Below are 57,671 nucleotides of genomic sequence, written 5' to 3'. Positions count from 1 at the left end.
GGCTGGATAGGTAGTATTAACTCAATCGGTATGGCAGTAGGAGCGCTTATTTTTGGGATACTATCAGATAAAATAGGGCGAAAATCAGTCTTTATTATTACATTATTATTATTTTCTATCGGTAGTGGTTTAACTGCGTTAACGACGACACTCGCGATGTTTCTCGTTTTACGCTTTGTAATTGGTATGGGGCTTGGCGGAGAGCTTCCGGTTGCCTCTACACTAGTATCAGAGAGTGTTGAAGCACATGAGCGTGGGAAAATTGTTGTGTTATTAGAAAGTTTTTGGGCAGGTGGATGGTTAATTGCAGCTCTTATCTCGTATTTTGTTATTCCGAAATATGGTTGGGAAATTGCGATGGTATTGAGTGCAGTTCCAGCACTATATGCTTTATATTTAAGATGGAATTTACCAGATTCCCCAAGGTTCCAAAAAGTTGAAAAAAGACCATCTGTTATTGAAAATATAAAATCAGTTTGGTCTGGGGAATATCGTAAAGCAACAATTATGCTATGGATTCTATGGTTTTGTGTTGTCTTTTCCTATTATGGAATGTTCCTTTGGTTACCGAGTGTAATGGTGCTAAAAGGGTTTAGTTTAATAAAAAGTTTCCAATACGTACTTATTATGACGTTAGCTCAACTTCCAGGGTATTTCACCGCTGCTTGGTTTATTGAACGTCTCGGTCGTAAATTTGTTTTGGTTACGTATTTAATCGGGACAGCTTGCAGTGCCTATTTGTTTGGGGTTGCGGATTCATTAACAGTATTAATCGTGGCAGGTATGTTACTATCCTTCTTTAACTTAGGTGCTTGGGGAGCATTATACGCCTATACACCTGAGCAGTATCCAACCGTTATTCGTGGTACAGGTGCAGGAATGGCAGCAGCGTTTGGGCGTATTGGTGGTATTCTTGGACCACTATTAGTGGGGTATTTAGTTGCCTCAGAAGCTTCACTATCATTAATATTTACGATTTTCTGCGGATCAATTTTAATTGGTGTATTCGCTGTAGTAATACTTGGACAAGAAACGAAGCAACGAGAATTAGTATAAAGTGAAATTTTAAATGTATGCCTGATCGTTTATTACCCTACACTACTCGGCTCTTTCTAGGCAGTTAATGTAGGATAAAGGGGGAGAGGAAACCGAAGGGGTTTCCTTTTTTCTGTTTTTTTAGATAAATAATGGTATAGTAAGAAAAAGGGATTATTTCTTATAAAAGCGAATGTATACAGCAGGACATATGGACAAAGAATTAGGTGGTTGAAGAAATGAAAATTTTACTGATCATGGAAGAGGCAGAAGAGAGAAGAGAGTTAGCTGAAAATTTCACTGAAAATATGAGAAATGTAGAATGTTTTGAAGCAAAGACAGGAACAGAATCTTTATTTATGATGAAAAAACATATACCAGACTTTGTTTTTTTAAGTTCCAAATTACTAGATGGTACTGGTTTTGAATATGCAAGTTTATTACGAGAAATAAATTGCTATACAAAATTTATTTTTGTAGGTGAAAACATAGAGGAATCTATTACAGCTTTTCGTTTCCAAGCATTTTATTATTTATTACGACCATTTCGTGAAGAAGATTTACAATTTCTTTTATATAAAATAGGTAAAGAACAAGGTGAGAAAGCAAAGAGTTATTTGCGGAAACTACCGATAGAAAGTCAAGAAGGTATACGATATATGCTTCCAGAAGATATCGTATATGTAAGTAAAAATAAAGAAAATAAAACTGTTTCAATTTACACAACGAATAATCAGTATATTTCAACATATACACTTCAGGAATTAGAAAATAAGCTAAATGCATATGATTTTTTACGTGTGCATAAAAGCTATTTAATTAATATGTCATATGTAAAAGAACTGAAACCTTATTATAATGGCACGTATAATTTGTATTTAGATAGGTATGATGAGCAACCGATTCCAGTCAGTCGTAATTATGTAAAACGCCTTCGAAATAACATTGAATTATAGTAGGTAATGAGAGTATTTTAACATGATAAACTGAAAATCCTTCATGATAAGGAGGATTCAAGTTAAATATTCAGAAAATTTAGTACAATCTCCACTAAGAAATAGTATTGGGGGAATTGTATGTGAAGACATTGAAATCGATCTTACTTTGGGGCGTTATTACAGCAGTAGGAGCAGGTGCTTTTGGGGTAATAGCTTTATCACAAGGTGAAACCATTAATGCTGTATGGCTCTTAGTAGCTGCCGTATGTGTATATGCAGTTGCTTATCGTTTTTATAGTAGATTTATAGCGAGAAAGGTTTTTAATTTAGATGATAATCGGCAAACACCAGCCCATACATTAAACGATGGGAAAGACTATGTTCCGACAAATAAGTGGGTATTATTTGGACATCACTTTGCAGCGATTGCTGGGGCGGGACCTTTAGTAGGACCGATTTTAGCAGCACAAATGGGATATTTACCAGGGACCATTTGGATTATTGTTGGGGTAGTTGTTGCGGGGGCTGTCCAAGATTTTGTCATTTTATTTGCTTCGATGAGACGTAATGGTAAATCGTTAGGAGAAATGATTAAGGATGAGATTGGACCTGTTACAGGACTAATTGCAATGATAGGTATTTTAGGAATTATGATTATTTTATTAGCAGTATTAGCGTTAGTCGTAGTAAAGGCACTGATCGGAAGTCCTTGGGGAATGTTTACGATAGCAGCAACGATTCCTATCGCTATTTTAATGGGAGTTTATATGCGCTATATTAGGCCTGGTCGTGTTGGAGAAGGGTCAGTAATTGGTATTATCCTACTTATTTTATCTCTTGTTGGAGGACAGTATGTAGCAGAAAATCCAACACTTGCAAGTATGTTCACATTTAGTGGTGAAACAATTGCTATTATGCTTATTGTATATGGATTTATTGCATCTGCATTACCAGTTTGGATGCTATTAGCACCACGTGATTATTTAAGTACATTTTTAAAAGTTGGAACAATCGTTGGATTGGCGATTGGTATTTTAATTGTAGCACCCAATTTACAAATGCCAGCAGTTTCGCAATTTATTGATGGAACTGGTCCTGTTTTCTCCGGTAATTTATTCCCGTTCTTATTTATTACGATTGCCTGTGGTGCGGTCTCTGGATTCCATGCTCTCGTTTCATCTGGTACAACTCCAAAAATGATTGAGCAAGAGGGACACGCACAGCCAATCGGTTACGGAGCAATGTTAATGGAGTCGTTTGTAGCGGCGATGGCAATGATTGCAGCTTGTGTATTAACGCCAGGAACTTATTTTGCGATTAATAGTCCTGCGGCACTTATTGGTACGGATGTATCACAGGCAGCTCAAGTTATTTCTTCATGGGGATTTGCTATTACACCAAATGAACTAAAAGAACTTGCTGTAAATGTTGGAGAGCAAACAATTTTATCACGTACAGGTGGCGCACCGACGTTAGCAATAGGTATGGCATATATTTTCTCACAAGTAATAGGTGGGACGGCGATGATGGCATTCTGGTATCATTTTGCCATTCTTTTTGAAGCCCTATTTATTTTAACAACGATTGACGCAGGAACGCGTGTAGGACGATTTATGATTCAAGATATTTTAGGGCATGTATATAAGCCTTTTGCGAAAACAGATTCTACATTAGCGAATGTAATAGCTACAACGTTATGTGTATTAGGGTGGGGATATTTCCTATACCAAGGGGTAATAGATCCGCTCGGTGGAATTAATACATTATGGCCGCTTTTCGGTATTGCAAATCAAATGTTAGCGGGTATCGCATTATTACTTGGAACGACAATTTTGTTCAAAATGGGGAAAAAGGCGTACGTTTGGGTAACACTTATTCCAACTGTGGGATTGCTTATTGTAACAATGACAGCTGGTTATCAAAAGCTATTTCATGAAAATCCTAAAATCGGATTTCTATCTCACGCAAAGGTGTTTCAGGGAGCGCTAGATGAAGGGAAAGTGTTAGCACCAGCTAAAAATGTTGCTCAAATGAAGCAAATTATTTTTAATGATTATATCGATGCAGCGCTTTGTGGGATTTTTATGATAGTTGTAATCGCTGTGTTAATTTCAGCACTTCGAATTTGGATACAAGTATTGAGAAATAAGCCAATGCCGTTAAAAGAGGCACCATATATTCCTAGAGATGAAAGTGAGTCGAGGAACTATGCTTAAAAAGCTGTGGCAAGTATGGGGGAAAAGGAAGCGCTTTATTAGTTTGCTCGTTGGGGTACCAAGTTATGAAGTATACGTAGAGCATATGAAAAAGCATCATCCTGAAGAAGAGGTTGTATGTCAAAAGCAATTTTTTGCTGAGGCACAAGAAGCAAGATTTAATGCAAAGGGTGGAAAAATATCACGCTGTTGTTAATGAAAAAGGGCGAGTTTTCGCCCTTTTTATTTTTTTTGCTGTTTCACGTGGAACAGCAAAAAAATAAACAAAAAACTTTGGGAATTATAGGGATTTCGTATACAATAAAGTGAGGAAGGGGATAGATGGAAAAGTAGGGAGATTATTTTATGTTAAGGGACTTATTTGTAAATACAACAATTATTATTTCCTTTATTTTTGTTGGAGGTCAGCTTTTAAGGGATAAACCGTTAAAAGAAGAATTCTCTTTTTTGCAGAAGTGTGTAATCGGTATTTTTACTGGAATATTAGGTGTACTGTTAATGCATTTTGGTGTACACATTGAAGATATTATGTTGGATTTACGTTATTTAGCCGTTATTTTGGCAATTATAGTTGGAGGTCCGGTAGCTAGTAGTATAACAGTTACTATAATTTTAATTACTCGGCTAATTTTTACTGAGTACTCTTTAGCTTCCGAATTGGCTTGCTATACAATTTTACTAAGTGGAATTGGTGTTATCTTTATTGCAAGAATACAAACTTCGATTACGTTAAAGTTAGTATGGTTACACGTATACTGCCTTTCTATTTTGATAGTACCGATGTATATATTATTTAATGATATATCTGTAGTTGTACTATATTTAATTTCAAGTATTACTACAGGTTACATAACATTCGTAAGTACAAACTATGTTTTACAATCCAATGAGTTATTTCAAAAGATGAAACAATACGCAACGATAGATGCATTGACAGGTCTAGGAAACGTAAGGCAGTTTGATTTAGAGATGAATCATCATATTAGTAATAAGAACATGAAAAATGATTCGCTTTGTTTACTCCTTATAGATATTGATCACTTTAAGTATGTAAATGATACGTACGGGCATCCTGCAGGGGACGAAGTGTTAAAACAAGTAGGATGTATTTTACGAGAAACTTCACAATTTCCAGATTTGGCTTTTCGAAAGGGGGGAGAGGAGTTTGCGCTTTTGATACCGAATAAGGGATTAGCTTACGGAATTTGTATGGGCGAGCAAATTCGTACAGCTGTTGAAAGTCACCCATTTCAATTGTTAGATGGAACAAAAATAAAAATTACGGTTTCGGTAGGGGTTTCAGAGTATGAAGGGTCATCAGAGCAATTTATTCAAGCGGCGGATGATGCGTTATACTACTCGAAACGAAATGGTAGAAATAAGGTCAGCTCTGCATCTTAAAGATAAGATGACCAGAAGACATAAAGCTTATAAAAAACACTCACAGAGTCAATGTATGAACCTTGTGAGTGTTTTTATTTATATATTAGACAAGTTCTTTTGATACAACGAATTTACGATATGCACCATGGTGAGTTGGACCTACGTATTCGTTAATTTTGAATGAGTAACGAATAGCAGCTGTGATGAATTCTTTAGCAGTTTTTACTGCTTCTTTCACAGGTTTTCCTTTTGCAAGTTCTGCTGTAATTGCAGCAGAATATGTACAACCTGCACCGTGTGTATTGGTTGTATCGATTTTTTCTGATTCTAGAAGATCGAATGTTTCTCCATCATATAGGACGTCGATTGCAGTTTCCGTACCAAGTTTGCTTCCGCCTTTAATTAGTACGTATTTGGCACCTAAAGCGTGGATTTTCTTCGCTGCTTCTTTCATGTCCTCAAGAGAATTAATTTTCACACCGCTTAATTGGTAAGCTTCAAATAAGTTTGGCGTTACAACTAATGCCTTTGGCACAAGAACGTCACGTAAGCAATCGTTCGTTTCAGGATGTAATGCTTCATCTGCACCTTTACATACCATAACAGGGTCAACTACTACATTTTTGAAGTTGTGCTTTTCAATTGTTTCTGCAACCATTTCGATAATTTCTACTGATCCAAGCATACCTGTTTTTAAAGCGTCTACGCCAACACCTTCAATTGTTGTTTCTAATTGTGGTTTTAATGTAGAAGCTGGGATTGGAAATACGTTATGTGCCCAACCGTTATGTGGATCCATCGTTACGATTGTTGTAAGAGATGTCATTCCGTATACGCCAAGTTCTTGGAATGTTTTTAAATCTGCTTGTATACCAGCACCGCCACTTGTGTCAGAACCAGCGATAGTAAGTGCTTTATTTAATGTCATTATGAAAGCCCCCTCAAGTGATATAATGAAAACTATGTTTTCACCATTATATCAATGTTACGAATAAGTACAAAGTGAAAAGTAGATGATTTATTTTAAGAGCTATTTAAAATCTTGTATGCAGGAGACTGAGTATGTTTCGAGATAATCGTACAAATGAATTAGTTATATTAAAGGAAATTGCAGAAACATTAAATACATCAAATGATACATATCATGTATTGCAAGCTGTCTTAGAGAAATTACTAAGTGTAACAGGCTTAGCGACAGGATGGATTTTTCTTGCGGATGAAAATGGGAAGTATACGAAGTTGATTGATTACCAATTACCAGAGGCACTTACATATGAAAATAAACGCCCGATGTGCGAAGGTGAGTGTTGGTGTTTACGAGGTTTTGTAGATGGAAAATTAGAGAGAGCCGTTAATATTATTGAATGCAAAAGAATTAATAATGCAATTGAATATAATTGGGGAGATACGGAGGGCATTCTTCATCATGCTACGGTTCCTTTAAAAGCTGGAGGAGAAAAATTTGGGTTGTTAAATGTTGCAAGTCCGGGTAAAACACATTTTTCGGAAGAAGAATTAGTATTACTCCAATCGGTTGCTTTCCAAATTGGTACGGCTTTAAAGCGAACAAAATTATATGAAAATGAAAAAAGAAGAGCACATTATTATGTGAAATTAGAGCGTTTCATTCAAGATTTAAAAACGATTCATAAGTTTAATGTATTACCTGAAAAGGTGGTAAATCACGTAGGTGAAGTATTTCAATGGAATCAAGTAGCGCTTTTTATTAGGGAGGAAAAAGAATTATCTCTGCGAGCGTCTTACGTTCAGGAAGAGTTACAAGAGGATGTAAAAGAGGCGGCCAACAAGGCGTTAGAGCAAGATGAACCAGTTCTAATAAAACATCAAATAGGGCATAATGTGCATCTAAATCAAACTGTTATTGCTACGCCAATACATATTCAAAACCATATATTTGGTGTTTTATGTGTTAGCTTGAATAATGGAGAGTTTGATGCTAATACAATAGATGTAATTCAAGCGCTATCAAACCATGTTTCGTTAATAATAGAGAATTTGAGGTTAAACGAGCAGCGCCGTGAACTTGTACGAATGGAAGAAAGAAACCGATTAGCAAGAGATTTACATGATTCTGTTTCGCAAAAATTATTTTCATTAACCTTCATGACAAAAGGCGCCGAGGCAGTTTTAAAAGGTAAAAATGAAAAGGTAGATCAATCTTTGCATGAGATGCGTGAACTTGCACAAGGAGCTTTGAAAGAAATGAGGACATTAATTTGGCAGCTTCGTCCGGCAGGATTAGAAAAAGGATTATTGCCAGCTCTAAAGCAGTACGGTGAAAATTTGGGACTGAAAATTAGGGAGCAAGTTACGGGTGTTCGTGATTTACCTCGTGTAGTAGAAGAAGCTTTATGGCGCATTGGCCAAGAAGCACTGAACAATGTAAGTAAGCATGCAGGTGTAAAAGAAGCGACGATTTATTTTACAGTGAATGAGAAAAATGTATCATTAGAAATAGTTGATCAAGGAAAGGGCTTTGTGGAAAAGAATATAAAAGAAAAGAAATCACTAGGTATGACTACGATGCGTGAAAGAGTAGAATTAGTTGGTGGAACAATTAAAATTGTAAGTAGTAATAAACGAACGAGCGTAAAAGTAAATGTACCATTATGATGTGAAAATGAGGGAAGTTTGTGAAAATAAAAGTATTGTTAGTTGATGATCATACAGTTGTTTTAAAAGGATTAGCGTTTTTCTTAAGTACACAGGAAGATTTAGATTTAGTTGGAGAAGCGAATAATGGGAAAGAAGCGTTAGTGAAAGTAGGAGAAACAAATCCTGATGTTATATTAATGGATTTATATATGCCTGAAATGGATGGTGTTGAGGCGACGGCATATATTAAAAAAGAGTATCCAAATGTGAAAGTAATTGTGTTAACTAGCTTTTCTGATCAGGCGCATGTGTTACCTGCATTAAGGGCTGGAGCAAGTGGGTATATTTTAAAAGATGTAGAACCGGATCAGCTTGTTGAGGCTATTCGAAGTGCATATAAAGGTAATATTCAATTACATCCGGATATAGCAAATGCTCTTCTCTCTCAAACATTACCTGTAGAAGAAAAGGAAGAAGAACCTTCTATTCAAGTGGATGTGCTAACAGCGAGAGAAAATGAGGTGTTGCAACTATTAGCAAAAGGGATGAGCAATAAGGAAATTGCATCTGTTTTAGTTATTACAGAAAAGACGGTTAAGGCGCATGTAAGTAGCATTTTGAGTAAATTAAATTTATCCGATCGTACGCAAGCGGCGTTATATGCAGTGAAAAATGGGATTGTATAAGACAAAAGTCGTAAGACCTAGTTCGCCTTTAGAAGGTGGACTTTTTTTATGGAAAAATACGTCTATGTGAGGACGAAATTGTCTTGATATAAAGATAAAATATGTTTGTAAGCAACAAAACAACAATTACAAGGGATACCTTTTTTGAAAGCATATAACAACATAAGAGTGAGTACTAGGAGGAAGAAATAATGGCGACAGTTTTATTCGTTAAAGCAAACAACCGTCCAGCGGAACAAGCAGTTAGTGTAAAATTATATGAGGCATTTTTAGCAAACTATAAAGAAGCACACCCAAATGATACAGTAGTAGAACTGGATTTATATAAAGAAGAATTACCATATGTAGGTGTAGACATGATCAATGGTACATTCAAGGCAGGTAAAGGATTTGATTTAACAGAAGAAGAGGCAAAAGCAGTAGCAGTTGCTGATAAGTATTTAAATCAATTCCTAGAAGCTGATAAAGTTGTTTTCGGCTTCCCATTATGGAACTTAACGATTCCAGCGGTGCTACACACATATATTGATTATTTAAACCGTGCTGGTAAAACGTTCAAATACACGCCAGAGGGTCCAGTTGGCCTAATCGGTGATAAGAAGATTGCATTATTAAATGCACGAGGCGGCGTATATTCAGAAGGTCCAGCAGCTGAGGTAGAAATGGCTGTTAAATATGTAGCAAGTATGATGGGCTTCTTCGGCGCAACAAACATGGAAACAGTAATTATTGAAGGACATAACCAATTCCCAGATAAAGCAGAAGAAATCATTGCTACAGGTCTTGAAGAAGCAGCTAAAGTAGCAAGTAAATTTTAATTAAAATTATAATCGTCACTCGAAAAAGCAGCATTAACATGTAAACGTTAATGCTGCTTTTTTTATATTTTTAGTTCATCAGCAAGTTTTTTTAATTGAATTCGATCTCGTATGTAATAGGTTCTTCCGTCTTTTTTTAAGTAATTTTGTTGGCAAAACTGATTTAATACATATAAAAGATGACGGTAGCTGACATTTAAATATTCCGAGGCCTCAGTATGCTTTTCTATATAACAATTATTTTGTTCTGTTAATAAAATAAAAGCAGCTAATCGATTTTCAAAAGGATAACTATAGTTTTTTGCGTAATTTTCAGTGCGAGTAATTGTCTTTTCTCCAATAAATTTGCATAAGTGCTGTAAAAACGTTGCATCTTGTAATAAAAGTTGCTGACAATCTTTAAGAGGAAGTGCCAAACAAACACAATCTTCTAGTACTTCAACGGACTTAGTAATATTTTCTACTCCTATTAATCCTAATTCCCCGATAAATGATGGTGCTTGAATAAAATTAATTAATGAAACCTTCCCGTTTTTATGACTCATATATATTTTTGCCTTCCCAGAAATTAAGTAATAGAGATAAGGGAGAGCATTTCCTTCGCTACATATCATCTCTTTCGTTTGAAAAGAATGCAGCTCTACATATGGCAAGACATGAAATGAAAATAGGGTATGGAATTGATGGATTTGCATGTATTGATAAATTTCTTCCTCATTTTTGCTGATTTTCATATTTTCACCCCTATGTATAGTATGAGATATCTCCTATTATCTTTACAAGAAGGAATGATACGATTTATGTAAATTTGTTTTTGTAGAAAAGAGAGTGTGATGAATTTATGAAAAAATATAAAACATTGCTATTTGATGTAGATGATACATTATTAGATTTCCAAAAGGCTGAAAAAATGGCTTTACGAGTGCTTTTTGAAGAGAAGGGAATCTCTTTAACAGACGAGATAGAGGCTCGTTATAAAAAAATAAATAAAGGTCTTTGGGATGCTTTTGAAAAAGGTGAACTATCACGCAATGAAGTTATAAATACACGATTCTCTCTGTTGTTTCAAGAGTATGGAGAAGAAGTAGACGGAATATTATTCGAAAATAATTACCGTAACTACTTAGAAGAAGGAAATCAACTCATGCAAGGTGCGTTTGAATTTATAAATCAAATTCAAGGGGAGTATGAGTTGTATATAGTGACAAATGGTGTTTCTAAGACGCAAGATAAACGTTTGCGTAATGCAGGGTTACATTCATTGTTTAAAGATGTTTTTGTTTCAGAAGATACAGGTTTTCAAAAGCCGATGAAAGAGTATTTTGATTATGTTTTTGAACGGATTCCTAACTTTGCACCTGAAGAAGGGCTGATTATTGGTGATTCATTAAGCGCTGATATTAAAGGTGGATATGTAGCGGGAATTGATACTTGTTGGTTTAATCCAGAAAGGAAATTAAATGATAGTGGGATTATACCGACATATGAAGTGCATAATTTTGAGGAGTTAGAAGCGTTATTAAAGCAGCATGTGTAATAAAAAAATAGACAGTGGAGCTTTCGTCTACACTGTCTATTTTTGTTAATTTGTATTCTCGTTATGTTTTGGGAGTGGAAAGGCATTCCCAATAGCAGCTGCACCAAGCATTGGCAATAGTAAATTAAGCGGGAAAAACATAAGTAATAGCAATGTAATAGCTATTGGCTTTCGTAACGCATAGCTCGAAATTGCTGTCGTTACGATAGCAACGGACGCTACTGGATCTATAGGAAGAATAGATGCTATAGCGTATCCAACACTTGATCCGGAAAATATAATTGGGAATATATGTCCACCCCGCCACCCTGTGTTCAAACAAACGGCAGTAATACACAACTTTAAAATCCCTGAAAGAAGTAGTATCCAAAAAGATAAATGGCTCCATTCAACAACTAACTCTTTTAATTGATGTTCCCCTGAAAATAATGTGTACGGAAGAAAAGTTCCTGCAATTCCTAATAAAATGCCACCGATAATTCCGAGTGTCAGCTTGTATTCCCTAAAAGGGTGAATTAACTTCTCTAATGTGAATTCTAACTTGAAATAAAAGAAACCAACTATAGCACCGATACTAGCAAGTGGAAGAAATGCGATCCATTCATTGAAAGAAAGTGCACCTTCCCCGAAATCAACAATAAAGGATCCACGATTATCGAGTTTACTCAGTAGTAAATAAACAGAAAAACCTGCGAAAGTAGTAGCTAAGTATACAATTGCCTTTTTTCCTTTAGAAAAAGCAGCAATTTGTTCCCCCTCATTTTCATTCGGTGCTAAATAACCGAATAATGGTGCGTTAAAAATGACACTTAAAGTAGCGCCAATTCCAATCTCGGTTAGCTCATTCATACCCTTTAAGGCAAATTTAAAGCGATCCCCTACCCATGTGCACAGTCCGCCTATAATTCCAACTAGTGCGGCTTCTGGACCAAGACTAGCTCCGAAAATTAAAACAATAATCGCTGTTAAAGTAGCCTGATGGACAAAGCGATATTCGATTCGACCAGTTTTTTTATATTCAGTCATCACTTCAGGCATAAGGCGTGGATATATACCGAAATATTTTTGTGATAGACCAACGAGGACCCCGCCAATTATTGTTACGCAAAGGGTGTAATAAGAGGGATAAGAGAGAACTTCAGGCAAGTATCCCCAAATAAAGTGGATTCCAATATTTATTGTGACTAAAAATAACCAGACTGTAGCTCCTACTATAGATCCTAGAAGAATGCCATATAGAGTAAGTATGTACTGCATATCTTTTTTATTTGTCATGTTATACCTCCGTTATGTAAATCTCAGTAGGGAAAAAGTGAAATATACTAGTGGAAAATGGATTGAATATATATAGTATCTTTTTGAGAGGACCGCCTATTCAACATATAGGCTGAATTTTAGAGAATTTGAATTTATAGGTTAAATTACTTATTTAATTTTATAGACTGATTTGAGTTTTTTAAAGGTCTTTTTTGAAATAGACTAGAATATATTTCTTTTGTTGCTTTATATGAAACTGTTAACATTTATTTTAGAACATTCAGAAAAACTGTTTGACATTAGGAAATTATTGCTATAAAATCAACGGTAATTGCATAGTCTTATCAAGAAAAGGTGGAGGGACAGGCCCGATGAAACCTTGGCAACAGCCGTATAACGGAATTGTGCCAAATCCTGCAGGTAGTAATCCTGAGAGATAAGAAAGAGCCTTTAGAGCGTGTTTTCAAACTGCTCCTTTCTTGTTTTCAGGAAAGGGGCAGTTTTTTATTTTGTATAAAAGAAAGGAGAATGAGAGATGGGAGAATCATGGGGAAAAGGAACGATTTGTGTGCAAGGTGGCTATACGCCAAAGAATGGTGAACCACGTGTTTTACCACTTTATCAAAGCACAACGTATAAATACGATACTTCGGATGATTTAGCAGCTCTATTTAACTTAGAGGCAGAAGGATATATTTATACGCGTATTGGAAACCCTACTCTAGCCGCATTTGAGCAGAAGTTATCAGATTTAGAAGGCGGTGTAGGAGCTGTTGCAACGGCTTCTGGGCAAGCAGCTATTATGCTCGCAGTTTTAAATATTTGTAGTAGTGGGGATCATTTACTTTGCTCTTCAACTGTTTACGGGGGAACGTTTAATTTATTTGGGGTGAGTTTACGTAAGCTTGGCATTGATGTTACGTTCTTTAATCCAAATTTAACGGCAGATGAAATTACGGCACTTGCTAACGATAAGACGAAACTTATCTATGCAGAATCATTAGGAAATCCAGCGATGAATGTTTTAAATTTCAAAGAATTTTCAGCTGCCGCTAAAGAATTAGAGGTACCTTTTATCGTTGATAATACATTAGCAACTCCTTATTTATGCCAAGCGTTTGAATATGGGGCAAATATTATTGTTCATTCTACGACTAAATATATCGATGGGCATGCGAGCTCTTTAGGCGGTATTGTAATTGACGGTGGAAATTTTGATTGGACAAATGGAAAATATCCTGAGCTTGTTGAACCAGATCCAAGTTATCACGGTGTAAGTTACGTTCAAAACTTTGGTGCAGCAGCATATATTGTGAAAGCACGTGTTCAACTATTAAGAGATTATGGAAATTGTATGAGCCCATTCAATGCATATATTAGCAATATTGGCTTAGAGACTTTGCATTTACGAATGGAGCGTCATAGCGAAAATGCTCTGGCAGTTGCTAAGTGGCTTGCTAATCATGAACGTATTGAATGGGTGAATTATCCGGGATTAGATAGTAATGAAAATTACTCGTTAGCACAAAAGTATTTGAAAAAAGGTGCTAGTGGGGTTTTAACATTTGGTATTAAAGGGGGATTAGAAGCAGCAAAAGAATTTATCGCAAATGTAAAACTAGCAACTCTTGTAACGCACGTAGCTGATGCACGAACTTGCGTTATACATCCCGCTAGTACGACGCATAGACAATTAAATGCTGAAGATCAGCGTTTAGCTGGTGTTACATCTGATTTAATTCGTTTATCGGTTGGTATAGAAGATGTTTCTGATATTATTGCAGATTTGGAAGCAGCTCTAGTTGGAGGCAAAACACATGCCGATCATAATTGATAAAGATTTACCGGCTCGCAAAGTGTTGCAAAAAGAAAATATTTTTGTAATGACGAAGGAGCGAGCAGAAACACAAGATATACGTGCTTTGAAAATTGCTATATTAAATTTAATGCCAACGAAGCAAGACACAGAAGCACAATTACTTCGCTTAATTGGAAACACACCGTTGCAATTAGATGTTCATTTACTTCATATGGAATCACATCTGTCTCGTAATGTAGCGCAGGACCATTTAACGAGCTTTTATAAAACGTTTCGTGATATTGAAAATGAAAAATTTGATGGGCTCATTATTACAGGAGCACCAGTTGAAACTCTTTCTTTTGAAGAAGTAGATTATTGGGAAGAGCTTAAACGTATTATGGAGTATTCAAAAACGAATGTAACATCTACGCTCCATATTTGCTGGGGGGCACAGGCTGGCTTGTACTATCATTATGGTGTTCCAAAGTATCCCCTTAAGGAAAAAATGTTCGGTGTATTTGAACATGAGGTTTGCGAGCAACATGTGAAATTGTTACAAGGATTTGATGAATTGTTTTTTGCTCCGCATTCTCGTCATACAGAAGTACGAGAGAATGATATTAGAGAAGTGAAAGAATTAACATTGTTAGCAAACTCTGAAGAAGCAGGTGTTCACCTTGTTATTGGGCCAGAAGGAAGGCAAGTTTTTGCCCTTGGACATAGCGAATATAGTTGTGAGACGTTAAAACAAGAATACGAACGAGATCGTGACAAGGGATTAAATATTGATGTGCCAAAAAACTATTTTAAACATAATAATCCAGATGAAAAGCCGCTTGTTAGGTGGAGGAGTCATGGTAATTTATTGTTTTCTAATTGGTTGAATTATTACGTGTATCAAGAAACCCCTTATATATTGTAAAGAAAGATTGTGTAACACGTGGCAACGTTTTCCTTGTAAAGATTAACTTATATTTTTCTGAATGTTCAAAATACATTGTTTTTCAGATTTTTTACTCATATAATTTCATCTAAACACAATTTTTGAGGGGTGGACAGTACTATGAAAGAAATTCAAGTTGGGTTATTAGGTCTTGGGACAGTTGGCAGTGGTGTGGTTCGTATTATTACGGATCATCAAGAACGACTCATACACCAAGTAGGTTGTCCAGTGAAGGTAACGAAAGTATTAGTGCAAAACATTGAGAAAGAGAGAGAGGTAGAGGTACCTTCTACTCTATTAACACAAGATGCAAATGAAATTTTAGATAATCCAAATATTGATGTTGTCATCGAAGTGATGGGTGGCATTGATGATGCAAAATCATATATTTTACAAGCTTTAAAAAGCGGAAAGCATGTTGTAACTGCAAATAAAGACTTAATGGCATTACATGGAGCTGAATTATTAGCGACAGCAAAAGATAATAAGGCTGATTTATTCTATGAGGCGAGTGTGGCAGGAGGAATTCCAATTTTACGCAGTATCGTAGAAGGACTTTCTTCAGATCTTATTACGAAAGTAATGGGAATTGTAAATGGAACGACAAATTTTATTTTGACGAAAATGTCAGACGAAGGGAGAGCATATAACGACGTGTTAAAAGAAGCCCAACAACTTGGATTTGCAGAAGCAGATCCAACATCAGACGTAGAAGGTTTAGATGCAGCAAGAAAAATGACGATTTTAGCTACTCTCGGTTTCTCTACAAATGTAGAACTTGGAGATGTGAAAGTAAAAGGGATTACCTCTATTACAGAGGAAGATATTGAATACAGTAAGAGCTTAGGTTATACAATTAAATTAATCGGTCTTGCAAAACGAGATGGTGAAAAATTGGAGGTTACAGTTGAACCAACTTTACTTCCAAATACACATCCTCTTGCGGCAGTACAAAATGAATATAACGCTGTGTATGTGTACGGTGAAGCAGTTGGAGAAACGATGTTTTATGGACCAGGCGCAGGAAGTTTACCGACAGCGACAGCTGTTGTTTCGGATTTAGTTGCTGTAATGCAAAATATTAGATTAGGGGTAACAGGAAATAGTGCTGTAGTCCCACAATATCAAAAAGTATTAAAAGAGCCAGACGAAATTGTCGTGAAAAAGTTTTTAAGACTTCATGTAAAAGACGAAATTGGTGTATTTGCAAAAATTACTTCATTGTTCTCTGAGCGTGGCGTTAGCTTTGAAAAGATTATTCAAATGCCGCTTGAAGAGAAAGGAAAGGCTGAAATTGTAATTGTAACGCATCGTGCGTCTCTTGCTGATTATGATTATATTCTACATACGTTGCAAGGGTATGAAGAAATCGATTGTTTGAAAGCGAACTATCGAATTGAAGGGGATGCTAAGTAGTATCTCTTACCATAAAACAGAAAGAGCCTATTAAGCAGCTTGCTTAATAGGCTCTTTTCTATTTAAAATCTGCGTACCAACTTGAATAAATGCTTGGATAATCCAGCCTGTTGTAAAGGATAAGATGATTGTTCCAAAATAGATAGGTCCATCTAATAAAAAGCTTAACGTTAAAAATAAAAAGGCTAATGAAATCTCTGTTCTTCTAAACGTCCATTTTTTCTTTTCAGCAACCGTTAAAACGAAAGCTTCTTGAGGCGCCGCGCAAAGGTTTGTAGAGACGTAAAGACCAATTCCAGCTCCAACGAATAGATTTCCACAAATAAGTGTTATATATTTTGGAAGAGAGCGGATAGCGTCCATAATAGTTGTAATGGAACCAATCCAATCAACAAAAAGAGAAATAAGAACCATCGTTACAATTGTACCGATTGTAATTTGTTTTTTATTCCAAAAGAGTACGATAAGTGTAAAGGCAAAGTTAATCATGAAAATCCAAAAACCAATGCTTATCCCAAAATTTTGATATAGTGCAATAAAGAAGGAATCATAAGGACTAAGTCCAAAGGAAGTAATTGTTGTCATCATATTAATACCGATGGCAAGAATGAGTAAACCGCCAATGAAAAATATATATTCTAATTTGAATCGAAGCATAGTTGTATATCCTTTCTAAATGTATTTGCTAGGAAAGGATATATTGTGGAAAGCTTACCAGGTCAAGGGAGAATTTTTGTGAGAAGGGGAAAATGAGATGACAAATATAAGAAAGATTGCTGAACTTGCTGGAGTATCTGTTTCAACTGTTTCACGTGTACTAAATAATCATCCGTACGTAAATGAACAGAAACGAAAAGAAATTTTAGCAATTATAGAAGAATTAAATTACACGCAAAACGTGAATGCAATTCATTTAGTGAAAGGAAAAACGAATGTAATTGGCGTTTTATTGCCACACGTAAATGATCAATATTATAGTGCTATTATCGAGGGGATATCAAAAGAAACAGCAAAGAATAATTATAATATGATGCTTTGCCAGACAAATTATAGCGAAGAAAGAGAACTAGAAATTTTAAATATGTTAAAAATGAAAAAGCTTGATGGGGTTATTATTTGTTCTCGGACAAATAGTAAGGAGAAGCTTGAAGAATATACGAAATTCGGCCCGATTGTTATGTGTGAAGAAATAGATTCGAAGTATATTTCAAGTGTCCATATCGATTACTACAAAGTATTTTCACGTGGGATGAAAAGCTTAATAGATGCCGGTCATACACGTATTGGATATTGTATTGGAAGAAGTAATAGCGTTAATAGCCAAAGACGAAAGAAGGCGTACGAAGATTCGCTTCAACAGAGTATCGTAACATCGTTAGAGACCTGGAAATTTGAGGGATGTTTTACAGTGGAAGATGGACGCAATGTAATTAGAGAATGGGCTCATATGTCAGTAAAACCGACGGCGTTCCTTGTATCTTGTAACCATATTGCAGCGGGGATGGTTACAGAAGCAAAAAAACAAGGAGTTCGTATTCCAGAGGATATTACGATTATCGGGTGTGATGATCAAGAGGTGGCAGATATATTGGGTATAACGACGATTTCGCATTCTAGTAAAAACGTTGGAGTGAAAGCGTTTGAATTATTATATGAAAAGATTAATGAAGAGAAATTAGATGTGAAGCATATAGAGTTATTACCAGAGTTAGTAGATAGAGAAACGACATAATTGAGAAGGTGTGAAAATCGCTTTTCAAAATTTCGTTTGGTATAATTATGGACAATCTATGAGGGCTAAAAGGGGTTTTGATATGAGATCAAAAGTAGTAAAAGTAATTCTACTCATTACAATTGCATCTTTCTGTTTATTTGCATATGGCTTTGTTTCAGGTGTAAATGATGTATTAAATCCGAAAGCTTCAAATTTAATTAAAAAGACCGATGTAGTGGCAAAAGAGAAAAAGAAAACGGGAACGTTACAAATCGTTAGTTTAGGTGATTCATTAACGCGTGGCGTTGGTGATAAAGAAGGAATTGGCTATGTTGGGCGAATGAAAGAGGATTTACAAAAAGATTATAAGCAAAAAATTGCATTAACAAATTTAGCAGTTAGTGGTGCAAAAATGCCCGATTTATTAAAACAAATTGAAAGTAGTGGCGCTCAATATTCAATTAAGCAAGCAGATGTAATCGTGTTAACGATCGGCGGGAATGATTTGTTCCCAGGCTGGGAATCGCTCGGGAAAATAGATTTAGAGACGTATCGTCCTGATACAGAAACGTTTCAAAATGAAGCAAAGAAAATTATAGAAGAAATTCGTAAATTAAATGAAAATAGTCCGATTTTTTGGCTTGGTTTATACAATCCTTTTGAAGATGTAGAAGATTTAAAAGGGTCTTCAAACATTGTTGTGGACTGGAATGCATCTTTAGAGAAGTTAGCGCTAAACGATAAAAATGTGTATATTACACCGACATTTGATTTATTCCAAAACCGCGGGAAAGATTTATTATACTCTGATCATTTTCATCCGAATGAAGTAGGTTATACGTATATGGCAGAACGTTTAGTTCAAAATGTTGTAAGTAAATTAAAACTAGAACAAGGAGGGGTAAAATGACGACGATACTTTCCGTACGATACTTTCCGTACGAGACTTGAAGAAGGTAATTGGAAACAAGACTCTTGTAGAGAATATTTCCTTTGATGTAAAGCAAGGAGAAGTGTTCGGGTTCCTAGGACCAAACGGTGCTGGAAAGACGACTACCATTCGAATGTTAGTCGGATTGATTAAGGCGACAGAAGGTAAGATTTCTATCGGTGGTTATTCGATTAAGGAAAATTTCAGAGAAGCGATGCGTCAAATTGGGAGTATCGTTGAAAACCCAGAGTTGTATACATATTTAACAGGATGGGAAAATTTAAAGCAATTTGCTCGTATGTTAGGTGATATATCAGATGAACGTATTATTGAAATTGCTGAAATGGTTCATTTAGATGAAAGAATTCATGACAAGGTAAAAACGTACTCACTTGGTATGAAACAACGCCTTGGAATTGCACAGGCGCTCCTTGGGAATCCTAAATTGCTTATATTAGATGAGCCAACGAATGGTTTAGATCCAGCAGGGATTAGAGAACTTAGGGAATTTATACATAAGCTTGTGAAAGAAGAAAATATGAGCGTGTTTATTTCAAGTCACTTGCTAAGTGAAGTGCAAATGATATGCGATCGCGTTGCTATTATTCATAAAGGAAAGATGATAACAGTTGCCAAAATTGAAGAATTAATTAAAACAGCAAGTGATCGTGTAGAATGGATTGTTACACCAATTTCTAAGGCGAAAGATATGCTAGAAGCGGCCGAGGAAATAAGAGAAGTGAGTGTAAAAGGCGAGCGATTACTATGCCGCATGGATATTGCATCTATAAGTAGTTGGAATAAAAAATTTGTAGAAAATGAAATAGATGTACATAGCGTTAAGGAGCTTGTATTTACGCTAGAAGATTTATTTATTGAACTCACAAGGGGTGAGCAGCATGCGTGAATTTGCGAATCTAGTTTTAAATGAATCAGAAAAGATTTACCGTAAGAAACGTATTTTTGTTGTCATGCTTATTTTAGCAATCTTGATCCCGCTTTTTGTGTACGCGCAGTATCGTGAAATAGAAACGACACAAAAAAGACTCGGTACAACTGATTGGAAGGTTTCATTGCAACAGCAAATTGTTGATTCTCAGAACCGGTTGAACAATTCTAGGTTGCCAGAAGAATGGCGTGATTGGTTAAAGGTGAGAGTTGAGCAACAACAATATTATTTAGATCATGATATTAACCCGATGGCACCGGGTGCACCGACTTTTGTCAGAGCATTTATTGAACAAGGAATTACATTGTTTATTCCGCTTCTCGTAATGATTGTCGCTATTGATATCGTTTCAGGAGAACGAAGTGATGGGACAATGAAGATGTTACTTACGCGGCCGATTCGGCGCTGGAAAATACTCCTTAGTAAATACGTGACGATGTTATTTTTCATTTCGCTCATACTGTTTCTTGTAGGTTTGTTTGCTTACATATTATCAGGGCTTGTATTTGGATACTCGGGATGGAATTTACCTGTTTTAACAGGATTCGTCATTGATAAGGAAACGTTAAATACGAACTTTGTGCATCTGATTCCGCAGTGGCAATACATCTTAATGGCGTATGGACTAGCCTGGTTTGTTGCTATCGTTGTCGGAACTATATCATTTATGGTCTCTGTTTTAATTCGTAATACACCAGCTGGTATGGGCGTTATGCTAGCTGCATTAATTGCAGGCGGTATCTTAAGCTCGTTCGCAACATCTTGGGAAGGTGCGAAATATATTTTTAGCGTGAATTTATCATTAACGGATTATTTATCAGGAAAATTACCTGCATTACAAGGCTTATCAATGGGATTTTCTTTGATGAATTTAACTGTTTGGGCAGTTGTTTCCCTTATTATTTCGTTCTTAGTATTTACAAAACAGGATATGTTGAATTAATTAGACAGGAAGTGACAGTATGGAAAATGTTTTAAAGAATGATTGGGGACCATTATTGGCACCAGAATTTGAGAAAGAGTATTATCGTACTCTATCCAGTTTTTTGACAGAAGAGTACAGCACGCATGTTGTTTATCCGAAGGTAGAAGATATTTTTAACGCTCTTCAGTATACAAGTTATGAAAATACAAAGGTTGTTATTTTAGGACAAGATCCATATCATGGACCGAATCAAGCGCATGGTTTAAGTTTTTCTGTACAACCTGATGTTAAAACACCACCATCATTGTTAAATATGTATAAAGAACTTCGAGATGAATATGGTTATGAAATCCCGAATAACGGTTATTTAGTAAAATGGGCGGAACAAGGAGTATTACTACTAAATACCGTATTAACAGTTCGTCAAGGCGAAGCAAATTCTCATAAGGGAAAAGGATGGGAGCACTTCACAGATCGTGTGATTGAACTGTTGAACGAACGTGCAAAGCCAGTTGTTTTCATATTGTGGGGGCGCCATGCGCAGGCGAAGAAGAAGTTAATTACGAATCCGAATCATCATATTATCGAATCTGTACATCCAAGCCCATTATCGGCAAGACGTGGTTTCTTTGGTAGTAAGCCATACTCTAAAGTAAATACGATTTTAGCTAATATGGGAGAAAGAGAAATTGATTGGGAAATTCCAAATTTATAAATAGAAAAGGTAGTTAACAGTCGTTAACTACCTTTTTATTATTGTTGTTCGTTCTTTAATTTTGCATCTAGTACAAAAGTACCAAATGGGATAACTGATGAAACAAATGCTCCAAGTGCCCATAAAATTGATTTACGGTGTACGATTGTTACTTGAATTACTGCAAAGATGAATAGAATAAACAGAACACCATGAGCCATGCCTGTAATTTTAACAGCTGTTGCAAATCCTGCGAAATATTTCAATGGCATTGCTACAAATAATAGTAATAGGAAAGAAATACCCTCAACTAGTCCAATTGCTCTTAATCGTCCGATTGGTGTAGATAACATAAAGTAGCCTCCTTTAACGTATGCTTGTATATAGTAAATTTGTATTCTTTTTCAAAATAAAATAGTCTATTTTGTTTCATTATATACAAAAAGAAAGTTTACACTACGAGAATAGTGCAAAGTTCAAAATATAGTCACAAAAGCATGAGAATTTAAATAAAAACCTATTTGAAGTATTTGACTTCAAATAGGTTTTGTGAATGAAAATATTAAACAAGTACATCCGTTTTTAAAACGAATTTCTCTACAACTTTTGCAACACCATCATTCATATTTGTATCTGTTACGTAGTTTGCAATTTCTTTAATATCATCAGGTGCATTGCCCATTGCAACGCCAAGACCAGCAAATTCAATCATTGCTTGGTCGTTATAGCTATCGCCCATTGCGATAACTTCTTCACGCTTAATGCCAAGCTTTTGAATCAGTTTGTTTAAGCTCGTTCCTTTTGTAACACCGGCTTCAGTAAATTCTAAGAAGAATGGTTTCGAACGCATCACGCTTAATTGGCCTTCTAGTTGTTGTTGAAGTTTCTTTTCAACTTCAACAAGGCGTTCAGCTTCTTTATTCATTAATACTTTTACTACAGGCTCTTTAACTGCGGCTTTAAAGTCATCTACTACAACAATTGGCATACCAGTAATATCGCCCTCAATTTCAGTATAAGGATTATTTTCTTCCGTTACGATATCATCGCCCATATAAGTATGAATCCATACATCTTCAGTTTTACTAATTTCAAATAGGTTGTGAACGATTTCAGGAGATAGTGTACTACTAAAGATTTCTTCGTTTGTTTTACAGTTAATAATTTTTGCGCCATTAAAAGATAGAATGAAACTGCCGTATTCTTCTAAGCGAAGTTCTTTGGCTACATTGCGCATACCAAACGTTGGACGTCCAGAAGCAAGTACAACCTTTACCCCTTGCTCTTGTGCAGTCATTAACGCTTCTTTCGTACGAGGTGAAATAGTATGGTCATCACGTAATAAAGTATCATCTAAATCTAAAACAATCATTTTATAAGTCATATAGAAAATTCCTTTCTTTAATTGAAATCAAAATACATGTTCATGAAGATGTTGAGGAATAATAGTAAGACATCAAACCTCTTTGAAAAGAAATAGATAAATCATTATGAGTGTGTTGCTCATAATATCGGTTAATAATCATTGGGGATGGATAAAACCCCAATGATTCAAGTTTGATTTTATCGTAACAACTCTAAAGGTAGAGTGCAATAATGGAAGTTTTCCAATTTACGATATTTGTTTTGCTGTGGAACGAGAAAATAGTATTTCTAGCAAAATGGCCATTACAGATCCAAGAACGAGACCGTTACTTAAAAACGATGCTAGAAATGGTGGAAGTGTGGAATATGCTCCTGCTGGAACAAACATAACTCCGACTCCTGTGAAGATTGAAAGACCGGCTACTTTAAATAATTGTTCTTTATCCTGGACAGTTTCGTATTCTCGAAAGGCGAGGCCAATCATGCTTGCGAATACAGGATAAATAGCGGCATAACCAACTGCAACAGGGATTGCTGCAAAGAATGAAGTAATCTTTGGGAATATACTAACGACAATAATAAAGCTTGATCCTAATATAAAAGGGAGACGTTTATAAATATTAGTCGTTGCAATAAAACCTGCTGATCCAGAAATAGCGACAGGCCCAATAGCTGAAAACAGGCCGCCTAGCAATTGGTTGATTCCTGTTATAATGCCGGCTTGTTTAAAACGATCTGATGCAGCATTTTCTTCATATTTAGAGACAACCTTTTGTACAACGCGAATACTTGCTAACATATTTGTTAGAAGTAAGAGTGTAACAAATATGACCGTAATTACCATGTTCCATTCAACACGAGGCATGCCGAAAACAAATAAGGACGGAAAACGGATTATGTCTGTCACTGGTGTTATTGGATTAGATAATCCGAAGCATGCGAATAATATCCAGCCGCATATGATACTGAAAAGAACGGAATATTGTCCAATAATAGGTAGCTTCATGATGAAAAAGGATAGTAAAATAACAATGAGTGAAAGAATAAATACGTTAGGTTGTACTTCTGTATGTTTTCCATCAAGGCCAAACATTCCCTTTAAGAAGGAGCCACTGAGTTGCGCGACAAGAAGAAATAAATACGTTCCAATGACTGTCGGTGTAAAATAGCGAACGAGTTTATCAATAAGTCCAAAAACGCTAAGAATAATACAAATAATACCGCTTAATAAGAAAGCATATTGAAGAACTTTAAGTGTCTCATTGCTTGATCCAAATAATACGACGCCTAAACTTGCGTAAAGGGAGAAAATTCCCCACCAAAGGCCAGCAGGACCTTCTTGAATAGGAAGTTTATGCCCAAATATAGCTTGCAAGAGACCAGCAAAGCCTAGAACAAATAATGTTCTTTGTACGAATGCAATGGCTTCAGCGCCATCAAGACCATAGCTAGTTGCGACACTAATTGGTACAATAAGGCTTCCAGCTAAAATAAATAGTGCCCATTGTAAGGCGGAAAGAAATGTCTTCATTATATCAACCTCTTTCATAGATTCCGTATCTAGTATATACGTATTTTATTTCCACTGGCAAAGATTGTAGATAGAGAAAAGAGTTGAAACACGGTATGAATGCACGTAAGCAATTATGGATAGCAGTTATATGTATGACTTTTGTTGTAATTCTAGGAACGATAGGATTTATGACAATTGAAGAGATTAGTTTGTTTCAAGCATTTTGGATGACGATGATTACTGTATTGACTGTTGGATACGGAGATGCCGTTCCTGTAACGCAAGCAGGGAAAGTATTTGCGCTCCTTATTATTCCTGTTGGTGTAGGTATTGTTACGTATGCAATTGGGGTAGTGGCAGCTATGATTATTGAAGGGAATTTATTTCATGCAGTACGGAGGAAGAAGATGGATAAACAAATAGCGCAGTTGAAAAATCATATTATAGTATGTGGTTGCGGTAGAGTGGGGCTTCAAGTTGTACATGAATTGCAAGAAAAGAATATTCCATTTGTCGTTGTTGATAAAGATGAAAGTATATTGGAGCAGGAAAAGCTTTTATTTGTACATGGAGATGCAACGGAAGATCAAGTATTACATAATGCCGGAATTTTAAAAGCAGCTGGTTTAGTTGCTATTGTTGCAAATGATGCCGAAAATGTATTTATTACATTAACAGCAAGAGGATTAAACGATACGATTAAAATTGTGGCGAGATCTGAAAAGCCAGAAACTGAAGAGAAATTAAGGCGTGCTGGTGCAAATAAGGTTATTAATCCATCTAGTATGGCAGGTATTCATATAGCAAAAGGTATTGCAAATCCATTAACCGTTCATTATATTGATACAGTGTTGTATGGAGTAGAACAGTCATTTGTCATTGAAGAAATTCTAGTTGGCAAAGATTCAATACTAGTCGGTAAATCGTTACTAGAGAGTAATGTAAGGAATCAGTTTGATGTAACGATATTAGCGATTTCAAGAAATGGGAATATTATACATAATCCAACAGGGCAGGAAAAACTACAAGAACATGATATGATAATAGTATTTGGTTCAGTAGAGAAACTGGGACAATTTGAGAAAGAATTACAAAGTACGAGGTGATAAGGAATGCAAATATCTAGTGACAAGATTTTAAATAAAATGGCGAATGAAATTGCGAAGGCAAAAAGTAGCGAAGGACAAAAGTCAAAAGAACATTTATTAGTTGTGCGTGCTTTATGCGATTTACTATTAGATGAACAGGTTGAATCTTCTACGTATAGGGAGCCGCAAATTCAATCGCAAGTAATTGGATCACAGCCTATAACAACAGTTCAACCAGTTATACCAGTTTCTGGAGAACCTGTGTATATAAAAGAAGAAGGTGCAAATGGTAATTCTTTATTTGATTTTTAAGAATTAAATCGTTTGGCTTATATGAAAAAATTGCTTATGATAAAGGTAAAAAAGGGGAATTAAGATGAAAATTTTCTTTTTACTAGGTTGTATTGCAGCGGGGCTATCTGTTGCGTTAGGGGCCTTTGGAGCACACGGTTTAGAAAATAAAATTTCTGCGAAAATGTTAGAAGTTTGGAAAACAGGCGTTACATATCAGATGTTTCATGCAGGTGGATTATTCGTAGTTGCTTTATTGATGGATAAGGTTCAATCATCACTTTTAACTACTGCTGGTTGGCTAATGGTAGCTGGGATTATTATGTTCTCAGGTAGTTTGTATGCATTAAGTACGACAGGCATTAAGTTCTTTGGCCCAATTACACCTCTTGGTGGTGTAGCGTTTATTGTGGCGTGGATTCTAGTAGGGACTGCAGTTGTAAAAGGATTATAAAAAACAAAAGCTGGCATTTGCCAGCTTTTTTTATGGTCTTGGAGTATAAGTTGCTTGTTGACTAGGTAAATACGTAATTTCTTCTGGAAATTCTACGTAATCTAAGTAGATCATTAATAGTAAATAGCGTTTTCCTGATTGCGGTTCACTAATAACGATATGGTCACGGCCGGCTGCTTCAATAATACCTGTATAAGATTGTGTACCAAGGGAACTGCCACGTTCATAAGTCATTACAACTGTAGCTTGCTTACCTTTGTTTAAACGAAGGATATTTTCAATATAGGATTGCTCTAGAGGTAACATGCCTTGAGAAATTGCATATTGAGCTTGCGCAGCTTGAGCTGTTTGTTGTTGCATTGCTTGCTGTTGTTGTTGAGTCATTTGTTGTGGTTGGACATAAGTTCCAGATGGTTGATAAAAACCTGTTCCATAGTACGGATTTTGTTGCTGTGCCATTCAAAAATCCCTCCTCATTTTCATCTCTTAATATACGCTAGGACAGTCTTCACCAGATGGTTGGAAGAAGCAGTGCTTTTTGAAGCGACCAGAGTTTTGTTGGTTATACCAAGTTGGTGGACAAGGACCTTCAGGTCTAAAGAACCATAAGGCAAAGTTAGCGGGCCAAAAACGTTGTCCTTGAATAGTTCGCCTTGCTAAGGCGATATCTTGTTCACGGGCTCTTTGATAAAAATATCCTTTTTGTGTTGCCTCAAAACCACCAGGATTTTGATACACCATTTGACGTAAATTACGAATACTTTTAAAGTCTAAACAATTTCCGCGGACACGATTTACCCCAACGTTTCCGACCATTAACATTCCTTGTTGCCCTTCTCCTTCGGCTTCAGCACGCATCAGTCTAGCTAACAACTTTACATCTGCTTCGTTATAAGCAATAACACCCATTATGTGTCACCTCTCTTTTTGTAATACCTTTTGGAAAGAGGTTTATTTCTAGATGAAGTGTGGAACAATTACTAGTTCATACGTATGAGAAAAAGGACTCAGATATGACAACCAAACGAAGTTTTACATTGAGAGAGGAAAATAAAAAAAGCTAGCGTGAGCTAGCTTTTCATCATTAAAATACTTTAGACCATAAGTTTGAGAAGAAATCTCCAATAGAGCGCATTGTTAGCACAAACCAATTTGCTTTTTCAACTTCCTCTGTTGTTTTTGCAGTAACTTTCATACTTTTACTACCGTCTAAGAAACCATATTTATCAGTTGATGCTAAAGTAATTGAGCCTACTTTAGCATCTTTCTTAACAGGAGCAACTAAATGTCCATCTTCAGCAAGAGATTTATCTAATTCAGTCCCAATTTTATAAGGATCTTTGCTACCTTTTTTCGCAATTACTGTTATTTCTTTTTCAGGTGCAACCGTTACTTGATCTTCTTTCCCTTTTACTACAGAGATTGTGTTATTTTTATCAACCTTGAGCTTTTGTTTTTTAAAGTTATTAAATCCATATTCGATTAATTCACGAGATTCTGTGAAGCGCTCGTCCATTGATTTCGTTTTAATAATAACCGAGATAAGACGTAAATCACCGCGTTTCGCAGTAATAGTAAATCCATATCCAGCTGTATCAGAACTTCCTGTTTTTAAACCATCAGTACCTTCATAAGCGAAGGCAGCTCCTGGTAACATCCAGTTCCAGTTTTCCATACGAATTGGTTTTGGATGATTGTCTGGGAAGTTTCTAAATCTTTGTTTTGTATCCTCTAGCATTTCTGGATACTTTGTAATCATTACTTTTGAAAGTATACCCATATCGCGAGCTGACATAGAGTTTTCTGCATTTGGATCAGTACCCTCGGGATGTTTCCCTTTTAAGTCAGCGTTATTTAAACCAGTAGCGTTTACAAATTTATATTTCTTTAACCCTAGTTTTTTTGCATGTTCATTTGCAAGATTTAAGAAGTTTTTCTCACTTCCTGCAAGTAGCTCTGCTAAAGCAATACTAGATCCATTTGCAGAGAATATAACAATAGAATGATATAATTCTTTTACAGTATATTGACGTCCTTTCTCAAATGGTACGTTAGAGAATTCATTATTACGTGAGACTTCATAAGCGTAATCGGAAATATTTACTTTCGTATCCCAAGTAATTTTCCCTTCTTTAATTGCTTCTAAAACAGCGTAAACAACAATTAATTTTGACATACTAGCAATAGCTAGCAGTTCGTCTGGGTTTTGTTCATGCAGTATTTTCCCTGTATCTGCATCAAATAGAAGTGCAGCAGCAGCTTCTATTTGTATTTTTTCTTCCGCATGGGATGTTGTTACTCCTAAGGAAGAAATTGACAATAGAAGCGCTAGTAAAATAGACAAGATTTTCTTCATATAAATTATCACCTTCGCATCGTTATTAGCATATAGCTCGTACCATTTTAGCATGAATTTGGATATAGAAAAGTTACAATTTTGTAAGGAATTTGTCGATTTTTGTTCGAATTTGCGGGAAAAAGGAGTTTTTTGAGGAGAAATATAGAGGGAAATAAAAAAAGGAACGAATTTCGTCCCTTTTTCAATATTATATGTGTAAAAATTTCTCTACTTTTTCGTCTGGTAAGATGTTTCCAACGAAGAATGTTCCGAATTCACCATAACGAGCACTTACTTCATCAAATCGCATTTCATATATAAGTTTCTTAAATTGAAGAACATCGTCAGCGAATAATGTTACGCCCCACTCGAAATCATCGAATCCAACAGATCCTGAAATAACTTGGCGTACTTTCCCTGCGTATTGGCGACCAATCTTGCTGTGACTGTACATCATTTTTTTACGCTCTTCCATAGGAAGCATGTACCAGTTGTCATCACCTTGGCGACGCTTATCCATTGGATAGAAGCAAATATGATTTGCTTTCGGTAATTCAGGATATAAGCGAGCTAAAATTTGTGGATTTTGATATGGATCCTCATCAGCTGGAAGGTAGTTGCTTAGTTCAACAACAGATACGTAAGAATATGCAGGAACCATATATTCAGCTAATGTTGTTTTATTCAATTCTGTCTCAATTTCATTTAACTCTTCCATTGTTGGACGTAAAATCATAAGCATAATATCAGCTTTTTGACCAACAACTGTATACATTGCGTGACTACCTTTTTTCGCAGTAGCTACTTCGTTCCATTTTTCAACGACATTTAAAAATTCAGACACTGCTTGTCCGCGTTCGTCGCTAGATAATGTTTTCCATGCAGCCCAATCAATAGAACGTAAATCATGTAAACAATACCAGCCATCTAACGTTGTTGTTGCTTCACTCATTCTATTCACCTCAGTTAATGATAGTTTTACACGTTAACTATAGCATATATAGTTTTAAAATCATCTATATAAAACCTTGGCGCATAAAATTGTCACATTTAAGTGTTTAAGCGAGGTGAATTTAACGGCTGAATTTTATGAAAATATAATCATTTTTATTTTATCTATTTTTTGGGAGCTATAAGTTTAAAATATAGAAGAAAAGCAGTATTCTTAAAGATAGAGTTTTTTAACATATGTAGGAGGGTTTATTCGTGAGCAACTTATTTACAACAGTAAAAGAAAAAGTTCAAGGAAAAGGCATTTCTATCGTACTTCCTGAAGGAACTGATGAAAGAATTTTAGGCGCTGCAGAGCGTTTAGCAAAAGAAGAGTTGGTAAAACCAATCTTAGTTGGTAATAAGGAAGAAATTAGCGCAAAAGCTGCTAGCATGAATTTAACATTAGCAGGCGTTGATATTTACGACCCAGCTACATACGAAGAAATGGATGCAATGGTAGCATCTTTCGTTGAACGCCGTAAAGGTAAAGCAACTGAAGAAGACGCTCGCAAAATCCTTAAAGACGAAAACTACTTCGGTACAATGCTTGTATACATGGGCAAAGCACACGGTTTAGTAAGTGGTGCAGCTCACTCTACAGCTGATACAGTTCGTCCGGCACTTCAAATTATTAAAACAAAACCAGGCGTTACAAAAACTTCTGGCGTATTCATCATGGTACGTGAAGAAGAGAAATATGTATTCGCTGATTGCGCAATTAACATTGCACCAAACAGCCAAGATTTAGCTGAAATCGGTATCGAAAGTGCGAAAACTGCTGAGTTATTCGGCATTGATCCACGCGTTGCTATGTTAAGCTTCTCTACAAAAGGTTCTGCGAAATCTCCAGAAACAGAAAAAGTTGTAGAAGCAACTCGCATTGCAAAAGAAATGGCTCCTGAGTTAACTTTAGATGGAGAATTCCAATTCGATGCTGCATTCGTACCATCTGTAGCTGAGAAAAAAGCTCCAGGTTCTACAATTAAAGGTGATGCTAACGTATTCGTATTCCCAAGCTTAGAAGCTGGTAATATCGGCTACAAAATCGCTCAACGTTTAGGTAACTTCGAAGCAGTAGGACCAATCTTACAAGGTTTAAACATGCCTGTAAATGACCTGTCTCGTGGATGTAACGAAGAAGAAGTGTACAAGTTAGCTTTAATTACAGCAGCTCAAGCACTTTAATTCTAAAATGAATTAGTATGGAAAATGACCACCCTTAGGGTGGTCATTTTTATTTTTCTAAGCCAAGTGCTTTATTATTACGATCAATAATACGTTGTAAATTCGTCTCATATAAAGGAATCTCATCTATTGTTAATTGAGATGGTGTTAACTTTGGAGCGAATTGCTGCAATGTTTTTAAAAGACGCATCATTAAATCTTGTACTGTAATGGTTTCGCCAAGTAATTCTGAGAGTGAGGCCATCGTACTTGGTACAATTTCAGGGTACGTAAAGCGTGTTTCTTTTCCTTGAATTGCTAGGTTGTAGAAATCACGAACGAGTGCGGCACGCTCAGAGCCACTTCCGGTAGCACAGAGATAAATTTGGACAGCGACACCGCCGCGAATACGACGTTGTGAAATACCAGCGAATTTTTGATCGCGAATACTTAAGTCATAACTACCAGGACAGTAAGAGCCAACAATTTCTTTTGCCTCGATAGTAACGTTGTAATCCTTTAACATCTCCTTAATTAAATGCCACATCGTATCGTATCCAAGATCAATATCGATACCTTTTTCTGTTTCTTGGAATAAAAGTGATACGTTTAAAACACCTTCATCAAGCACGACTGCAAGCCCGCCAGAATTACGAACAATAACATTGAAGTTGTGTTGTTTTAAAAAAGAAATCCCTTCTTCTAAATGCGGAAGGCGTGAATCTTGAATGCCAAGGACAATTGTATTGTGATGAACCCAAGAACGCATTGTTGCGGCTGACTTGCCATTTCCAATGCTTGTGCATAATGTGTCATCCATTGCGAATGACTGAAGTGCGTGGAATGTTGGTCCCAAACTAGACTGATCTACAATGCGCCACTCTGGCTGAGATAAAATGGAACGGGAATTGCTCATATAACTAACCCCTTATCTTTAAAATGACAATCTCTATTATAGCAAAAAATGAAGAATGGAGTTTTCTCACATATAAAGGGGGAGCTTAAAGGTGAAATAATAAAAAGGATGCATTACATGCATCCTTTTTATTCTGCAATTTTTTCTAAATTACCGTTTCGGTCCATTCGGAAAGATGTTTGAGAACGTTCTTCGTCATCCATGACTGCCAATTTACGAGCTCGGTTCATAATGTTCATAAGTGTTTCGTAATCTTCTTGTACAGTATGAGATTGCTTTTCTAACTTTTCTAGTTTCTTTTCTAGTTCCTCATTCCGAAGGATTTGTGCTTTAATTTCTTGTTTCAATCTCGTATTCTCGTTTTCAAGAGCTGTCACTTTTATATTTGAAGATCCGACTGTTTGTAAAAAATAAATAACATCTTGCATTGTCATAGAGCTTCTTGCAGCAGGAGCAGTAGATTCTTGATATGGAATAGCTTCTTTATATTGTACGATTGATTCCTCTTGTACTAATTCTTCATAATCAGTTATCGAATCTGAAGCTGGTGGTGTATAAAGTAAACGTTTTTTCGCTTGTTCACCGCTTGCAGCACGCATTTTATCTTTACGATGTTTTTTTGCTAGTTGAAGAGCTTGTTCATAGCTATAGCGAACGACAGCATTCCAGCGGAAACCACAAGCAGCAGATGTACGATTTAACTGATCTCCTACTTCCTCAAATGCATTTAATTGCGTACTTCCTTCTCGAACATGACGAAGTACCGTTTCAGCAAGTAATAAATCATCCTCATCTGTCCAAGCATCTTGTCTTACTTTCATAGATTCAACTCCCTTTCTTTTTATGAACTTCCTATTTTTATAATGGGCAAAAAAATAAACTTTTATACAAAGCTTTTAAAAATATGGTAGATTTCGATGAAAGGTAAAAATTTTCCCATGAATGGTGAGCGCTTCTGTAGGAGAGCATATAAATATGTAGCATTATGTAGAGAATAGGCTTTGTAGGGAAACTTGCAACGAGCTTCAAAGAGCGGTAAAATACCATTTAGTGTTTATTTTTAAACGAACTTGAGAAAAGTTTAAAATAGAGGAAGTGTTATATAATGGGAAACGAATTTCGCGTGTGCGATGACTGTCAGGCAACGAACGTTAAAACGTTAGTTCCGAAGTTAAAAAAAGTAGATTCATGTGCAACGATTGAAGTTGGATGTCAGTCTTACTGTGGTCCTGGTCGTAAAAAATCATTCGCATTTGTAAATAACCGTCCAGTTGCGGCTCCAACAGAAGATGAGTTAATCGTAAAAATTGAAGCAAAGTTAAATAAGTAAGAAAAAGAAGAGTGAAAAGATTACTCTTCTTTTTTTATGCCCATAAGAGGAAAGATTTATTCTGCGAAAGTACTCTTGTGTGGACGAACGTTTTCTAAAGGATGGATATAACTTTTGTATTAAAGTTCCAATTTATATAAATTTATATTTCAAAATAATGGTTGACAGTCTTTTAAAGCGATAGGTAGAATAGAAGTGTCTGATTCTGAGAATCATTATCAGGAAAATAACAATTCACCTAATTTTTTTATTACTATTTGAGAATAAATTTCATTTTAATAAATATATGTTGTTGGTTAGGATGGTTGAGGGATGGAAGCGAGCGCAAGCAGTATAGAACAGCAAGAAGAGAATGTTAAAGAGATTAAGAGCAGACCGCTCATCGCTTCTATTATTTTAGTAGCGGGTACAGTTTTGTTAGCTTTAAGCATGGCAGTTTCTATTTCTTTTGGGGCTGCAGATATTAGTTTAAAGACTGTATGGCAAGCTGTATTTCAGTTTGATGGATCTATTACACATCATAACGTAATTCAAGAGCTTCGCATGCCTAGAGCAATAGGGGGCGTAGTTGCAGGTGCCTTTTTAGCGGTATCAGGAGCAATTATGCAAGGCATGACGCGAAATCCACTTGCTTCACCATCGTTAATGGGAATTACAGATGGGGCTGTATTTGGAATTGCAATTATGTATGCATTTTTCCCTAATTCACCTTATTTAATGTTTGTTATCGCATCTTTTATTGGAGCTGCGTTTGGTGCAAGCATTGTATATGGAATTGGGTCTTCTTCACCAGGTGGATTAACACCTGTGAAATTAGCTTTAGCAGGTGCAGCTATTAGTGCTTTATTAGGGGCAATTTCATCTGGAATCGCATTGTATTTTAATCTTGCCCAAGAGGTGAGCATGTGGAATGCAGGCGGAGTTGCTGGAGTGAAATGGCAAAGTATTAATATGTTAGTGCCAATTGGCCTTGTTTGTCTTTTTATCGCAATTATGATGTCGAGATATATTACAATTTTGAGCTTCGGTGAAGAAATTGCAATTGGACTTGGTCAAAATACGACATTAATTAAATTTATCGGAACAGTACTTGTTCTTGTTTTAACGGGTTCCGCAGTTTCCATGGCAGGATCAGTAGGGTTTGTTGGTCTTGTAATCCCGCATATGACTCGTTTCCTTGTAGGCTCGGACTATAGATGGGTTATTCCATGTTCTGCGGTCTTAGGCGGGCTGTTAATTGAATGTGCAGATATGTTATCTCGCGTTATTAACCCGCCATTTGAAACGCCAATTGGAGCAATTACAGCGCTAATTGGGGTTCCATTCTTCCTCTACTTAGCACGTAATGAAGGGAGAGGAAAGATGTGAGGACGAGTGTCTTAACAAAAAAGAACATTTCTATATTAACGATTTTAGTAGGACTAATCGTTTCTATATTTCTTATTAGTTTAAATACAGGAACTTTTAAAATACCCCCAATGGACGTATTAAAGTCATTGGTTGGACTAGGGGCTGAAGATCAGTCTGTTATTTTATTTGAATTCCGTATGCCGCGTATGGTAATTGCTATACTAGTCGGATCTGCTTTAGCTATGTCAGGTGCGATTTTGCAAGGTTTATCACGAAATCCACTTGCTGATCCAGGTATTATAGGGATTAATGCTGGAGCGGGATTAACAGTTGTTATATTCGTCTACTTCTTCTTCGGGAAAGTAGGGACTGGTACATTTTTATCTGTATTCATTCTTCCATTTTTCGCACTAGTTGGAGCGATATTAGCAGCGGTAATTATTTATTTATTAGCATGGAAAGACGGCGTTTCATCGACTCGATTAATACTAGTCGGTATTGCCGTTGCAGCTGGATTTGGAGCTGTTAGTTTAATTTTCTCTATGAAGATGACATCTAACGATTTTCGTTTTGCTACGATTTGGCTGGCGGGAAGTCTATGGGGTACAGATTGGAAATTCGTATTAAGTGTACTTCCATGGATGGTTATTTTCTTACCGCTTGCTATAAGTAAAGCACACATATTAAATGTAATGAACCTAGGCGATTCTACAGCAGTTGGCCTTGGTGTAAATGTAGAAAAAGAAAGACGTAAATTATTATTTATTGCAGTTTGTTTAGCGGGTGCATCTGTTGCTGTTGCCGGTGGAATTGGCTTTATCGGTTTAATGGCCCCGCATTTAGCAAGGCGCCTTGTTGGTGGCAAACATCAAATCATGTTGCCCACAGCTGCTCTAATAGGAACGTTTTTACTTTTATTCGCGGACGTAATTTCAAGAAGTGTACTAACAACTTCAGAAATACCAGTCGGTCTTGTTATTTCTGTAATTGGTGCACCGTATTTCATTTATTTACTTATGAGGACAAAATAAAGGGAGGCTTTTCGTATGGCAACTTTAGCGGTTGATGCGGTATCTGTTGGCTATAATGAAGGTTTAATTATTGATGGATTAACAGTTGAAATTCCGGAAGGGAAAATTACAACAATTATTGGGCCAAATGGTTGTGGGAAGTCCACATTATTAAAAACGGCGTCTCGTATTTTGAAGGCAAAACAAGGTACTGTTTATCTTGACGGAAAAGCAATTGAGAAACAGCCAACGAAAGAAATTGCAAAGAAAATGGCGATTTTACCACAAACTGCAGAAGTACCAACGGGTCTTACTGTATTTGAGCTTGTGTCATACGGAAGATTCCCTCATCAAAAAGGGTTTGGCACGTTGAAAGAAGAGGATTATCGCTACATTAACTGGGCACTTGAAGTGACAGGAATGAAAGAATTTGCGAATCGTCCAGCAGAAGCGCTATCTGGTGGTCAACGTCAACGTGTTTGGATTGCAATGGCTCTTGCACAAGGAACAGAATTACTTGTATTGGATGAACCAACAACGTACTTAGATATGGCTCATCAATTAGAAGTATTAAACTTATTGAAAAAGTTAAATGAAGAAGAAGGTAGAACGATTGTTATGGTTATCCATGACTTGAACCACGCTTCTCGTTTCTCAGATCATATGATTGCATTAAAAGCAGGTAAGTTAATGAAACAAGGAACGCCAGATGAAGTTATGACAAGTGAAACACTTCGTAACGTATTTGAGATTGAAGCTCAAATCGTTCCATGTCCAGTAAACTGTAAGCCAATTTGCTTAACATATGATTTAGCGATGATTAGTAATCAATTGCGTAAAAAAGCATAAGTAGAACCCCCTCGTGAAGAGGGGGGACTTCTAATGGACGTTGAGCTTCTTATATAAGAATGGGAAGTTGAACGCCCGTTAGAATGGGGTATTAACAACAATTAATAAAAATATATTGATTAATTGTTATCTTCGTTTCTTATAGTTCATTGCAACTTATAAGATAAATACAGCTAGAAGGAGTGGGAACATGAAGAATTTTAAAATGGCACTATTAGCAATGGTATTAGTTGTGACTTCTGTACTATTTGCTGCTTGTTCTAACAAAGAAGAAGAAAAGAAAGCAGATGCAAAGACTGAAGAGCGCACTGTAAAACATGCAAAAGGGGAAATTAAAATTCCTGCAAACCCAAAGAAAATTGCTGACCTTAGTGGTTCAACAGAAGAATTATTAATTTTCGGTATGAAACCGGTTATTACTGCTAATACATCTCAAGAAAAAATTGATGCACATATTGAAAAGAAACTAAAAGACGTTAAACCAGTTGGTTCTGCTTGGGGCGATAAAATTAACATCGAAGCAGTAGCTGCTGCAAAACCAGATTTAATTCTTGTAAATAATCGTCAAGAAAAGATTTATGATCAATTATCTAAAATTGCACCAACAGTTATGTTAAACACTCCATTAGATCAATGGCGTCCAAAATTCGAAGAAGTAGGTCAAATCTTCGGTAAAGAAAAAGAAACAAAAGAATGGTTCAAAAAGTATGATGAAAAAGCAAGCAAATTACATGACAAAATCGTCGCTAAAACTGGTGAAGCAACATTCATGAAAATGGCTGCGTATCCAAATGCTTTCCGCGTATACGGTGACTACGGTTACGGTAGCGTAATTTTTAATGATTTAAAACTACCAGCAGTTAAAGGTACACCAACTGATAAACCACTAGTACAAGTACAAAAAGAAGCTTTAATCGATTACAACCCAGATTACTTATTCGTATTTACAACTGGTGACGGTTCTCAGCGCTTAAAAGAATTCCAAGAAGAATCAATTTGGAAAAACATGAACGCTGTTAAAAACAACCACGTATTCACAATTAAAAATGAAGACTTAAACAAAGGTTACTTCCCATTAGGGAAAGATATGATCTTAGACGAAGTTGCTGAATTCGTTTTAGGTAAATAATGTATAAAGGAAATCACTTTTACTTCGGTAAAGGTGATTTTTTCTTTTTATAAAGGTAATTAATACAGTCTTTCATTTCTTTCTGTTTCTCATTTCGTTTATAATATAAAGTAAGAATGTAGTAAAGAAAGGGGGATGTCGGAAAGTGGTATATTTAAACGACAAACTCAGCGAAACAAAAGTGTTTAAAGACCCAGTACATAAATATGTGCACGTGCGTGATCGTGTTATTTGGGATTTAATCGGAACGAAAGAATTTCAACGCTTGCGCCGTATTAAGCAGCTTGGAACGACATTTTTTACATTTCACGGTGCAGAGCATAGTCGCTTTACTCATTCGTTAGGTGTATACGAAATTATTCGTCGTATGATTGATGATGTGTTTGATGGCAGACCAAATTGGAATGCTGAAGATAGATTGTTATGTTTATGTGCGGCATTACTTCATGATGTCGGTCACGGCCCATTTTCTCACTCGTTTGAAAAAGTATTTTCATTAGATCATGAGAAATTTACGCAAAAGATTATTGTTGGCAATACGGAGATTAATGATGTATTAAGTCGTGTTGATAAGGAGTTTCCACAAAAGGTAGCAGATGTAATTGCAAAAACGTCTACTAATAAATTAGCAATTAGTATGATTTCGAGCCAAATTGATGCGGATCGTATGGATTATTTATTAAGAGATGCTTATTTTACAGGCGTAAAGTATGGAAACTTCGATATGGAACGTATACTGCGTGTAATGCGCCCGTATGGGGATCAAGTAGTCATTAAAAATAGTGGTATGCATGCTGTTGAGCATTACATTATGAGTCGTTATCAAATGTATTGGCAAGTATATTTCCACCCGGTAACGCGAAGTGCAGAAGTTATTTTAACGAAGATTTTACACCGTGCTAAATCACTGCACGAGAAGTATTATACATTTAAAAATCATCCTGTTCATTTCTATTCTTTATTTGAAGAAGAAGTAACAGTAGAGGATTATTTAAAGTTAGACGAGAACGTTATGTATTACTACTTCCAAGTATGGCAGGAAGAAGAAGATCCAATTTTAAGCGATTTATGCCGCCGTTTTATGAATCGAAATCTATTTAAATATGTAGAGTTTACAGATAAACACGGTTTAGATAATTGGATGGAATTAAGTAGTTTATTTAAAAAGATTGGACTTGATCCGGAGTATTATTTAGTAGTTGATTCAACATCAGACTTACCGTATGACTTTTATCGTGCAGGAGAAGAAGAAGAGCGTTTGCCAATCCTACTTCTTATGCCAAACGGAGAGCTTAGAGAGCTTTCACGTGAATCGGATATTGTTGAGGCGATTACAGGTAAGAAAAGAACGGACCAAAAGCTATTCTATCCACATGATTTAATCTATGAAGATGGAAGAAAAGGAAAATATAAAGAGAGAATTATTGAGTTGTTAGAAGGAAAGAAATAAGAAGCAGCTAGTGGCTGCTTCTTATGAAAAACTTGAAATTATTTGTCGCTTAAGCGTTTTCCGCCAACTGCATAATGATTCTTAGACATTTCTTCGATGAAAACAACGATGTTTTCTTCAGGAGCACCAGTTGTTTCGCTTACTGCTGCTGTTACTTTCTCAGCAAGAGCTTTCTTTTGTTCTTCTGTGCGTCCTTCTAGCATTTTCACTGTTACGTATGGCATGTACAATCGCTCCTTTTATGTAAGTTACACTCTTATTATAGCGGATTATGGGGAAGAACAATCGAAAAAACAAATAATTTCTTTTTTTGACATATGGAAGAGGAGATGAAGTATGGATCAGTTATTTAGATATCCATTGCACGAAATTCCGTTGGTAGCAATGGCGATTATTATTGCATTATCCGTTCATGAATTTGCACATGCATATGTTGCATATAAATTTGGGGACGATACAGCAAAGAGACAAGGGCGTTTAACGTTATCACCGATGGCTCATTTAGACCCTATCGGTTTGATTGCAGTATTAATTCTTGGATTCGGTTGGGCAAGACCGGTTCCTGTTAACCCATATAACTTTAAAAGACCGCGTCTTGCAGGCATATTAGTTTCAATTGCAGGGCCGATTAGTAACTTAATTTTAAGTGCAATTGGTTTAATTATTTTGTATAGCTTAGCAGTATTTGGAGTGTTAGATGCAGTTCCAGTTGCAGTAGCTGAAACATTAGGAAAGTTTTTTGAGCTCTTTATTATGTTAAATATTGTTTTACTTGTATTTAATTTATTACCGATCCCGCCACTTGATGGGTATCGTGTAGTGGAAGATTTAGCACCAGCAAATATTCGCGCGAAAATGACACAGTATGAAAAATATGGAGCGATTGCGTTATTAATTCTCGTTATTACACCGCTTAGTAATTACACAATTCAACCTATTTTCCAGGTAGTTATTCCGCATGTATTAATGTTTTTACAAAGTATCATTGCGCCTATTTTTGGCCTTTTATAATTTTTAAGTGAGGAGGATTTTACATATGACAGAGAAAAAGAAAAAAATCGGTTTTAATATCGTGAAAAATGATTCAACAGATGGACATGGTGGATTTGGTGTTGGGGCATTAAGCCTAGAAAACATTTCACCTGTATTTGTTGATGTACTAGAGAAAACCGCATTCGTTGATATCGGTGCGATGCATGCGCGTAGTACAGTAGAAAAAGGTATTAAGTTTTTAACAAATAAAGATGAAGTTCCAAACGGAAAACCATTTTGGCTTGTTTGGGTAACGATTGAAAGAACTGCAACTGGTGCTTATTACGCAGGTGTAACAGCTTGTGAAATGACAGTAGACCGTGAAATTCGTCGCGGATATAAATCACTTCCAGAACACGTAAACAAAATGGATAAATCAATGAAGCGTCACATTATGGTTGACCATATGGATGAATCATCTAAAAAAGTACTTGGTACGTTCTTGAAAGAACATAATGAAGCGATTTGGAACGAATCTAGTGAAGAATTGCGTCGTGCATTATTAAGTGAATAAAAAATAGCTGACGGATGCCCGTCAGCTATTTTTTTTACCAAGGAAGATATTTTTTCCACCAACTTGTTTTTTTCTTTTCTTCAGTCGTTTTTTCAAATTCTTCTTTATCATCGACGTGATCCATACAATATTCAGTCGGTTCGGTACCTTTAGCGAAATACATTTTCACAGAAATAGGACAATTTTTTGTAGCAATTTTACCGTTCTCTGGGTTGATACTAACCGCTACGACGTCACCTGGTTGTTTAAATTCTTTTTTGGGCTGTCCATCTAAGCCTTTCTCCATCGTATCAGTCCATATTTTCTTCGCATATCCTTGTTCTGCTACGTTTGAAATAGATTTAGGTTGATCATATCCGACCCATACACCTGTTACGATTTGCGGAGTAAATCCGATCATCCAACTATCAGTTTCAGTAGAACCAGATTTTCCGGCATATGTTCTTGATAATTTTGATAACATCGATTGGCCAGTTACAGCAGCATAACTGCTTAGTTTCTTATTAAACATACCGGTCATCATTTCTTCCATTACAAACGCTTTGCTCTTGTCGAGAACTTGTTTACTCTCTAAATGAGCATCGTATAATATATTTCCTTCATGATCCATAATGCGGCGAATGAAAGTAGGTTTTACTTCTTTTCCACCGTTTGCGAACATGCTATAAGCGTTAACCATTTCAATTGGTTTTACGGGTGATGTGCCGAGAGCTAGAGAAGGCACATCTTTTAATGCACTTGTAATTCCAAATTGTTTTGCTGTTTTTGCGAGTGCGTCATCTCCTAAAAATAAATTCGTTTTTACAGCATATATGTTATCAGAGACTGCGAGAGCTTGTGCCATCGTTACAAAATCATCTGCATAATAATCTTTATAGTTTTTTGGTTTATACTTTGAAACGCCGTCACCTAAAGTAAATACAGTATATTCGCTTTTTAAGCGCGTAGCAGGCGTGAATCCTCGTTCTAATGCTGCATAATATAGAAATGGCTTAAATGTAGAACCAGGCTGACGAACGGCTTGTGTAGCCCTGTTAAATTGACTCGTAGTATAATCAGTTCCGCCAACAAGAGCAGCCACTTCACCTGTCGTTGGATTCATAGAGACGAGAGCAGTTTGTATGTTTGTTGTGTCAGGTATATGATCTTTTACAGCTTGCTCTGCTACAGCTTGTAGTTTAGGGTCTAGCGTTGTATAAATTCGCAAGCCACCCCGTTGTAAAGCTTGTTCGTCTAATCCAACATCACGAAGAAGCGAAGCTTGTACAGCATCTTGGAAATATGGTGCGACCTCTGCTACTTTTTTCGTATCTAATGAGGCAAAAGTTAGTGGCTCTTTCTTCGCTAATGCTGCTTGTTGCTTCGTAATATATCCTTGTTCGACCATTTCATCTAAGATGAGAGCTTGTCGTCCTTTAGCACGATCCTCTTTCAAAAAGGGAGAATAGACACTTGGCCCTTTCGGGATACCTGCGAGCATACTAGCTTCTGCTAATGTTAAATCTTTTGCTGTTTTATCGAAATATAGACGGGACGCAGCTTCGATTCCATAAGCGCCATGTCCGTAATAAATTGTATTTAAATATCCTTCTAAAATATGATTTTTATTATAGTTTACTTCAAGGCGGACAGTGTACATTGCCTCTAATAATTTTCGTTTCCACGTTTTATCATGATCTAAATACAGATTACGCGCGTATTGTTGTGTAATTGTACTAGCTCCTTGTACCTTTGCCATCGCTTTTAAATCAGCAACAATTGCACCTGCAATCCGTTTCACATCGAAGCCGTGATGTTTGTAGAATCGTTGGTCTTCGATAGATAGTGTCGCCTCTTTTACATAAGGAGAAATTTCATTGAGAGATACATTGTAACGTTTTTGAATTTCATTACTTTGTCCAATAACAGTATCATCGTTTGCGTAAAAGACGCTTGTTTGTGGGACCGCAACAGGAGGAGGTCCCATAATTTTTGCGACTATAATAATAACAAAAAAAGAAAAAACGAAGAAAAGGACGCAAGAAAACATTGCGGTGAAGAAAAGACGTTTATATTTTTTAAGTTTTGGATTCATAGTCTGATCCATCTTTTTTCAGCCCCTCATTAATACAAGCGTTATTGTATTAGTATTGAGGGTTTTCATTTATTTTAAACAATGAAATTTCGAAAATAAAAAGCTCCTTCCATTAAGAAAGGAGCTCAAAGGCACGTGCTGGCCAATCGGTAATGATGACATCTACACCATAATCAATCATAGTTTGTAAATCTTTGTATTCGTTAATTGTATATGGACGGAAAACATATCCTTGCTCTTGTGCTAATTGCACAAATTCTTTCGTTAATAGCTGGAAGTTTGGATGTAATCCACTTGCTTTTTTCTGTTTTGCTTCGGCAATTGGATCAGCAATCGGTGTATCATATAAAATTGCTCTTGGGATTTCAGGAGCAATTTCTGCTAATAATGAAACAGAGTCATGGTTAAATGATGAAAATACAATTTGATTAGAAAGATGATATTCGCGCACAAGTGCAACAGCTTTTTCCTCAATATTTGGGTAATGAATAACATCTGTCTTTAATTCAATATTTAGTTGTAAGTTCGTTGTGGAAAGCCAAATGAAAACCTCACGCAACGTTGGGATTTTTGCTTCATGGAAAGAAGGGTCTTTATAGCTACCAGCGTCCAATGATTGTAATTCCTCTACCGTTTTTTCCGAAATAAGTCCAACGCCATTTGTTGTACGATCGACGGTTTCATCGTGAATTACGACAAGTTCACCATCTTTTGATAAGTGGACATCGAGTTCAATTCCGTGAGCGCCAATGCGTTCTGCTTCTTGGAAGGCAATCATCGTATTTTCGGGATGTGTACCTTTTACTCCGCGGTGAGCGAAAATAAGTGGTTTACTCATGTGAAATTCTCCTTATTATCTCTTTTCTTTCATTATGAAACTGCTTTAGGGAAAATACAATTGAATATGACAAACATTTACAAAAGTCTAACAGTTGCAGAAAAGTTAACGTTAACGTAAAATGTAATAATCAAGTGAAGGGAGGAATAAACATGTATAAAATTGATGAAGTAACAAAGCAAGTCGGTTTAACAAAACGTACACTTCGTTATTATGAGGAAATTGGTTTAATTCATCCCCCAGAACGTAGTGAGGGGAATATTCGTCTGTATACGGATGAGGATATTGCCAGAATTAAAAGAATTGTAGAAGCGAAAGAAGTGCTAGGAATCACACTTCAAGAAATGCAGCATTTCTTATCACTAAAAGAAAGAATGGAGAAAAGAAGAAATAGCGAGAACCCTCGTGATCGTGAAGTGATTCAAGAAATTAAAGATATGCTTGAAAAACAAGTGCAAACGTTAGACGAAAAAATGGAGCAAATGCAACGTGTAAAGGCAGAACTTGAAGATAGTTTACATCGTGCAGTAACATTTTTAGAGAGCACAAAAGGAGAGTAATCAAAATGGAGAGCAAACAAAAACTAGGGAGATTGATTACAGTGGTGGCTACCTTCCTTGCCTTTTCGGGTATAGGAGTAGTCGACCCAATTTTGCCGATTATTGCAGAGAAAATTGGTGCAACGCATTGGCAAGTTGAAATGTTATTTACTGCTTATATTTTAACGATGGCAATCATGATGTTACCAGCTGGTATATTTGCATCAAGATTTGGTGATAAACGGATGATGACAATCGGTCTTGCGATTGTGACTGTATTTGCGTTTATATGTGGTATATCGCAAACGATTGCTCAATTATCTCTTTTCCGTGCTGGATGGGGATTAGGAAATGCGATGTTTTTTGCTACAGCAATGACGCTGTTAATAGCATTAAGTAAAGAAGTTCATGAAGCAGTAGGATTATACGAAGCAGCGATCGGCTTAGGTATGGCTGGGGGGCCGTTATTGGGTGGAATACTAGGTGGACATTCTTGGCGTTATCCGTTTTTCGCGACGAGTATTTTAATCTTCTTAGCATTTATTTTAGTATTCTTTTTTGTAAAAGAACCGGAGCGAAAAGTGAAACGTAAGGCTGCTGGCGTAGGAGAATTACTTAACCTGGTGAAATATAAACCGTTTATGCAAGGTGCGATTTCAGGAATGTTATACTACTACGGATTTTTCGTTGTGTTAGCATATTCACCACTTATTATGCATTTATCAGCTATTCAATTAGGCTTTGTATTTTGCGGATGGGGATTAGCGTTAGCTTATGGTTCTGCAATTTTAGCACATAAGCTAGAAGGGAAATATGAACCAAAAACATTATTGAAGGGTAGTTTACTTGTATTTGCGATTTTCTTAATTGCACTATTCTTTGTGAAAATTATGTGGTTACAAATTACTCTTATCGTTTTATCAGGATTAGCATCTGGCTTAAACAATGCATTATATACAAGTTATGTAATGGATATTTCACCTTATGAAAGATCTGTTACGTCGGGTGTTTATAACTTTGTTCGTTGGTTAGGGGGCGCAATTGCTCCGATTTTATCAGGAATTATCGGTCATACTGTTTCACCACAAAGTCCGTTTTTAGTAGGTGGAATTGTGGTGTTAGTTGGTTGTATTATGATCCTAATTCCAATTCGTAAACCAGTAGAAATAGAGACAAAAGCCCTTTCTTAAGAAAGGGTTTTCTTTATACATATATGTTAGAACCCTCTGACTAAAATATATTTTCGGTATTTTTGTACTTTTAACTATACATTTTGGATGTTTTGTTTTATTTTTGTTAGGGGACATTAATGATGTCCCTATTATAAATTTGCATTGAAAGGCGTGATTGTACGATGGAACTATGGTTCACTGAAAAACAAACAAAACATTTTGGGATTACGGCGCGTATTAACCGCACATTACATACGGAGCAAACAGAATTCCAAAAACTTGATATGGTTGAAACAGAAGAGTTCGGAAACATGCTTATTTTAGATGGCATGGTTATGACAACAGAAAAAGATGAGTTCGTTTATCATGAAATGGTAGCGCACGTACCTTTATTTACACATCCAAACCCTGAAAACGTATTAGTTGTTGGTGGCGGTGATGGTGGTGTTATTCGTGAAGTGTTAAAGCACCCAAGTGTAAAGAAAGCAACTCTTGTTGAAATCGATGGAAAAGTAATTGAGTACTCTAAACAATACTTACCATCAATTGCAGGCGCATTAGATAATGAGCGTGTAGAAGTAAAAGTAGGAGACGGTTTCCTACATATCGCAGAAAGCGAAAATGAATACGATGTAATTATGGTAGATTCTACTGAGCCAGTAGGACCAGCAGTAAACCTATTTACAAAAGGCTTTTACGCTGGAATTTCAAAAGCGTTAAAAGAAGATGGTATTTTCGTTGCACAAACGGACAACCCTTGGTTCACACCAGAGTTAATTACGACTGTGTTTAAAGATGTAAAAGAAATTTTCCCAATTACTCGTTTATACACAGCTAATATTCCAACATACCCAAGTGGTCTTTGGACGTTCACAATTGGATCTAAAAAACATGATCCATTAGAAGTAAGTGAAGAGCGTTTCCACGAAATCGAAACGAAATACTACACAAAAGAATTACACAACGCAGCATTCGCATTACCGAAATTTGTTGGCGATTTAATTAAGTAAGAAAATCGAGCTTGAACAAATAAAGTGTGAGTAGCTCATTTAAGGTGTTTGTCCAGAAGACTTGAACATGCTAGCTACTTACACTTCTGTAGAGAAAATCGTCTTCTTGTTGTTAAAAAGAAGACCCGGTAAATCGAGAAAGAGGAGCAATTCGCTCCAAATTTGAGAAATAGTGAAAGGTTGGGATACCTTAAGTTCCACATAAGGAGGAAAAGAATATGCGTTTTGATGAAGCTTATTCAGGTAAAGTATTTATTAAAAGTCATCCAAGTTTTGAAGAGTCAAAGGTAGTTATTTATGGGATGCCTATGGATTGGACAGTAAGTTACCGTCCAGGATCTCGTTTTGGCCCTGCACGTATTCGTGAAGTATCAATCGGTCTTGAAGAATATAGTCCGTATTTAGATCGTGAATTAGAAGAGGTAAAATATTTTGATGCGGGTGATATCCCATTACCATTCGGAAACGCACAACGCAGCTTAGACATGATTGAAGAGTATGTATCAAAACTTTTAGATGCCGATAAGTTTCCACTAGGTCTCGGCGGTGAGCACCTAGTGTCTTGGCCAATTTTTAAGGCAATGGCAAAAAAATATCCGGATTTAGCAATCATCCACATGGATGCTCATACTGATTTACGTGAATCGTATGAAGGGGAGCCTTTATCCCACTCTACACCAATTCGTAAAGTGTGTGATTTAATTGGTCCGGAAAACGTATATTCTTTCGGAATTCGTTCTGGAATGAAGGAAGAATTTGAATGGGCGAAAGAAGTAGGTATGAACTTATATAAATTTGACGTATTAGAACCGTTAAAAGAAGTATTACCGAAACTTGCTGGACGCCCAGTCTATGTCACAATCGACATTGATGTATTAGACCCAGCTCACGCTCCAGGAACAGGAACGTTAGAAGCTGGTGGTATCACATCTAAAGAATTATTAGATTCCATCGTAGCAATTGCAAATTCAAATATAAATGTAGTTGGAGCAGACTTAGTAGAAGTAGCCCCAGTCTACGACCATAGTGATCAAACACCAGTCGCAGCAAGCAAATTCGTGCGGGAAATGCTGCTCGGTTGGGTAAAATAAAAGCGGAAGCGGCTCGCTTAGAATGTGAGGGGGATGGAGCTTCAGACGTAGAGGCGCTTTTTGCCTCGAAGGAAGAAGCGAAGCCACCGATCATTCTAGCCGCTGCAGCTAGATAAAATAAAAGTGAAGCCGACTGTTTAGAGAGGCGTAGCTAGATAAAGTAAGAGCCCTCTATATGATTAGAGGGCTCTTACTTTGTCGTTATGTGTCGGTAAGTCGATATATTAAAAAAAATCGCTCATATAATTCGAGTTGCGCTGATATATTAAAAAAATCGCCGATATAATTTCATTTACCGTTACGCAACACAAAAAAAGCTATTCTCAAACGATGGGAATAGCTCTTTTTCTTATGCAACCTTTTCTTCCGAAGTAACTCCACGAATTTCATCAGCAGAGCGGATCGGATATTTACGGAATACAATAGACCCGATGTATCCGACAATAGTGGTAACGATTCCACATAGTACAGCAGCAATCGTTACTTTTATAACGTCATTAAATCCGAATAGGACAAGAAGACCTGGAATTGGTGACGCTGTTCCTGGTGCATTATTAACAAGCTGGAATAGCGATGTAATAATACCGGCAAGTGCACCGCCAACGAAGTTTGTTGCATAAATTGGAATTGGATTTGCTGAAACAACATCTGCTTGTGTTAAAGGCTCGATTGCTACAGCGATTGTGTCTTTCTTTGAGCAAATTTTTAGTCGCTTAAAGAAAATAAAGTTCATCGGGGCTGAGGCTGCTACGGCAAGACTACCAATTGCCATTGGTAAACCTGTTAATCCAAGCATTGCAGTTAGTGCCATAGAACTCAGTGGAGAGGTAGAAATAACTGTTATTAATCCACCAAGCATAATACCCATAATGATAGGACTTTCTGTAGTTGCAACTGATATCATAGAACCGATTTTACCAAGTGTTGCGTTAACGAGCGGATCCATAAGCATTGCCATTCCACGTGAGATTGGTGCAGCGATAAATAGGATTGCTAAAAATTCCACACCAGCTGGTAATTTCTTTTCGAGAAATTTCACGACGAAGGCACAAACGTATCCGGCGAAAAATCCTGGTAAAATACCGAATCCACTAGTAGCGATACCAATTAAAACAGCGTATACGGGGGAAACACCGATTGCTAATGCGACTAAAATCGCTGCTGCGACACCGCTCATACTACCAGAAGCTTCTCCTACTGATTGTAAAAAGTCATTATGAAACATTTCTCCACCTATATAACGGTGAAATGCTTCAATAAGAAAACTTGCGATTGCTGCATTAGCTAAAGCGCCCATCGCCTTCATTCCGTAAGGCGCACGGTAACTGAAAAGTGTAAATAGACAAAGTACAACAAGTAATAGTGCTAAACCTTGCAAGATAGCCATTTGAAAACTGTCTCCTTTGATTTTTGTAATAAAAATTCGTATCATTCAATAATAATATAAAAGTGTATGAAACGGAAAAATTTTTTCTTGGGAACTTGCTGTAAGAAAAAATCCCTTACAATAATGTAAGGAAAGTGTAAGACTTTTAGATAGAGTATAGTATGCTCTTTTCCGTATAATACAAGTATAGATATAATACTAGTGAGAAAGAAGTGCAAACAGGAGGCGCATGTATGAAATTGGTAATTAAAGTTTTAGCTGTATTCGCCATCATTTTAGGGGGAACAGCATATTATTTAAACACAAAAACAGAAGGTGTACATGCTTTTGTAGACAACTTCTTTTCAAATAAAGAAATACAAGATTATTATGCGGTTGTAGATAAAGGTGAGAAAAAAGACGGTGAATATTTGTATACATTTAAAGGGTATACAGAGGACGGAAAGCAACAAATTATTAAAAGAATGGTAAATCGTGAATTGCATGCAGGTGCTTTTATAAAAATTTATGCAAAAGGTATGCAAGGAAAAGGATGGGCTGAAATAACGAAAGAGTCAATCCCGCAAAAAGCGTTGCAAAAAATAGAAAAATCATAAAAGGAGCGAATCGTTCGCTCCTTTTTTAGTGCGTTAAAATAGTGATAGATGTATTTTCTTTGTTAGAAATGATTTTGGCATGTCCACCAATTGGAAAAGTAAAAATTGGAGTTGTATGTCCAAAATTTGCATTTGCAATGATAGGAATATGTGCAAGTTCAGGTTTTGAAGAAATCATTTCTTGAATGTCCGCTATCGTACATTCTGCTTCTTTTTGCATTCTTCCTATTACAATACCTGTTATATGTTCAAAATCAGGTTGCTGCATAAGGGAATGTAGATAGCGATCAAAAGTTTTAAGCGTTGATTTTCCTGTTAAACTGTCTTCTTCAAGGAATAAAATTTTGCCCTTTAAGTTTGGCATATATGGTGTGCCTTGTAGTAAATTAAGTGTGCTCATATTGCCACCGATAATTTCTCCTGTCGCTTCTCCCTCTTGAATTGGAACATACCCTCCATTTTTTATAAATTCTCGATTTTCCTGATCCATATACCAAGAATCATCGCTCCACGTTTCCGCCGGAATGATTTCAATAGGCTCATTAGTGGTTAAGCATTGTAAAAAGTAATCGTTTGTATACTCGAGCCCTTTCTCCATTCCAAATGAAGAGAAGTGGGGACCCGAATATGTAACAAGCCCTGTTTTTGTGTAAATTGCATTATTTAAGGCAGTAATATCAGAATAACCACAGAAAAATTTCGGGTTTTTACGAATTAGATCATAATCGAGATGTTTCAATAAACCATTGGAGTTGTATCCGCCAAGTGTCGTCAAAATAGCTTTTACATTAGGGTCTCCAAATGCTTCATGGAGGTCTTGAATGCGGGAAGAAATAGAAGAGGAAGCAAATTGATCTATCTCATCGGCATATTTTGAGAATGTAACTTGAAAGCCCATGTCAGTTAATCTTTTTATAGCAAGTTTTCTATTTTCATTTGAAACAATACTTAAACTACAGGATGGTGAAATCACGCGTAGTTCATCACCCTTTTTTAACTTTGTTGGTATCACTGAATTCACCTCTATAATTAAAAGAATATTTAGATTTAAAAAATATTTTATCACATGAAATAAAGTAGAAGTGAATTATTTTTTGAAATGGAGTTTTCCTGATTTTTCAGCAGACAGACAGCGTCTTTTTTTGATATGATAGGAAAAGTGATTTATTATAAGTAGTATTTAATATCTATAACATTTGAAAGGTGTGCAAGACGTGAAGAAACAACTTGCAGGCTTGCCGGTACACGTTCATTTCGTAACAGAAATCCGTGAAGGGGCGAGGAAGGAAACCGTTGCTTTTGAAGCAAATGGTCAATACTATGTAAAAGGTCAAGGTACATATGTAACATTCCAGGAGCCGAACGAACAAGGCGAAGTGAAAACAATTATTAAAATTCAAGATGAACAAGTTCTCATTATGCGTTCAGGTGCTATTTCTATGCGTCAGACGCATGTGAAAGGTGAATGGACAACGGGTACGTATACGAGTGAACTTGGTACGTTTGCACTGCAAACGAAAACTGATAACGTTCTTTTTAAATGGTCGGATGAAAAGAAAAAAGGACAACTCTTCTTAACGTACGCATTGCTTCTAAGTGAACAAGAAGCTGGCAGATATACAATTACAATTAATTTGAAGGAGGCAAAATAATGAATTCCTTAGAACAGGTAAAAGGATTGATTAAAGAAGAAATTCAAGCTGCTGTATTAAAGGCAGAATTAGCGACAGAAGAACAGATTCCAAACGTTGTATTAGAATCTCCAAAAGATAAAACAAATGGTGACTTCTCTACAAATATGGCAATGCAACTTGCACGCGTTGCGAAAAAAGCACCTCGTATGATTGCAGAAGAACTAGTTGCAAACTTCGATAAAGCAAAAGCTTCTATTGAAAAAATCGAAATCGCTGGTCCTGGTTTTATTAACTTCTATATGGATAATAGCTACTTAACAGATTTAATTCCAACAATCGTAAACGCTGGTGAAGCTTACGGTGAAACGAACACTGGTAAAGGTGAAAAAGTACAAGTTGAGTTCGTATCTGCGAATCCAACAGGTGACCTTCACTTAGGACATGCACGTGGTGCGGCAGTAGGTGACACTTTATGTAACGTATTAGCAAAAGCAGGATACGATGTATCTCGTGAGTACTATATTAATGATGCTGGTAACCAAATTCATAACTTAGCTCTTTCTGTTGAAGCTCGTTACATGCAAGCATTAGGTTTAGAGAAAGAAATGCCAGAAGACGGTTACCATGGTGCGGATATCATTGGAATCGGTAAACGTTTAGCTGAAGAGTTTGGTGATCGTTACGCAAAAGCTGATGAAAAAGAAAGCTATGAATTCTACCGTGAATATGGTTTGAAATATGAGTTAGCAAAACTTCAAAAAGACTTAGAGAGCTTCCGTGTTAAATTTGATGTATGGTTCTCAGAAACATCATTATACAAAAACGGAAAAATCGATGCTGCACTTACTGTATTAAAAGAGCGTGACGAAATCTTTGAAGAAGGCGGAGCAACTTGGTTCCGTTCAATGACTTACGGTGACGACAAAAACCGTGTATTAATTAAAAATGACGGTTCTTACACATACTTAACGCCAGATATCGCTTATCACCGTGATAAATTAGAGCGTGGTTTCGATAAGTTAATCAACATTTGGGGTGCTGACCACCACGGTTACATTCCTCGTATGAAAGCTGCTATTCAAGCGCTAGGTTACGATAAAGAAACACTTGAAGTAGAAATCATCCAAATGGTACAACTGTACCAAAATGGTGAAAAAATGAAAATGAGTAAGCGTACAGGTAAAGCAGTTACACTTCGTGAGCTTATGGAAGAAGTAGGCGTGGACGCAATGAGATACTTCTTCGCGATGCGTAGCGGTGATTCTCATTTAGACTTCGATATGGACTTAGCTGTATCAAAATCTAATGAAAACCCAGTATACTATGCACAATATGCTCATGCTCGTGTATGCAGTATCCTTCGTCAAGGTGAAGAGTTAGGATTAGCTGCAGATGGAGACGTGAATTACAAACTTGTTACTTCTGAGAAAGAAGTAGAGTTACTGAAAAAACTTGGTGAATTCCCAGCTGTAGTTGCGGATGCAGCACAAAAACGTCTGCCACACCGCATTACAAGCTATGCATTTGAATTAGCAGCAGCATTACACAGCTTCTACAATGCAGAAAAAGTATTGAACCAAGATAACTTAGAATTAAGTAAAGCTCGTTACGAGTTAATGAAAGCAGTACGCACTACACTTCAAAATGCATTAGCAATCGTAGGAGTATCTGCACCAGAAAAAATGTAATTAAGAAAAGCGAAAGCGGCTCGTTTAGAATAGGAGGGGGATGGAGCTCCTGACAGAGAGGCGTACTTTGCCTCGGAGGAAGGCGCGAAGCCACCGAGTATTCTAGCAAAGCGGAGCCGATTTTTCGCTTTCAGTAAAAGGCAATCACACGATGTTGTGATTGCCTTTTTGTATGGAGATAATAAAAAAATAAAATTTTATCAAACAAAAGGATAATTTGCGTCGTCTTATATAAATGACAGGAGGCTTATGATGGAAGAAAAGGTAGAAGAATTAATTGATATATATAAGCAGCAAATATATTCCTTATGCTATAAGTTAGCGAAAACGAAAGAAGATGCGGAAGATATTTTTCAAGAGACGTGGATAAAGGTTTTTTCATCAAGGCACCAACTTTCTTATGTGGATAATTATAAAAAGTGGATTACTACAATTTGTGTTCGTACGTTTTATGATTTTTATCGTAAGAAAAAAAGGTGGAAAGATCGAATATTGGATTTGTTTCATAAAGAAGATGGTGGAGAAATAGATTTCGCAGATGAAGTGAATATATCAGAAGAATTTATTCAAAAAGTGGAAGCGGAAATGATACGGGAAGTAATACAGTTATTAAATGAAAAATATAAAACGGTACTCGTACTCTATTACTATGAACAATATTCTTACAAGGAAATGAGTGAAATATTAAATATACCGATTGGTACGGTGAAGTATCGTCTCAATTATGCGAAAAAGAAAATGCGAGAACATTTGGAGGGTTTCGTGCATGAAGGAAGATAAATTTGAACAGAAAATAAAGAGCAGTTTAGCGGGAGAGATGATTCCTAGCGAAGAGCTGATAAATCATACGAAACAGAGCGTGCGAAATGCTCGGAAATTAGAAAAGAGATGGGTTGTTTTCATTCATGCTATTTGGATGATTGTATTAACAGTCATCCTAGAGCAGTTTGTTAGTCATTTGGATCATAAAATATCTGTCATTATAACGATAGTTATTATGATGCACCTATACATTCCTATATACGTTGTCATACAGTCATTTTTAAAGAAGGAGTATAAATTACATGATAGAGTTCGCTAATCCATTTGTAGTATTTGAGATAGCTGGGATTACAATGTTTTTGGCTTTTATAGCACTTTTAGTATGTGTAGCATCATGGGTGTATACAGATGCGAAAACGTGTGGAATAAGTAAGTGGTGGAGTGTTATAGCGATTGTATTGCCATTTTTTATTGGAGTTTTGTTATATATGATACGAAGAAGTAACAAGAAAATAGAAGGCGAACATACGATGAAGGTTATGAAAAAACAAAAGATAACATTAGTTGTCATATTTGCAAGTGCGATGTTTGTATTACTTAGCGGCTTTGCTTTTGTTCAAACGCTAGATGATATGTGGAGAGCTGGTGATATATATTTAGAAAATGAGAAGCGAGGGGAGACAAGTTACGAGGCAAAATTCTCATCATGGGATATTGCTGGGAAAGGTATTGAACTTGAGTATGCAAAAGATACAGAAGTAACATTTTCTTATGAAACAGATGCAAAACGTGGTAACTTATGCTTTAGCTTATATGAAAGGAAAGGAGAAGGTATAAGAGAGTTAAAAGAAATCTGTGAATCGAAAAAAGGTACTTTTAAAGCTACATTAAAAGCAAATGAAAAGTATGTATTTAATATAAGTGGTTTAATGGTGAAAGATGGTTTTGTAAAAGTGAATTGGGAAGCAAAATAAAGGGCCCTTGAGAAAGGCCCTTTATTTTATTGGATTGTATAAGTAACAGAAAAACTAACAGGACTATAGTAAACGTAAGGTGCATGAAATTGAACGTACATATTTCCATCTGTTTTTGCAGTGAAAATTCGGCCGTAACCATCAGAATAACGTCCAATAAGGTTATGATTTGAGTCATAAACACTGTAACTAGGAGTTTTGCTGTTAGGTTGAATTGTTAACTCTTGTCCCTTTTGAAGGAAAACAGGTTCTTGTTCAGAACTACCTCCAGTTTGCAAAGAATAAAATTTTGTAAAGCTTTGTTCTTGAGCGGCAGCAGCGACTTTTGTTTCAGGAATAAACGCGGTAGCTCCGGTAATTCCTGCTAAAGTTAACGCACCTGCTAAAATCATTTTTTTCATAATAGAAAAAGCCTCCTTATAAGTTGTAATCGATATTGTTACAGTTAATATTGTATACGATAATGAGTAGGATAAAATATGCTTTTATGCATATATATTTTTTCTCAATAAAAGACCACTGATAAAAATCAGTGGTCTTTTATTGATTAAGCAGCTTTCTGTTCAGTTTGAGTAACAGGTTTTTGAAGCGAGTTATAAACCCCTGTTCCGATAACGTCTAATGCCATTTTCATTCGTTCAGGTGAAATATTTTCTAATACGTTATCTTGAGGTGTATGGTATACCTTCTCAATATGATAGATTAATGGATTCCAACTATCGACACCCATCCAAATAAATAGAGCAGCAGGAATACCAGCTTCAGCAAATGGAACATGATCACTAGAACCGAATTTACCTTGTAGGACGAGGTCATTATTTAGTTGTTTACCTGCTTGCAAGGCAGCATCTGTTACAAAGTTTGTAGAGCCATCAGGTGTCATAGCGTATAAATTCTTTGCTTTATCATAATTTGTTGCAACCATGTCTGCGTTAAAGACACCTAAAATTCGATTGCGTTCTTTTTGGGATAGACTATTAACGTAATAATCGGAGCCAAGTAAGCCAGTCTCTTCAGAACCAAAGGTAATAAACCGAATTTCCTTATCAGTTTCTACATTTTGAAAAGCACGAGCTAGTTCTAATACTAATCCAGTTCCAGAAGCATTATCATTTGCGCCAGGTGCTCCGACAACACTATCATAGTGCGAACTTACAACGACTGCTTTTTCATTACCGGTACTCTTTTTTGGTTTCTTTTTGGCGATAACATTTAGAGATGTTAATTTAGATTCATGTTTCGCTTTTAGGGAAAGAATTGTTGTCCCTTTTTTAGCGATTTCTTCTTTAAATGCATTTCCTTGCGCATAAGCAAGACCAAAGACAGGGATAGATTGCTTTTTCGTTAGGCGGGGATTGAAGGTTTGTCCATAATTTCCGCGTCCGCCAATTAAACTGTATAAAAGAACACCTTTTGCACCTTTGCTAACAGCATTTTCAACTTGTTTATTATAGTCTGTAATTGTCGTTCCTCTTTCAAATAAAACAATTTTACCGTTTACTTCGTTTGGAATATCTTCTAATTTTGTCCCACCTTGAACAAAGATAAGGGGAGCTGTAACAGCTTCTGTAGAAATTAGTGAATTAGGAGCAGCACCAGCTTGCCAATTACGTTTTATTGATAGTGGTGATTCAATGAATCCAACGTACTGATCGGGCACCTGAAATGGCTGATATTCTACTTCATAGCCCATCGATTTAAGCTGCATACCAATGTAACGAGAAGCCCATTCTTCGGATTTTGTTCCACCGGGTCGAGGACCAATTGTTTCAGATAAGAAACGAACATGTTCAATTGCGCGGTTTGGATCAATCTGTTTTGTAATAGATGGAGTTTGTGTAACCTCTGACGTGGAATCCGCTTTTGCTTGCCCAATTGGAGCTAAGCTAACAGCGAGTGATACAGCAAGCAAAGAGCTTACTATTTTTTGTTTCAATGATTTTCTCATTTTTTCCTCTCCTATTCTTCTATTCTCTGTGACTGACAAAAGAAGACGGATAATGACTTTATTTTACCTTCGCGTCTTTTATTTTTCAATATTCTGACATTGAGAAATAAAAACAATATATGCATATTTGCATATTTTTGAGGAAGATATGTATGCTATCATTTTAAACGAAGGTTCGCTTTCTACTCTGAAAGCTCCTACATTGCATGAATCTAGTGTACCCAAACTTTAGATTATGTAGAGAAATGGAACCACTGTAGGGTTTCATTTCTCATGTTTGAATCAGTTGATGGTAATTATGTTTCCGCATTTCATAATTATTATCAGTGATATATGTAAGGCATCCATATGAAAATAAGAGGCTGTTCAAAGGTTTTCCGTACTTTTGGGCAGCCTCACCCCGTTAAAAGGACGATACTTTATGTATCGTCCTTTTTGTATAAAAAAACATCCAATCAATTGAGAGATTGATTGGATGTAAAAACATTATTAATAATGTTTTTTGCGTTTTGTAGCTAAAATACTTAATAATCCAGCTAGTAGAAGGACGATACCTACTGTTTGTGTAGGGTCTTCTTTATGACCTGTATTTGGAAGGTGTTTATCCGTATTTCGATCATCTTGCTGTTTGTTATCTGTTTCATTTGATGTTTCTTCGGAAGTTCCGTTTTTGTGTTTCTCAGATGTTTCATTGCCTTTGTTTTCTTCTTTATTTGGAGGAGTAACTGGCTTGTCATCTCCACCTGACGAAGATTCAATCTTTTTATTTGAAACTGTAATTTGTAGTGGTGTAGCTTGGGCTTTATCAATTGTAAAGTTTATTGGTGATGCATCTAATTGATAGCCTTTAGGAGCCTGTGTTTCTACTAATTGATAATTACCAGGTTTCAAATCATTTACGATTACTTTTCCGTGTTGGTCTGTTTTTAAACCTTCTCGGATGATTTTTCCATCTTGGTCTAAAATATTGAAAATGGCACCTTCAAGTGTTCCATGGTGATCAATATCAACTTTAGTTAACTCAATTGAACCTGTTGTTAAACTATTTAAAGCTGTAACAGAGGTAATCTGAGATTGTCCTTTCGTAATTGTGAAAGGAATTGGTTTAATGTTTAAATCATAGCCAGTTGGAGCTTTCGTTTCAATGAACTGATAATCTCCTGGACGTAAATCAGAAACAGAAATCTTCCCATCTTTATCAGTAGTTAAATCAGAATGAACATCTTTACCGTTCATATCTACAATTTTAAAGATAGCCCCTGCAAGAGTAGTACCATCGATGTCATCAACTTTAGTTAATTCAACTGCGCCTT

General features: G+C 36.3%; 60 protein-coding genes and 1 riboswitch (1 of these 61 running past the window's edge). Of the genes, 39 read left to right on the top strand and 21 right to left on the bottom strand.

Annotated features, from left to right (window positions below; translation table 11 throughout):
- The 5 genes from IBT51_RS22545 to IBT51_RS22525 all read left to right on the top strand — a co-directional run.
- Nucleotides 1–1,056 carry the 3' portion of an MFS transporter gene (locus IBT51_RS22545; protein WP_063549207.1) on the top strand. Its footprint begins 144 nt before the window's first position, so only the last 1,056 of its 1,200 coding nucleotides appear in the window; its start codon lies beyond the left edge, outside the window; it ends in the stop codon at nucleotides 1,054–1,056.
- Between the two features lie 218 nt (nucleotides 1,057–1,274).
- Entirely contained in the window at nucleotides 1,275–1,991 is a 717-nt protein-coding gene (locus IBT51_RS22540) for a LytR/AlgR family response regulator transcription factor (RefSeq protein ID WP_000698259.1), read from the top strand.
- Nucleotides 1,992–2,113: 122 nt separating this feature from the next.
- On the top strand, nucleotides 2,114–4,189 hold the full coding sequence (cstA, locus tag IBT51_RS22535; protein ID WP_023523603.1) for a carbon starvation protein CstA: 2,076 nt from the start codon (nucleotides 2,114–2,116) through the stop codon (nucleotides 4,187–4,189).
- Nucleotides 4,182–4,385: a YbdD/YjiX family protein gene (locus tag IBT51_RS22530; RefSeq protein WP_023523602.1), complete on the top strand. Its 204-nt coding sequence runs from the start codon at nucleotides 4,182–4,184 to the stop codon at nucleotides 4,383–4,385. The genes cstA and IBT51_RS22530 overlap by 8 nt, the downstream gene beginning before the upstream one ends.
- Before the next feature lie 149 nt (nucleotides 4,386–4,534).
- On the top strand, nucleotides 4,535–5,590 hold the full coding sequence (locus IBT51_RS22525) for a GGDEF domain-containing protein (RefSeq protein ID WP_000942875.1): 1,056 nt from the start codon (nucleotides 4,535–4,537) through the stop codon (nucleotides 5,588–5,590).
- An 85-nt stretch (nucleotides 5,591–5,675) separates the two neighbouring features.
- Here the strand turns inward: IBT51_RS22525 and pdxK are convergent, their stop codons facing one another.
- On the bottom strand, nucleotides 5,676–6,500 hold the full coding sequence (pdxK, locus tag IBT51_RS22520) for a pyridoxine/pyridoxal/pyridoxamine kinase (protein WP_000174252.1): 825 nt from the start codon (nucleotides 6,498–6,500) through the stop codon (nucleotides 5,676–5,678).
- A gap of 134 nt (nucleotides 6,501–6,634) precedes the next feature.
- Between pdxK and IBT51_RS22515 the strand changes: the two genes are divergently transcribed.
- The 3 genes from IBT51_RS22515 (at nucleotide 6,635) to IBT51_RS22505 (ending at nucleotide 9,692) form a co-directional block, all read left to right on the top strand.
- Nucleotides 6,635–8,206 (top strand): GAF domain-containing sensor histidine kinase, encoded by a 1,572-nt coding sequence (locus IBT51_RS22515; RefSeq protein ID WP_089172052.1) that lies wholly within the window; start codon nucleotides 6,635–6,637, stop codon nucleotides 8,204–8,206.
- A gap of 20 nt (nucleotides 8,207–8,226) precedes the next feature.
- Complete coding sequence (locus tag IBT51_RS22510) at nucleotides 8,227–8,874, top strand: response regulator (RefSeq protein WP_071713913.1); 648 nt, start codon at nucleotides 8,227–8,229, stop codon at nucleotides 8,872–8,874.
- A 191-nt stretch (nucleotides 8,875–9,065) separates the two neighbouring features.
- The gene (locus tag IBT51_RS22505; protein WP_000246722.1) at nucleotides 9,066–9,692 is read left to right on the top strand and encodes an FMN-dependent NADH-azoreductase; all 627 of its coding nucleotides are present in this window, start codon (nucleotides 9,066–9,068) and stop codon (nucleotides 9,690–9,692) included.
- A 62-nt stretch (nucleotides 9,693–9,754) separates the two neighbouring features.
- Here IBT51_RS22505 and IBT51_RS22500 read toward each other — a convergent pair whose 3' ends face one another.
- Nucleotides 9,755–10,426 (bottom strand): transcriptional regulator YeiL, encoded by a 672-nt coding sequence (locus IBT51_RS22500; protein ID WP_095689942.1) that lies wholly within the window; start codon nucleotides 10,424–10,426, stop codon nucleotides 9,755–9,757.
- A gap of 107 nt (nucleotides 10,427–10,533) precedes the next feature.
- Between IBT51_RS22500 and IBT51_RS22495 the strand changes: the two genes are divergently transcribed.
- The gene (locus IBT51_RS22495; protein ID WP_090978327.1) at nucleotides 10,534–11,229 is read left to right on the top strand and encodes a YjjG family noncanonical pyrimidine nucleotidase; all 696 of its coding nucleotides are present in this window, start codon (nucleotides 10,534–10,536) and stop codon (nucleotides 11,227–11,229) included.
- Nucleotides 11,230–11,274: 45 nt separating this feature from the next.
- Here IBT51_RS22495 and IBT51_RS22490 read toward each other — a convergent pair whose 3' ends face one another.
- Nucleotides 11,275–12,504, bottom strand: coding sequence for a chloride channel protein (locus IBT51_RS22490; protein WP_200458668.1), 1,230 nt, complete (start codon nucleotides 12,502–12,504; stop codon nucleotides 11,275–11,277).
- 320 nt (nucleotides 12,505–12,824) lie between these two features.
- Nucleotides 12,825–12,929, top strand: a riboswitch (SAM riboswitch).
- Nucleotides 12,930–13,021: 92 nt separating this feature from the next.
- Between IBT51_RS22490 and IBT51_RS22485 the strand changes: the two genes are divergently transcribed.
- The 3 genes from IBT51_RS22485 (at nucleotide 13,022) to IBT51_RS22475 (ending at nucleotide 16,646) form a co-directional block, all read left to right on the top strand.
- Nucleotides 13,022–14,320, top strand: a complete 1,299-nt coding sequence (locus IBT51_RS22485; RefSeq protein ID WP_000504786.1) for a bifunctional O-acetylhomoserine aminocarboxypropyltransferase/cysteine synthase — start codon at nucleotides 13,022–13,024, stop codon at nucleotides 14,318–14,320.
- A complete protein-coding gene (metA, locus tag IBT51_RS22480) occupies nucleotides 14,304–15,209 on the top strand; it encodes a homoserine O-acetyltransferase MetA (protein WP_001121531.1) in 906 nt (301 codons plus the stop codon). The genes IBT51_RS22485 and metA overlap by 17 nt, the downstream gene beginning before the upstream one ends.
- A gap of 141 nt (nucleotides 15,210–15,350) precedes the next feature.
- A complete protein-coding gene (locus IBT51_RS22475; protein WP_000659109.1) occupies nucleotides 15,351–16,646 on the top strand; it encodes a homoserine dehydrogenase in 1,296 nt (431 codons plus the stop codon).
- 30 nt (nucleotides 16,647–16,676) lie between these two features.
- Here IBT51_RS22475 and IBT51_RS22470 read toward each other — a convergent pair whose 3' ends face one another.
- Entirely contained in the window at nucleotides 16,677–17,303 is a 627-nt protein-coding gene (locus IBT51_RS22470) for a YczE/YyaS/YitT family protein (protein WP_000943411.1), read from the bottom strand.
- A 97-nt stretch (nucleotides 17,304–17,400) separates the two neighbouring features.
- On the opposite strand from IBT51_RS22470, the gene IBT51_RS22465 reads away from it, so the two are divergent.
- The 5 genes from IBT51_RS22465 to IBT51_RS22445 are packed head-to-tail and all read left to right on the top strand — an operon-like array spanning nucleotide 17,401 to nucleotide 21,880.
- Nucleotides 17,401–18,378, top strand: coding sequence for a LacI family DNA-binding transcriptional regulator (locus IBT51_RS22465; RefSeq protein WP_000181979.1), 978 nt, complete (start codon nucleotides 17,401–17,403; stop codon nucleotides 18,376–18,378).
- A 10-nt stretch (nucleotides 18,379–18,388) separates the two neighbouring features.
- Nucleotides 18,389–19,270 carry a GDSL-type esterase/lipase family protein gene (locus IBT51_RS22460; protein ID WP_200458669.1) on the top strand — a complete coding sequence of 294 codons (882 nt, stop codon included), beginning with the start codon at nucleotides 18,389–18,391 and terminating at the stop codon, nucleotides 19,268–19,270.
- 37 nt (nucleotides 19,271–19,307) lie between these two features.
- Nucleotides 19,308–20,198, top strand: a complete 891-nt coding sequence (locus IBT51_RS22455) for an ABC transporter ATP-binding protein (RefSeq protein WP_200458670.1) — start codon at nucleotides 19,308–19,310, stop codon at nucleotides 20,196–20,198.
- A complete protein-coding gene (locus IBT51_RS22450; protein ID WP_001206475.1) occupies nucleotides 20,191–21,183 on the top strand; it encodes an ABC transporter permease subunit in 993 nt (330 codons plus the stop codon). Before IBT51_RS22455 ends, IBT51_RS22450 begins: the two co-directional genes overlap by 8 nt.
- A gap of 19 nt (nucleotides 21,184–21,202) precedes the next feature.
- Nucleotides 21,203–21,880, top strand: a complete 678-nt coding sequence (locus tag IBT51_RS22445) for a uracil-DNA glycosylase (RefSeq protein WP_000432541.1) — start codon at nucleotides 21,203–21,205, stop codon at nucleotides 21,878–21,880.
- 38 nt (nucleotides 21,881–21,918) lie between these two features.
- On the opposite strand, the gene IBT51_RS22440 is transcribed toward IBT51_RS22445, so the two are convergent.
- From IBT51_RS22440 to IBT51_RS22430, 3 genes are all read right to left on the bottom strand, one after another.
- Nucleotides 21,919–22,212 (bottom strand): DUF3817 domain-containing protein, encoded by a 294-nt coding sequence (locus IBT51_RS22440; protein ID WP_000953396.1) that lies wholly within the window; start codon nucleotides 22,210–22,212, stop codon nucleotides 21,919–21,921.
- Between the two features lie 209 nt (nucleotides 22,213–22,421).
- Entirely contained in the window at nucleotides 22,422–23,243 is an 822-nt protein-coding gene (locus tag IBT51_RS22435) for a Cof-type HAD-IIB family hydrolase (RefSeq protein ID WP_000221387.1), read from the bottom strand.
- A 228-nt stretch (nucleotides 23,244–23,471) separates the two neighbouring features.
- Complete coding sequence (locus IBT51_RS22430; RefSeq protein WP_000847031.1) at nucleotides 23,472–24,755, bottom strand: purine/pyrimidine permease; 1,284 nt, start codon at nucleotides 24,753–24,755, stop codon at nucleotides 23,472–23,474.
- A gap of 95 nt (nucleotides 24,756–24,850) precedes the next feature.
- Here IBT51_RS22430 and IBT51_RS22425 point away from each other — a divergent pair, with 95 nt between their 5' ends.
- From IBT51_RS22425 to IBT51_RS22415, 3 genes are all read left to right on the top strand, one after another.
- Complete coding sequence (locus IBT51_RS22425) at nucleotides 24,851–25,843, top strand: potassium channel family protein (protein ID WP_000993985.1); 993 nt, start codon at nucleotides 24,851–24,853, stop codon at nucleotides 25,841–25,843.
- A 6-nt stretch (nucleotides 25,844–25,849) separates the two neighbouring features.
- Nucleotides 25,850–26,137, top strand: a complete 288-nt coding sequence (locus IBT51_RS22420; RefSeq protein ID WP_001167346.1) for a YwdI family protein — start codon at nucleotides 25,850–25,852, stop codon at nucleotides 26,135–26,137.
- Nucleotides 26,138–26,201: 64 nt separating this feature from the next.
- Nucleotides 26,202–26,570 (top strand): DUF423 domain-containing protein, encoded by a 369-nt coding sequence (locus IBT51_RS22415; protein WP_000688315.1) that lies wholly within the window; start codon nucleotides 26,202–26,204, stop codon nucleotides 26,568–26,570.
- Between the two features lie 30 nt (nucleotides 26,571–26,600).
- Here IBT51_RS22415 and gerQ read toward each other — a convergent pair whose 3' ends face one another.
- From gerQ to hemQ, 4 genes are all read right to left on the bottom strand, one after another.
- Nucleotides 26,601–27,029, bottom strand: coding sequence for a spore coat protein GerQ (gerQ, locus tag IBT51_RS22410; RefSeq protein WP_000068652.1), 429 nt, complete (start codon nucleotides 27,027–27,029; stop codon nucleotides 26,601–26,603).
- Between the two features lie 27 nt (nucleotides 27,030–27,056).
- Nucleotides 27,057–27,479: a cell wall hydrolase CwlJ gene (cwlJ, locus tag IBT51_RS22405; protein ID WP_000538155.1), complete on the bottom strand. Its 423-nt coding sequence runs from the start codon at nucleotides 27,477–27,479 to the stop codon at nucleotides 27,057–27,059.
- A gap of 175 nt (nucleotides 27,480–27,654) precedes the next feature.
- A complete protein-coding gene (locus tag IBT51_RS22400; RefSeq protein ID WP_200458671.1) occupies nucleotides 27,655–28,926 on the bottom strand; it encodes a serine hydrolase in 1,272 nt (423 codons plus the stop codon).
- Between the two features lie 190 nt (nucleotides 28,927–29,116).
- Nucleotides 29,117–29,860, bottom strand: coding sequence for a hydrogen peroxide-dependent heme synthase (hemQ, locus tag IBT51_RS22395; protein WP_001287595.1), 744 nt, complete (start codon nucleotides 29,858–29,860; stop codon nucleotides 29,117–29,119).
- Nucleotides 29,861–30,114: 254 nt separating this feature from the next.
- Here hemQ and pta point away from each other — a divergent pair, with 254 nt between their 5' ends.
- Nucleotides 30,115–31,086, top strand: a complete 972-nt coding sequence (gene pta / locus IBT51_RS22390; protein WP_000067215.1) for a phosphate acetyltransferase — start codon at nucleotides 30,115–30,117, stop codon at nucleotides 31,084–31,086.
- Between the two features lie 49 nt (nucleotides 31,087–31,135).
- Here the strand turns inward: pta and lipL are convergent, their stop codons facing one another.
- Together lipL and IBT51_RS22380 are read right to left on the bottom strand one after the other, a co-directional pair.
- Entirely contained in the window at nucleotides 31,136–31,981 is an 846-nt protein-coding gene (lipL, locus tag IBT51_RS22385) for an octanoyl-[GcvH]:protein N-octanoyltransferase (RefSeq protein ID WP_000071945.1), read from the bottom strand.
- Between the two features lie 128 nt (nucleotides 31,982–32,109).
- Nucleotides 32,110–32,802 carry an RsfA family transcriptional regulator gene (locus IBT51_RS22380; protein WP_000868358.1) on the bottom strand — a complete coding sequence of 231 codons (693 nt, stop codon included), beginning with the start codon at nucleotides 32,800–32,802 and terminating at the stop codon, nucleotides 32,110–32,112.
- A gap of 284 nt (nucleotides 32,803–33,086) precedes the next feature.
- Here IBT51_RS22380 and IBT51_RS22375 point away from each other — a divergent pair, with 284 nt between their 5' ends.
- The 6 genes from IBT51_RS22375 to IBT51_RS22350 all read left to right on the top strand — a co-directional run bounded on the left by IBT51_RS22375 (nucleotide 33,087) and on the right by IBT51_RS22350 (nucleotide 39,099).
- Nucleotides 33,087–33,311, top strand: a complete 225-nt coding sequence (locus IBT51_RS22375) for a YuzB family protein (RefSeq protein ID WP_000526079.1) — start codon at nucleotides 33,087–33,089, stop codon at nucleotides 33,309–33,311.
- A 312-nt stretch (nucleotides 33,312–33,623) separates the two neighbouring features.
- Nucleotides 33,624–34,679, top strand: a complete 1,056-nt coding sequence (locus IBT51_RS22370) for a FecCD family ABC transporter permease (RefSeq protein WP_000388296.1) — start codon at nucleotides 33,624–33,626, stop codon at nucleotides 34,677–34,679.
- Nucleotides 34,676–35,692 (top strand): FecCD family ABC transporter permease, encoded by a 1,017-nt coding sequence (locus IBT51_RS22365; RefSeq protein ID WP_001260757.1) that lies wholly within the window; start codon nucleotides 34,676–34,678, stop codon nucleotides 35,690–35,692. The genes IBT51_RS22370 and IBT51_RS22365 overlap by 4 nt, the downstream gene beginning before the upstream one ends.
- A 15-nt stretch (nucleotides 35,693–35,707) precedes the next feature.
- A complete protein-coding gene (locus IBT51_RS22360) occupies nucleotides 35,708–36,520 on the top strand; it encodes an ABC transporter ATP-binding protein (protein WP_000212068.1) in 813 nt (270 codons plus the stop codon).
- A 190-nt stretch (nucleotides 36,521–36,710) separates the two neighbouring features.
- Nucleotides 36,711–37,649 (top strand): ABC transporter substrate-binding protein, encoded by a 939-nt coding sequence (locus IBT51_RS22355; protein WP_000787724.1) that lies wholly within the window; start codon nucleotides 36,711–36,713, stop codon nucleotides 37,647–37,649.
- Between the two features lie 145 nt (nucleotides 37,650–37,794).
- A complete protein-coding gene (locus IBT51_RS22350) occupies nucleotides 37,795–39,099 on the top strand; it encodes an HD domain-containing protein (RefSeq protein WP_000262741.1) in 1,305 nt (434 codons plus the stop codon).
- 38 nt (nucleotides 39,100–39,137) lie between these two features.
- Here IBT51_RS22350 and IBT51_RS22345 read toward each other — a convergent pair whose 3' ends face one another.
- Nucleotides 39,138–39,323: a 2-hydroxymuconate tautomerase gene (locus tag IBT51_RS22345; RefSeq protein ID WP_001147171.1), complete on the bottom strand. Its 186-nt coding sequence runs from the start codon at nucleotides 39,321–39,323 to the stop codon at nucleotides 39,138–39,140.
- A 112-nt stretch (nucleotides 39,324–39,435) separates the two neighbouring features.
- On the opposite strand from IBT51_RS22345, the gene IBT51_RS22340 reads away from it, so the two are divergent.
- Nucleotides 39,436–40,110 (top strand): site-2 protease family protein, encoded by a 675-nt coding sequence (locus tag IBT51_RS22340; protein ID WP_000372443.1) that lies wholly within the window; start codon nucleotides 39,436–39,438, stop codon nucleotides 40,108–40,110.
- Nucleotides 40,111–40,135: 25 nt separating this feature from the next.
- A complete protein-coding gene (locus IBT51_RS22335; RefSeq protein WP_000136683.1) occupies nucleotides 40,136–40,645 on the top strand; it encodes a YwhD family protein in 510 nt (169 codons plus the stop codon).
- Nucleotides 40,646–40,679: 34 nt separating this feature from the next.
- Here the strand turns inward: IBT51_RS22335 and IBT51_RS22330 are convergent, their stop codons facing one another.
- Nucleotides 40,680–42,731: a transglycosylase domain-containing protein gene (locus IBT51_RS22330; RefSeq protein WP_088022134.1), complete on the bottom strand. Its 2,052-nt coding sequence runs from the start codon at nucleotides 42,729–42,731 to the stop codon at nucleotides 40,680–40,682.
- Nucleotides 42,732–42,831: 100 nt separating this feature from the next.
- The gene (locus IBT51_RS22325) at nucleotides 42,832–43,557 is read right to left on the bottom strand and encodes a glycerophosphodiester phosphodiesterase (RefSeq protein ID WP_088022135.1); all 726 of its coding nucleotides are present in this window, start codon (nucleotides 43,555–43,557) and stop codon (nucleotides 42,832–42,834) included.
- A 152-nt stretch (nucleotides 43,558–43,709) separates the two neighbouring features.
- Between IBT51_RS22325 and IBT51_RS22320 the strand changes: the two genes are divergently transcribed.
- From IBT51_RS22320 to speB, 4 genes are all read left to right on the top strand, one after another.
- Nucleotides 43,710–44,117: a MerR family transcriptional regulator gene (locus IBT51_RS22320; RefSeq protein ID WP_048656345.1), complete on the top strand. Its 408-nt coding sequence runs from the start codon at nucleotides 43,710–43,712 to the stop codon at nucleotides 44,115–44,117.
- 5 nt (nucleotides 44,118–44,122) lie between these two features.
- Nucleotides 44,123–45,286, top strand: coding sequence for an MFS transporter (locus IBT51_RS22315; RefSeq protein ID WP_000444233.1), 1,164 nt, complete (start codon nucleotides 44,123–44,125; stop codon nucleotides 45,284–45,286).
- 164 nt (nucleotides 45,287–45,450) lie between these two features.
- Nucleotides 45,451–46,278 (top strand): polyamine aminopropyltransferase, encoded by an 828-nt coding sequence (gene speE, locus IBT51_RS22310; RefSeq protein WP_000424696.1) that lies wholly within the window; start codon nucleotides 45,451–45,453, stop codon nucleotides 46,276–46,278.
- Nucleotides 46,279–46,496: 218 nt separating this feature from the next.
- The gene (gene speB / locus IBT51_RS22305; protein WP_001209831.1) at nucleotides 46,497–47,369 is read left to right on the top strand and encodes an agmatinase; all 873 of its coding nucleotides are present in this window, start codon (nucleotides 46,497–46,499) and stop codon (nucleotides 47,367–47,369) included.
- 349 nt (nucleotides 47,370–47,718) lie between these two features.
- Here the strand turns inward: speB and IBT51_RS22300 are convergent, their stop codons facing one another.
- A complete protein-coding gene (locus IBT51_RS22300; protein ID WP_000996313.1) occupies nucleotides 47,719–48,756 on the bottom strand; it encodes a PTS sugar transporter subunit IIC in 1,038 nt (345 codons plus the stop codon).
- Between the two features lie 233 nt (nucleotides 48,757–48,989).
- Between IBT51_RS22300 and IBT51_RS22295 the strand changes: the two genes are divergently transcribed.
- Nucleotides 48,990–49,352, top strand: a complete 363-nt coding sequence (locus tag IBT51_RS22295; protein WP_000779932.1) for a YxeA family protein — start codon at nucleotides 48,990–48,992, stop codon at nucleotides 49,350–49,352.
- A 25-nt stretch (nucleotides 49,353–49,377) separates the two neighbouring features.
- Here the strand turns inward: IBT51_RS22295 and IBT51_RS22290 are convergent, their stop codons facing one another.
- On the bottom strand, nucleotides 49,378–50,364 hold the full coding sequence (locus IBT51_RS22290) for an LD-carboxypeptidase (RefSeq protein WP_200458672.1): 987 nt from the start codon (nucleotides 50,362–50,364) through the stop codon (nucleotides 49,378–49,380).
- A gap of 202 nt (nucleotides 50,365–50,566) precedes the next feature.
- On the opposite strand from IBT51_RS22290, the gene IBT51_RS22285 reads away from it, so the two are divergent.
- From IBT51_RS22285 to IBT51_RS22265, 5 genes are all read left to right on the top strand, one after another.
- Nucleotides 50,567–51,004, top strand: coding sequence for a YwiB family protein (locus IBT51_RS22285; RefSeq protein WP_000744343.1), 438 nt, complete (start codon nucleotides 50,567–50,569; stop codon nucleotides 51,002–51,004).
- A complete protein-coding gene (gene argS, locus IBT51_RS22280; protein WP_053563293.1) occupies nucleotides 51,004–52,674 on the top strand; it encodes an arginine--tRNA ligase in 1,671 nt (556 codons plus the stop codon). Before IBT51_RS22285 ends, argS begins: the two co-directional genes overlap by 1 nt.
- 252 nt (nucleotides 52,675–52,926) lie before the next feature.
- Nucleotides 52,927–53,454, top strand: coding sequence for an RNA polymerase sigma factor (locus IBT51_RS22275; protein ID WP_000391649.1), 528 nt, complete (start codon nucleotides 52,927–52,929; stop codon nucleotides 53,452–53,454).
- Nucleotides 53,441–53,755: a hypothetical protein gene (locus IBT51_RS22270; protein WP_053563294.1), complete on the top strand. Its 315-nt coding sequence runs from the start codon at nucleotides 53,441–53,443 to the stop codon at nucleotides 53,753–53,755. Before IBT51_RS22275 ends, IBT51_RS22270 begins: the two co-directional genes overlap by 14 nt.
- A complete protein-coding gene (locus IBT51_RS22265; protein WP_053563295.1) occupies nucleotides 53,739–54,410 on the top strand; it encodes an anti-sigma factor in 672 nt (223 codons plus the stop codon). The genes IBT51_RS22270 and IBT51_RS22265 overlap by 17 nt, the downstream gene beginning before the upstream one ends.
- Nucleotides 54,411–54,436: 26 nt before the next feature.
- On the opposite strand, the gene IBT51_RS22260 is transcribed toward IBT51_RS22265, so the two are convergent.
- The 3 genes from IBT51_RS22260 to IBT51_RS22250 form a co-directional block, all read right to left on the bottom strand.
- Nucleotides 54,437–54,811, bottom strand: a complete 375-nt coding sequence (locus IBT51_RS22260) for a hypothetical protein (RefSeq protein WP_000738223.1) — start codon at nucleotides 54,809–54,811, stop codon at nucleotides 54,437–54,439.
- Nucleotides 54,812–54,957: 146 nt separating this feature from the next.
- The gene (locus IBT51_RS22255; protein WP_200458673.1) at nucleotides 54,958–56,358 is read right to left on the bottom strand and encodes a M28 family metallopeptidase; all 1,401 of its coding nucleotides are present in this window, start codon (nucleotides 56,356–56,358) and stop codon (nucleotides 54,958–54,960) included.
- 489 nt (nucleotides 56,359–56,847) lie between these two features.
- The coding region (locus tag IBT51_RS22250) for an MSCRAMM family protein (protein ID WP_200483291.1) at nucleotides 56,848–57,671 on the bottom strand (824 nt) is incomplete at its 5' end.

The sequence above is a fragment of the Bacillus sp. S71 genome (genome assembly GCF_016625265.1).
Classification (GTDB): Bacteria; Bacillota; Bacilli; order Bacillales; family Bacillaceae_G; genus Bacillus_A; species Bacillus_A cereus.
The sequence above is the reverse complement of the archived record's forward strand: the minus strand, read 5'-3'. Positions and strand labels throughout refer to the sequence as shown.

Coding starts and splice junctions, on each gene's coding strand:
- IBT51_RS22295 (WP_000779932.1), top strand. CDS start 48,990: ATGAAATTGGTAATTAAAGTTTTAGCTGTATTCGCCATCATTTTAGGG.
- IBT51_RS22375 (WP_000526079.1), top strand. CDS start 33,087: ATGGGAAACGAATTTCGCGTGTGCGATGACTGTCAGGCAACGAACGTT.
- IBT51_RS22360 (WP_000212068.1), top strand. CDS start 35,708: ATGGCAACTTTAGCGGTTGATGCGGTATCTGTTGGCTATAATGAAGGT.
- IBT51_RS22425 (WP_000993985.1), top strand. CDS start 24,851: ATGAATGCACGTAAGCAATTATGGATAGCAGTTATATGTATGACTTTT.
- metA (WP_001121531.1), top strand. CDS start 14,304: ATGCCGATCATAATTGATAAAGATTTACCGGCTCGCAAAGTGTTGCAA.
- IBT51_RS22485 (WP_000504786.1), top strand. CDS start 13,022: ATGGGAGAATCATGGGGAAAAGGAACGATTTGTGTGCAAGGTGGCTAT.
- IBT51_RS22315 (WP_000444233.1), top strand. CDS start 44,123: ATGGAGAGCAAACAAAAACTAGGGAGATTGATTACAGTGGTGGCTACC.
- IBT51_RS22475 (WP_000659109.1), top strand. CDS start 15,351: ATGAAAGAAATTCAAGTTGGGTTATTAGGTCTTGGGACAGTTGGCAGT.
- IBT51_RS22530 (WP_023523602.1), top strand. CDS start 4,182: ATGCTTAAAAAGCTGTGGCAAGTATGGGGGAAAAGGAAGCGCTTTATT.
- IBT51_RS22430 (WP_000847031.1), bottom strand. CDS start 24,755: ATGAAGACATTTCTTTCCGCCTTACAATGGGCACTATTTATTTTAGCT.
- IBT51_RS22340 (WP_000372443.1), top strand. CDS start 39,436: ATGGATCAGTTATTTAGATATCCATTGCACGAAATTCCGTTGGTAGCA.
- lipL (WP_000071945.1), bottom strand. CDS start 31,981: ATGAGCAATTCCCGTTCCATTTTATCTCAGCCAGAGTGGCGCATTGTA.
- IBT51_RS22440 (WP_000953396.1), bottom strand. CDS start 22,212: ATGTTATCTACACCAATCGGACGATTAAGAGCAATTGGACTAGTTGAG.
- IBT51_RS22255 (WP_200458673.1), bottom strand. CDS start 56,358: ATGAGAAAATCATTGAAACAAAAAATAGTAAGCTCTTTGCTTGCTGTA.
- IBT51_RS22380 (WP_000868358.1), bottom strand. CDS start 32,802: ATGAAAGTAAGACAAGATGCTTGGACAGATGAGGATGATTTATTACTT.
- hemQ (WP_001287595.1), bottom strand. CDS start 29,860: ATGAGTGAAGCAACAACAACGTTAGATGGCTGGTATTGTTTACATGAT.
- IBT51_RS22370 (WP_000388296.1), top strand. CDS start 33,624: ATGGAAGCGAGCGCAAGCAGTATAGAACAGCAAGAAGAGAATGTTAAA.
- IBT51_RS22265 (WP_053563295.1), top strand. CDS start 53,739: ATGATAGAGTTCGCTAATCCATTTGTAGTATTTGAGATAGCTGGGATT.
- IBT51_RS22320 (WP_048656345.1), top strand. CDS start 43,710: ATGTATAAAATTGATGAAGTAACAAAGCAAGTCGGTTTAACAAAACGT.
- argS (WP_053563293.1), top strand. CDS start 51,004: ATGAATTCCTTAGAACAGGTAAAAGGATTGATTAAAGAAGAAATTCAA.
- IBT51_RS22330 (WP_088022134.1), bottom strand. CDS start 42,731: ATGGATCAGACTATGAATCCAAAACTTAAAAAATATAAACGTCTTTTC.
- IBT51_RS22525 (WP_000942875.1), top strand. CDS start 4,535: ATGTTAAGGGACTTATTTGTAAATACAACAATTATTATTTCCTTTATT.
- IBT51_RS22435 (WP_000221387.1), bottom strand. CDS start 23,243: ATGACTTATAAAATGATTGTTTTAGATTTAGATGATACTTTATTACGT.
- IBT51_RS22500 (WP_095689942.1), bottom strand. CDS start 10,426: ATGAAAATCAGCAAAAATGAGGAAGAAATTTATCAATACATGCAAATC.
- speE (WP_000424696.1), top strand. CDS start 45,451: ATGGAACTATGGTTCACTGAAAAACAAACAAAACATTTTGGGATTACG.
- IBT51_RS22420 (WP_001167346.1), top strand. CDS start 25,850: ATGCAAATATCTAGTGACAAGATTTTAAATAAAATGGCGAATGAAATT.
- IBT51_RS22355 (WP_000787724.1), top strand. CDS start 36,711: ATGAAGAATTTTAAAATGGCACTATTAGCAATGGTATTAGTTGTGACT.
- cwlJ (WP_000538155.1), bottom strand. CDS start 27,479: ATGGGTGTTATTGCTTATAACGAAGCAGATGTAAAGTTGTTAGCTAGA.
- IBT51_RS22335 (WP_000136683.1), top strand. CDS start 40,136: ATGACAGAGAAAAAGAAAAAAATCGGTTTTAATATCGTGAAAAATGAT.
- IBT51_RS22470 (WP_000943411.1), bottom strand. CDS start 17,303: ATGCTTCGATTCAAATTAGAATATATATTTTTCATTGGCGGTTTACTC.
- IBT51_RS22505 (WP_000246722.1), top strand. CDS start 9,066: ATGGCGACAGTTTTATTCGTTAAAGCAAACAACCGTCCAGCGGAACAA.
- IBT51_RS22270 (WP_053563294.1), top strand. CDS start 53,441: ATGAAGGAAGATAAATTTGAACAGAAAATAAAGAGCAGTTTAGCGGGA.
- IBT51_RS22540 (WP_000698259.1), top strand. CDS start 1,275: ATGAAAATTTTACTGATCATGGAAGAGGCAGAAGAGAGAAGAGAGTTA.
- IBT51_RS22490 (WP_200458668.1), bottom strand. CDS start 12,504: ATGACAAATAAAAAAGATATGCAGTACATACTTACTCTATATGGCATT.
- IBT51_RS22300 (WP_000996313.1), bottom strand. CDS start 48,756: ATGGCTATCTTGCAAGGTTTAGCACTATTACTTGTTGTACTTTGTCTA.
- IBT51_RS22345 (WP_001147171.1), bottom strand. CDS start 39,323: ATGCCATACGTAACAGTGAAAATGCTAGAAGGACGCACAGAAGAACAA.
- IBT51_RS22445 (WP_000432541.1), top strand. CDS start 21,203: ATGGAAAATGTTTTAAAGAATGATTGGGGACCATTATTGGCACCAGAA.
- IBT51_RS22400 (WP_200458671.1), bottom strand. CDS start 28,926: ATGAAGAAAATCTTGTCTATTTTACTAGCGCTTCTATTGTCAATTTCT.
- gerQ (WP_000068652.1), bottom strand. CDS start 27,029: ATGGCACAGCAACAAAATCCGTACTATGGAACAGGTTTTTATCAACCA.
- pdxK (WP_000174252.1), bottom strand. CDS start 6,500: ATGACATTAAATAAAGCACTTACTATCGCTGGTTCTGACACAAGTGGC.
- IBT51_RS22450 (WP_001206475.1), top strand. CDS start 20,191: ATGCGTGAATTTGCGAATCTAGTTTTAAATGAATCAGAAAAGATTTAC.
- IBT51_RS22325 (WP_088022135.1), bottom strand. CDS start 43,557: ATGAGTAAACCACTTATTTTCGCTCACCGCGGAGTAAAAGGTACACAT.
- IBT51_RS22465 (WP_000181979.1), top strand. CDS start 17,401: ATGACAAATATAAGAAAGATTGCTGAACTTGCTGGAGTATCTGTTTCA.
- IBT51_RS22515 (WP_089172052.1), top strand. CDS start 6,635: ATGTTTCGAGATAATCGTACAAATGAATTAGTTATATTAAAGGAAATT.
- speB (WP_001209831.1), top strand. CDS start 46,497: ATGCGTTTTGATGAAGCTTATTCAGGTAAAGTATTTATTAAAAGTCAT.
- IBT51_RS22415 (WP_000688315.1), top strand. CDS start 26,202: ATGAAAATTTTCTTTTTACTAGGTTGTATTGCAGCGGGGCTATCTGTT.
- IBT51_RS22260 (WP_000738223.1), bottom strand. CDS start 54,811: ATGAAAAAAATGATTTTAGCAGGTGCGTTAACTTTAGCAGGAATTACC.
- IBT51_RS22275 (WP_000391649.1), top strand. CDS start 52,927: ATGGAAGAAAAGGTAGAAGAATTAATTGATATATATAAGCAGCAAATA.
- IBT51_RS22495 (WP_090978327.1), top strand. CDS start 10,534: ATGAAAAAATATAAAACATTGCTATTTGATGTAGATGATACATTATTA.